This window comes from Endozoicomonas sp. (genome assembly GCF_965196975.1).
In the GTDB taxonomy this organism is placed as follows: Bacteria; Pseudomonadota; Gammaproteobacteria; order Pseudomonadales; family Endozoicomonadaceae; genus Endozoicomonas.
Genome location: NZ_OZ239981.1, coordinates 2,962,905 through 3,020,575, shown reverse-complemented (window position 1 = coordinate 3,020,575; position 57,671 = coordinate 2,962,905). Strand labels below are relative to the sequence as shown.

Annotated in this window: 52 protein-coding genes (2 of these 52 cut by a window edge); 27 read left to right on the top strand and 25 right to left on the bottom strand. The window is 46.2% G+C overall.

Annotated elements, in window-relative coordinates; all coding sequences use genetic code 11:
- Positions 1-370, bottom strand: the 5' portion of a protein-coding gene (locus tag ACOCLE_RS13655) for a hypothetical protein (protein ID WP_419532921.1). 263 nt of this gene lie to the left of the window's left edge; the window shows 370 of its 633 coding nt (coding positions 1-370); it begins with the start codon at positions 368-370; its stop codon lies off the left edge, out of view.
- A 350-nt stretch (positions 371-720) separates the two neighbouring features.
- Positions 721-4,299, bottom strand: coding sequence for an SNF2-related protein (locus tag ACOCLE_RS13650; RefSeq protein ID WP_419537141.1), 3,579 nt, complete (start codon positions 4,297-4,299; stop codon positions 721-723).
- A 419-nt stretch (positions 4,300-4,718) separates the two neighbouring features.
- On the opposite strand from ACOCLE_RS13650, the gene ACOCLE_RS13645 reads away from it, so the two are divergent.
- Positions 4,719-6,914 carry an ATP-dependent RecD-like DNA helicase gene (locus ACOCLE_RS13645; protein ID WP_419537140.1) on the top strand — a complete coding sequence of 732 codons (2,196 nt, stop codon included), beginning with the start codon at positions 4,719-4,721 and terminating at the stop codon, positions 6,912-6,914.
- Positions 6,915-7,113: 199 nt separating this feature from the next.
- Here the strand turns inward: ACOCLE_RS13645 and tnpC (ACOCLE_RS13640) are convergent, their stop codons facing one another.
- Positions 7,114-8,619 (bottom strand): IS66 family transposase, encoded by a 1,506-nt coding sequence (gene tnpC, locus ACOCLE_RS13640; RefSeq protein WP_419532963.1) that lies wholly within the window; start codon positions 8,617-8,619, stop codon positions 7,114-7,116.
- A 304-nt stretch (positions 8,620-8,923) separates the two neighbouring features.
- On the opposite strand from tnpC (ACOCLE_RS13640), the gene ACOCLE_RS13635 reads away from it, so the two are divergent.
- On the top strand, positions 8,924-9,352 hold the full coding sequence (locus tag ACOCLE_RS13635; RefSeq protein WP_419537139.1) for an NUMOD4 domain-containing protein: 429 nt from the start codon (positions 8,924-8,926) through the stop codon (positions 9,350-9,352).
- On the opposite strand, the gene ACOCLE_RS13630 is transcribed toward ACOCLE_RS13635, so the two are convergent.
- Complete coding sequence (locus tag ACOCLE_RS13630) at positions 9,342-10,385, bottom strand: transposase (RefSeq protein WP_419533005.1); 1,044 nt, start codon at positions 10,383-10,385, stop codon at positions 9,342-9,344. The two genes, ACOCLE_RS13635 and ACOCLE_RS13630, sit on opposite strands and share 11 nt — an antisense overlap.
- Positions 10,386-10,515: 130 nt before the next feature.
- On the opposite strand from ACOCLE_RS13630, the gene ACOCLE_RS13625 reads away from it, so the two are divergent.
- Positions 10,516-10,839, top strand: a complete 324-nt coding sequence (locus ACOCLE_RS13625) for an HNH endonuclease (RefSeq protein ID WP_419537138.1) — start codon at positions 10,516-10,518, stop codon at positions 10,837-10,839.
- A 19-nt stretch (positions 10,840-10,858) separates the two neighbouring features.
- On the opposite strand, the gene ACOCLE_RS13620 is transcribed toward ACOCLE_RS13625, so the two are convergent.
- The 6 genes from ACOCLE_RS13620 to ACOCLE_RS13595 form a co-directional block, all read right to left on the bottom strand.
- Positions 10,859-12,541 (bottom strand): DEAD/DEAH box helicase, encoded by a 1,683-nt coding sequence (locus ACOCLE_RS13620; RefSeq protein WP_419537137.1) that lies wholly within the window; start codon positions 12,539-12,541, stop codon positions 10,859-10,861.
- A 21-nt stretch (positions 12,542-12,562) separates the two neighbouring features.
- A complete protein-coding gene (gene tnpC, locus ACOCLE_RS13615) occupies positions 12,563-14,068 on the bottom strand; it encodes an IS66 family transposase (RefSeq protein ID WP_419532963.1) in 1,506 nt (501 codons plus the stop codon).
- A 63-nt stretch (positions 14,069-14,131) separates the two neighbouring features.
- Positions 14,132-16,300 carry a DNA/RNA helicase domain-containing protein gene (locus ACOCLE_RS13610; RefSeq protein WP_419537136.1) on the bottom strand — a complete coding sequence of 723 codons (2,169 nt, stop codon included), beginning with the start codon at positions 16,298-16,300 and terminating at the stop codon, positions 14,132-14,134.
- Positions 16,300-18,129: a DNA/RNA helicase domain-containing protein gene (locus ACOCLE_RS13605; RefSeq protein ID WP_419537135.1), complete on the bottom strand. Its 1,830-nt coding sequence runs from the start codon at positions 18,127-18,129 to the stop codon at positions 16,300-16,302. Before ACOCLE_RS13605 ends, ACOCLE_RS13610 begins: the two co-directional genes overlap by 1 nt.
- A gap of 179 nt (positions 18,130-18,308) precedes the next feature.
- A complete protein-coding gene (locus tag ACOCLE_RS13600) occupies positions 18,309-19,397 on the bottom strand; it encodes a tetratricopeptide repeat protein (RefSeq protein ID WP_419537134.1) in 1,089 nt (362 codons plus the stop codon).
- Positions 19,388-20,140: a hypothetical protein gene (locus ACOCLE_RS13595; protein WP_419537133.1), complete on the bottom strand. Its 753-nt coding sequence runs from the start codon at positions 20,138-20,140 to the stop codon at positions 19,388-19,390. The genes ACOCLE_RS13600 and ACOCLE_RS13595 overlap by 10 nt, the downstream gene beginning before the upstream one ends.
- A gap of 523 nt (positions 20,141-20,663) precedes the next feature.
- Between ACOCLE_RS13595 and ACOCLE_RS13590 the strand changes: the two genes are divergently transcribed.
- Positions 20,664-21,707, top strand: a complete 1,044-nt coding sequence (locus ACOCLE_RS13590) for a transposase (protein WP_419533005.1) — start codon at positions 20,664-20,666, stop codon at positions 21,705-21,707.
- Positions 21,708-22,498: 791 nt separating this feature from the next.
- Here ACOCLE_RS13590 and ACOCLE_RS13585 read toward each other — a convergent pair.
- From ACOCLE_RS13585 to tnpC (ACOCLE_RS13575), 3 genes are all read right to left on the bottom strand, one after another.
- A complete protein-coding gene (locus ACOCLE_RS13585; protein ID WP_419537132.1) occupies positions 22,499-22,831 on the bottom strand; it encodes a hypothetical protein in 333 nt (110 codons plus the stop codon).
- Between the two features lie 456 nt (positions 22,832-23,287).
- Positions 23,288-23,467 (bottom strand): DUF6435 family protein, encoded by a 180-nt coding sequence (locus ACOCLE_RS13580; RefSeq protein WP_419537131.1) that lies wholly within the window; start codon positions 23,465-23,467, stop codon positions 23,288-23,290.
- 243 nt (positions 23,468-23,710) lie between these two features.
- Positions 23,711-25,216 (bottom strand): IS66 family transposase, encoded by a 1,506-nt coding sequence (gene tnpC / locus ACOCLE_RS13575; protein ID WP_419532963.1) that lies wholly within the window; start codon positions 25,214-25,216, stop codon positions 23,711-23,713.
- 701 nt (positions 25,217-25,917) lie between these two features.
- Between tnpC (ACOCLE_RS13575) and ACOCLE_RS13570 the strand changes: the two genes are divergently transcribed.
- Complete coding sequence (locus ACOCLE_RS13570; protein WP_066018778.1) at positions 25,918-26,211, top strand: hypothetical protein; 294 nt, start codon at positions 25,918-25,920, stop codon at positions 26,209-26,211.
- A gap of 64 nt (positions 26,212-26,275) precedes the next feature.
- Here the strand turns inward: ACOCLE_RS13570 and ACOCLE_RS13565 are convergent, their stop codons facing one another.
- From ACOCLE_RS13565 to ACOCLE_RS13555, 3 genes are read right to left on the bottom strand one after another with little or no spacing between them, the layout of a single operon-like run.
- Positions 26,276-26,509 carry a hypothetical protein gene (locus ACOCLE_RS13565; RefSeq protein ID WP_419537130.1) on the bottom strand — a complete coding sequence of 78 codons (234 nt, stop codon included), beginning with the start codon at positions 26,507-26,509 and terminating at the stop codon, positions 26,276-26,278.
- Between the two features lie 34 nt (positions 26,510-26,543).
- Positions 26,544-26,846, bottom strand: a complete 303-nt coding sequence (locus tag ACOCLE_RS13560) for a hypothetical protein (protein WP_419537129.1) — start codon at positions 26,844-26,846, stop codon at positions 26,544-26,546.
- 29 nt (positions 26,847-26,875) lie between these two features.
- Positions 26,876-27,175 carry a hypothetical protein gene (locus tag ACOCLE_RS13555; RefSeq protein ID WP_419537128.1) on the bottom strand — a complete coding sequence of 100 codons (300 nt, stop codon included), beginning with the start codon at positions 27,173-27,175 and terminating at the stop codon, positions 26,876-26,878.
- A gap of 132 nt (positions 27,176-27,307) precedes the next feature.
- On the opposite strand from ACOCLE_RS13555, the gene ACOCLE_RS13550 reads away from it, so the two are divergent.
- The 5 genes from ACOCLE_RS13550 to ACOCLE_RS13530 all read left to right on the top strand — a co-directional run bounded on the left by ACOCLE_RS13550 (position 27,308) and on the right by ACOCLE_RS13530 (position 30,271).
- Positions 27,308-27,517, top strand: a complete 210-nt coding sequence (locus tag ACOCLE_RS13550) for a hypothetical protein (RefSeq protein ID WP_419537127.1) — start codon at positions 27,308-27,310, stop codon at positions 27,515-27,517.
- Between the two features lie 4 nt (positions 27,518-27,521).
- On the top strand, positions 27,522-27,677 hold the full coding sequence (locus ACOCLE_RS13545; RefSeq protein WP_238593800.1) for a hypothetical protein: 156 nt from the start codon (positions 27,522-27,524) through the stop codon (positions 27,675-27,677).
- Between the two features lie 372 nt (positions 27,678-28,049).
- The gene (gene sctJ / locus ACOCLE_RS13540; RefSeq protein ID WP_419537126.1) at positions 28,050-28,841 is read left to right on the top strand and encodes a type III secretion system inner membrane ring lipoprotein SctJ; all 792 of its coding nucleotides are present in this window, start codon (positions 28,050-28,052) and stop codon (positions 28,839-28,841) included.
- A gap of 99 nt (positions 28,842-28,940) precedes the next feature.
- The gene (locus ACOCLE_RS13535) at positions 28,941-29,633 is read left to right on the top strand and encodes a SctK family type III secretion system sorting platform protein (RefSeq protein ID WP_419537125.1); all 693 of its coding nucleotides are present in this window, start codon (positions 28,941-28,943) and stop codon (positions 29,631-29,633) included.
- Positions 29,612-30,271 (top strand): HrpE/YscL family type III secretion apparatus protein, encoded by a 660-nt coding sequence (locus ACOCLE_RS13530; RefSeq protein WP_419537124.1) that lies wholly within the window; start codon positions 29,612-29,614, stop codon positions 30,269-30,271. Before ACOCLE_RS13535 ends, ACOCLE_RS13530 begins: the two co-directional genes overlap by 22 nt.
- 299 nt (positions 30,272-30,570) lie before the next feature.
- Here ACOCLE_RS13530 and ACOCLE_RS13525 read toward each other — a convergent pair whose 3' ends face one another.
- On the bottom strand, positions 30,571-31,461 hold the full coding sequence (locus ACOCLE_RS13525; RefSeq protein WP_419533099.1) for an IS982 family transposase: 891 nt from the start codon (positions 31,459-31,461) through the stop codon (positions 30,571-30,573).
- Positions 31,462-31,700: 239 nt separating this feature from the next.
- On the opposite strand from ACOCLE_RS13525, the gene ACOCLE_RS13520 reads away from it, so the two are divergent.
- From ACOCLE_RS13520 to frdD, 5 genes are all read left to right on the top strand, one after another.
- On the top strand, positions 31,701-32,897 hold the full coding sequence (locus ACOCLE_RS13520) for an aromatic amino acid transport family protein (protein WP_419537123.1): 1,197 nt from the start codon (positions 31,701-31,703) through the stop codon (positions 32,895-32,897).
- Between the two features lie 290 nt (positions 32,898-33,187).
- On the top strand, positions 33,188-34,963 hold the full coding sequence (frdA, locus tag ACOCLE_RS13515) for a fumarate reductase (quinol) flavoprotein subunit (protein WP_419537122.1): 1,776 nt from the start codon (positions 33,188-33,190) through the stop codon (positions 34,961-34,963).
- Positions 34,964-34,974: 11 nt separating this feature from the next.
- Positions 34,975-35,724, top strand: coding sequence for a succinate dehydrogenase/fumarate reductase iron-sulfur subunit (locus tag ACOCLE_RS13510; RefSeq protein WP_066017275.1), 750 nt, complete (start codon positions 34,975-34,977; stop codon positions 35,722-35,724).
- Complete coding sequence (locus ACOCLE_RS13505; protein ID WP_419537121.1) at positions 35,724-36,113, top strand: hypothetical protein; 390 nt, start codon at positions 35,724-35,726, stop codon at positions 36,111-36,113. The genes ACOCLE_RS13510 and ACOCLE_RS13505 overlap by 1 nt, the downstream gene beginning before the upstream one ends.
- 13 nt (positions 36,114-36,126) lie before the next feature.
- Positions 36,127-36,480 carry a fumarate reductase subunit FrdD gene (gene frdD / locus ACOCLE_RS13500; RefSeq protein WP_419537120.1) on the top strand — a complete coding sequence of 118 codons (354 nt, stop codon included), beginning with the start codon at positions 36,127-36,129 and terminating at the stop codon, positions 36,478-36,480.
- 53 nt (positions 36,481-36,533) lie between these two features.
- Here the strand turns inward: frdD and ACOCLE_RS13495 are convergent, their stop codons facing one another.
- Positions 36,534-37,181 carry a hypothetical protein gene (locus ACOCLE_RS13495; RefSeq protein ID WP_419537119.1) on the bottom strand — a complete coding sequence of 216 codons (648 nt, stop codon included), beginning with the start codon at positions 37,179-37,181 and terminating at the stop codon, positions 36,534-36,536.
- Between the two features lie 231 nt (positions 37,182-37,412).
- On the opposite strand from ACOCLE_RS13495, the gene ACOCLE_RS13490 reads away from it, so the two are divergent.
- On the top strand, positions 37,413-38,108 hold the full coding sequence (locus ACOCLE_RS13490; protein WP_419537118.1) for an SDR family oxidoreductase: 696 nt from the start codon (positions 37,413-37,415) through the stop codon (positions 38,106-38,108).
- Between the two features lie 24 nt (positions 38,109-38,132).
- A complete protein-coding gene (locus tag ACOCLE_RS13485; RefSeq protein WP_419537117.1) occupies positions 38,133-38,792 on the top strand; it encodes a hypothetical protein in 660 nt (219 codons plus the stop codon).
- Here the strand turns inward: ACOCLE_RS13485 and ACOCLE_RS13480 are convergent.
- The 3 genes from ACOCLE_RS13480 to ACOCLE_RS13470 form a co-directional block, all read right to left on the bottom strand.
- Positions 38,787-39,110, bottom strand: coding sequence for an Hpt domain-containing protein (locus tag ACOCLE_RS13480; RefSeq protein WP_419537116.1), 324 nt, complete (start codon positions 39,108-39,110; stop codon positions 38,787-38,789). The genes ACOCLE_RS13485 and ACOCLE_RS13480 overlap by 6 nt on opposite strands.
- A 111-nt stretch (positions 39,111-39,221) precedes the next feature.
- Positions 39,222-41,144 (bottom strand): DUF1631 family protein, encoded by a 1,923-nt coding sequence (locus ACOCLE_RS13475; RefSeq protein WP_419537115.1) that lies wholly within the window; start codon positions 41,142-41,144, stop codon positions 39,222-39,224.
- 175 nt (positions 41,145-41,319) lie between these two features.
- Complete coding sequence (locus ACOCLE_RS13470) at positions 41,320-41,604, bottom strand: hypothetical protein (protein WP_419537114.1); 285 nt, start codon at positions 41,602-41,604, stop codon at positions 41,320-41,322.
- 259 nt (positions 41,605-41,863) lie between these two features.
- Between ACOCLE_RS13470 and ACOCLE_RS13465 the strand changes: the two genes are divergently transcribed.
- The 6 genes from ACOCLE_RS13465 (at position 41,864) to guaD (ending at position 48,030) form a co-directional block, all read left to right on the top strand.
- Positions 41,864-42,169 (top strand): hypothetical protein, encoded by a 306-nt coding sequence (locus tag ACOCLE_RS13465; protein ID WP_419537113.1) that lies wholly within the window; start codon positions 41,864-41,866, stop codon positions 42,167-42,169.
- A 226-nt stretch (positions 42,170-42,395) separates the two neighbouring features.
- The gene (locus ACOCLE_RS13460; protein WP_419537112.1) at positions 42,396-43,286 is read left to right on the top strand and encodes a TIGR01212 family radical SAM protein; all 891 of its coding nucleotides are present in this window, start codon (positions 42,396-42,398) and stop codon (positions 43,284-43,286) included.
- Positions 43,287-43,648: 362 nt separating this feature from the next.
- A complete protein-coding gene (locus tag ACOCLE_RS13455) occupies positions 43,649-44,335 on the top strand; it encodes a Crp/Fnr family transcriptional regulator (protein WP_419537111.1) in 687 nt (228 codons plus the stop codon).
- 171 nt (positions 44,336-44,506) lie between these two features.
- Positions 44,507-45,733 carry a NupC/NupG family nucleoside CNT transporter gene (locus tag ACOCLE_RS13450; protein ID WP_066013134.1) on the top strand — a complete coding sequence of 409 codons (1,227 nt, stop codon included), beginning with the start codon at positions 44,507-44,509 and terminating at the stop codon, positions 45,731-45,733.
- A gap of 90 nt (positions 45,734-45,823) precedes the next feature.
- Positions 45,824-46,540 (top strand): purine-nucleoside phosphorylase, encoded by a 717-nt coding sequence (gene deoD / locus ACOCLE_RS13445; RefSeq protein ID WP_419537110.1) that lies wholly within the window; start codon positions 45,824-45,826, stop codon positions 46,538-46,540.
- 122 nt (positions 46,541-46,662) lie between these two features.
- Positions 46,663-48,030, top strand: a complete 1,368-nt coding sequence (gene guaD, locus ACOCLE_RS13440) for a guanine deaminase (protein WP_419537109.1) — start codon at positions 46,663-46,665, stop codon at positions 48,028-48,030.
- A gap of 102 nt (positions 48,031-48,132) precedes the next feature.
- On the opposite strand, the gene ACOCLE_RS13435 is transcribed toward guaD, so the two are convergent.
- Entirely contained in the window at positions 48,133-49,176 is a 1,044-nt protein-coding gene (locus ACOCLE_RS13435; RefSeq protein ID WP_419533005.1) for a transposase, read from the bottom strand.
- A gap of 132 nt (positions 49,177-49,308) precedes the next feature.
- Here ACOCLE_RS13435 and tnpC (ACOCLE_RS13430) point away from each other — a divergent pair, with 132 nt between their 5' ends.
- Entirely contained in the window at positions 49,309-50,820 is a 1,512-nt protein-coding gene (gene tnpC, locus ACOCLE_RS13430; RefSeq protein ID WP_419537108.1) for an IS66 family transposase, read from the top strand.
- An 8-nt stretch (positions 50,821-50,828) separates the two neighbouring features.
- Here the strand turns inward: tnpC (ACOCLE_RS13430) and ACOCLE_RS13425 are convergent, their stop codons facing one another.
- Positions 50,829-52,109, bottom strand: a complete 1,281-nt coding sequence (locus ACOCLE_RS13425) for an ISKra4 family transposase (RefSeq protein ID WP_419532972.1) — start codon at positions 52,107-52,109, stop codon at positions 50,829-50,831.
- A gap of 426 nt (positions 52,110-52,535) precedes the next feature.
- Here ACOCLE_RS13425 and ACOCLE_RS13420 point away from each other — a divergent pair, with 426 nt between their 5' ends.
- Both ACOCLE_RS13420 and ACOCLE_RS13415 read left to right on the top strand, forming a co-directional pair.
- Positions 52,536-53,102, top strand: coding sequence for a GNAT family N-acetyltransferase (locus tag ACOCLE_RS13420; RefSeq protein ID WP_419537107.1), 567 nt, complete (start codon positions 52,536-52,538; stop codon positions 53,100-53,102).
- A 94-nt stretch (positions 53,103-53,196) separates the two neighbouring features.
- Positions 53,197-53,454: a Gfo/Idh/MocA family oxidoreductase gene (locus tag ACOCLE_RS13415; RefSeq protein WP_419537106.1), complete on the top strand. Its 258-nt coding sequence runs from the start codon at positions 53,197-53,199 to the stop codon at positions 53,452-53,454.
- Here the strand turns inward: ACOCLE_RS13415 and tnpC (ACOCLE_RS13410) are convergent, their stop codons facing one another.
- Positions 53,455-54,960: an IS66 family transposase gene (gene tnpC / locus ACOCLE_RS13410; RefSeq protein ID WP_419532963.1), complete on the bottom strand. Its 1,506-nt coding sequence runs from the start codon at positions 54,958-54,960 to the stop codon at positions 53,455-53,457.
- A gap of 74 nt (positions 54,961-55,034) precedes the next feature.
- Here tnpC (ACOCLE_RS13410) and ACOCLE_RS13405 point away from each other — a divergent pair, with 74 nt between their 5' ends.
- Positions 55,035-55,727, top strand: coding sequence for a gfo/Idh/MocA family oxidoreductase (locus ACOCLE_RS13405; RefSeq protein WP_419537105.1), 693 nt, complete (start codon positions 55,035-55,037; stop codon positions 55,725-55,727).
- Between the two features lie 15 nt (positions 55,728-55,742).
- Here ACOCLE_RS13405 and sctV read toward each other — a convergent pair whose 3' ends face one another.
- Positions 55,743-57,671, bottom strand: the 3' portion of a protein-coding gene (gene sctV, locus ACOCLE_RS13400) for a type III secretion system export apparatus subunit SctV (RefSeq protein WP_419537104.1). 153 nt of this gene lie beyond the right edge of the window; the window shows 1,929 of its 2,082 coding nt (coding positions 154-2,082); its start codon lies beyond the right edge, outside the window — the gene reads right to left on this strand; it ends in the stop codon at positions 55,743-55,745.

Genomic DNA, 57,671 nt, shown 5'->3' with positions numbered 1-57,671 from the left:
CGCGGCCAAGATCGCCAATCCAATCATTCCCAAGAAGCACTTCGCCTGTATAGTCAAGAGGCAGCCATACATCGGTGTAACGGTGGCCAAACATCAACGCCAGCGACAGGTCATCACACTCAGGCAGTGGGTCAGGTTCAATACCATTGACTGTTGGTGCATCTTTGAACACACCCAAATTCATTGATCGGGCAAATAGCTGACCCTCTTTGCATTCATAAGTGACAAGATAGCCAGCCCAGCAAAAGGTACCCATGGGCGATACGTCGATGTCCAGCATATTCGGATGAAATATTGGAAAAGGCTCTGCATCGGTGACTTTATACGACACATCATCAAGCGTAAGATGGCTGGAGAATTGAGCGGTCATCCTTATTACTCTCCCTGATCCATAAGCCAATCGATAATGACATGGTTTAGTTACGTATTGAAAGACAGTAAAAACAGTTATCTGCCGGGGGGATCTTCGAGTACAGAATGGGCTGTCATTTGAGAATTTCCACTTGTAGGGGGGGACTTATCTGCTTCCCTCCGAATAGTCAGGATGACATTACTGCCACCCAAACCCTAATAACCGTACGTAAAATTTTCAATCGCACACAACTCAAGCCTCCGTCATGAGAAAACTCATCACACGAGAGATACTGTTTTGCCGCTGCCGATCATTAGAAGTGGTCTAATGCTGGTGGAAGTTCGGAATCGCCGCTCTTTTGATAACTCCTAAGCCTGTTTCAAAGGCTCAAAGAGCACATTGAGATCTTCAGCCGTGATGGACGGTTTTTTCTTGCCGGTTCCATCACCGTAGATGGCATCGGCAATGGCCTTTTTCTTTTCCTTCAATGCCTGGATTTTTTCCTCCACCGTACCTTCGGTGACCAGTTTGTAGACAAATACGGGCTTGTCTTGACCGATGCGGTGCGCCCGGTCGCTGGCCTGATCTTCTGCTGCCGGGTTCCACCAGGGGTCATAATGTATCACGGTATCAGCGGCGGTGAGATTAAGGCCGGTTCCACCGGCTTTAAGGCTAATCAGAAAGACCGGCGCATCGCCTTTCTGGAAGGTGTCAATGGGGTGTTGTCGATTGCGGGTCTGGCCAGTGAGTTGTACCCAGGGGATCTTGGCTTTGTCCAGTCGCGTCTCAATAAGCGACAACATGCTGGTAAACTGCGAGAAGATGAGTATTTTTCGACCTTCTTCCACCATGGGCAGGACAAGATCCATCAACAGGTCGAGCTTGGCCGACTCTTTAATGTCGGCGGCCTGCTCCAGTTTAACCAGTGACGGGTCACAGCAGGCTTGTCGCATCTTTAACAGCGCGTCAAGAATTACAATCTGTGACCGGGCCAGGCCTTTTTTCTCGATTTCTTTTTGGACCCGGGCTTCCATGCTGGCTCGAATGGTTTCGTAGAGGTCCCGCTGCTTACCATCCAGCACCGTGGTGCGAATAATCTCGGTTTTGGCGGGCAGCTCTTTCGCCACCAGGTCTTTACTGCGGCGTAACATAAACGGCGCTATCCGTTTCTGCAGCTTTTTCGCCTGTTGTTGATTGCCATGCCGCTCAATGGGAGTGCGATAAAAACGGGTAAACTGGTCTCTTGCTCCCAAAAAGCCGGGCATCAGGAAGTCGAACAGTGTCCAGAGTTCGCCCAGGTGGTTTTCCATGGGTGTGCCGGTCAGGCAGAGTTTGTGTTCCGCCGCCAGACAGCGAATGGCTTTGGCACTTTTAGCATTGGGGTTCTTCACCGCCTGCGCTTCGTCCAATGCCAGCAGATGGAAGCGGGTTTTCGCCAGTTGTTCAAAATCCCGCTGAATAACACCGTAGCTGGTGAGTACCAGGTCGGTGTCCTTTATTGCCTTGCTGTCCCGACTCGAACCATGATGAATATGCACCTTCAAATCTGGCGTAAAGCGCTTAGCCTCTTGCTGCCAGTTATGGAGCAGGCTGGTGGGGCACACCACCATACTCGGCGGTAGTTGATCACCGAGGCGTTTTTTCTCCAATTGCAAATGAGCCAGGGTTTGCAGGGTTTTGCCCAGCCCCATGTCGTCAGCCAGTATCCCGTTCAGACCATACTCCCGCAGAAACTGCAGCCAGGAAAGGCCATGTTGCTGGTAACTGCGCAGTTCCGCCTGCAGCTCTTTGGCCGGTTTAGCACTCTTGAGACGTTTGAAGGCTTTTAACTTCTTACTCAATGCCAGCAGCTTTTCACCACCGGCCCAGGGCAGGCCGAGCTGGTCATACAGTTCCTGCCAGATTTCAGCATGGTAATTCTGCAGCTGATACTCATTTAATGGCCGGTCACCAAAGAGTTCCAATAGGGTTCCGGCAATCAGTCTCAAACGTTCAGCGGGCAGCTGAATGAATTTACCACCGGGCAGGGCAACGGGAACCAGCGCGTCCGCTGGCATCTCTTTCAGATCGTCCAGTGTGGGCAGCTGGTTGATCTGGCGAGCGAGCAGCGGCAACAGGTCGATGGATTTGCCATCAATGGTGATGCCGAGGCGCAGGTTAAACCAGTTGTTTTCAGACTCGTCCAGCTCGGCATACCAGTCATCATCCGAGATGGCTTCAAACTGGAAGGGGAAGTTGTCATTAATCTCGATGGTCCAACCCTGCGCTTCCAGATCCGGCAGGGCATCGGTCATAAAACGTAACCAGCGGTTACGGTACTGAGTACCGGATACACCGGTAATCAAGTCGTGAATATCCAGCCCGGCCACCTGCCGCACCGTTTCTATATGACTGACGTGGGCCGGTTCAATAAAGTCGGGCAACTGTTCCAACGCAAGATACTCTGCACCGGATTGCCGGGGGATGATCTGATGGCTGCCGTTGGTGGGTTTAAGGGATTGCTGGTTACTGCCAAGGGGTATTATTTGGCCATTGTAATCAAAGCTCACCCGTCCACGGGCCAGCCGGTCATCGGATTTCTTATTGCCGGTGGGAATACTGTCCAGCAGCAGTTGCGGTTTTGGGGTTACCGTGAGCACGGAGACCTTTTCCGGCAACGGGATCCTCGTTTTCTTCTGGCTTTCGCTGCTTTTGCTCTTTTTAGGGCTGTTCTTGTCATTCACCTTGTCATGAAAAACAGCTTTCAGGGTTTTGCTGGTGATATCAATGCCTGCCTCATCCAGCGGTGGTGCATCCAGCAGAAGTCCCAGCAAGGTTGGATCAGGCAGCCCGGTCAGGTCACCGCAGTGAAACAGGTCCTGGTGTCGCTGAAGGTAACAGGCTGGCTCTGAAGGAATGAGCAGCAGTGGCTGCCCACTGCTGGCATTGACCAGCTCAGGACGTTGCAGCCCCTGCTCATCCAACTGCCACCGGATTTCACCCTTGATGGCCGACTGACGAACAACCGGTAGTTTCAACTCAAGCCCCACCACACAGCGACCGGTTGCCATGATTTTTTCCAGTAACTCATGCCCTTCCTCACCAGCGAGCGTGATTTTCCCCTGATAGACATCAATCCGTTTATTGATGTAGGCCAGCTTGAGAATACGGCGGTCATTGTCGTTCATACTGGCGGGCCAGTTGCTGTTGTGAATACAGTTGTAAGCGCCTCTATAGGGGGTGGGTTTGCCATAACCGCCTTTTTTCAGATAGCGGGAGAGGCAAATTTGAACGATCACTCCACCCTGATAGGAATTCTCTTCCAGAACATAGAGGGTAATATTGGTGTTGGTGCCTTGTTCTTCTTGTTGTGCTTCGTCTCTTTCCCGGTTTTTTACGGCAATGTCCAGCCGCCTTAACCAGTTATTTCTCTGCTCTTCCAGCTTTCTGGCCTGTTGCTGGGCGAGTTGTTCTGGGGATTTGGATCCCATGCTTTCGGAATACTCATTCCCAAAAAAATCGGCAACCGCGGCTTCTAATGCATCAGCAGTAAGATAGTTACCAAACTGTTCCTTTAGCAATTTTCTGATCGTTTCGATTTCAGCAGCGGAGGTGGAGGACGGCGGTAAACTGGCTTCGCTGTCATCCAGCATTTGATTAAGACGCCTGGCACCAAACCGTTGCTCCCCCGATAGCAGAAGTGCCACCGTATGTTTGCAGTTATAGCCTACCGGGCAGGAACAGAAACCCTCAATAGCATCCTCTTCCGGGTCATCAGGACGATCGTAGAAGCAAACCTCCACCTCATAGGATTTTCGGCCACTGCCTCTCACCAGGCCAAAGAGCGCATTTTCAACCTCATCATCCAGCTCAATCTTGCTGACTTTATTCTTTTTAAAATAGTCCCGCCCCCTTTGCAGGGTGGCGGCAGTGAAAATATGGTTGAGGTCAATATTAAGCTGGGTCATTGGTGCGGTGAACGTTATTCAGTGAGTAGGGTGCGGAAATTATGGACAATAAATCGTTCCATGGATATGGAGCCATTCAGTCAGACAGAAAAACCGGCCATGGGTTCAATAATCATTACTGTATTGCTGTGGTCGCGTCCCGTCACGCTCTAACATTTTCATCCGTCATCTGCCGTAACCTTTCTGAGCGGCAGGTGCTGAGAAGCAGGGGTTCCCATGGGGTTAGCTGGAACCGGTTTAACGTATTACTGTTATCCGCAAACTCAACAATGGCCAGACCAAACCGATGATCATTGTCTTCTACTTCTCGTTAGCATGAAAAAATAACCGTTTTATTCTGTCGCTTGATTAAAAAGCATTGATAAAATCATCAATGATAACGAATTTCTCCCCGACCATAGAAAATAACTGAGTGCCTGATGGATATAACTCCAGCACATAGCCCGCGCCACACCGATCATCAACCCGTCGTCCACTTGCAGGGTTCGGTGGAGCGGGTCACCTTTCACAGCGAAGCCAGTGGCTTTTTTGTGATTCGGGTGAAGTGTAAAGGGCAGCGGGAGCTGGTGACCATGACCGGCAGTACACCCTCCATTACGCCCGGTGAGTTTGTTGACGCCAGCGGCATCTGGTTTAACGACCATAAGCATGGGGTGCAATTCAAAGTTAAACACATTAAAACCGTCACGCCGAATACCCTAGAAGGCATTGAAAAGTATCTCGGCTCGGGCATGGTGAAAGGGATCGGTCCACACTTTGCCAAACGATTGGTGAAAGCGTTTGGTGAGCAGGTGTTCGATATTATTGAAGCGAACCCGGAACGGCTGATGGAGCTGGAGGGCATCGGCAAGAAGCGGCGGGAGAAGATCACTTCGGCCTGGTCCGAGCAGAAGGTGATTCGGGAAATTATGGTTTTCCTGCAATCCCACGGTGTTGGCACGGCAAGAGCGGTGCGGATCTATAAAACTTACGGCGATGAGTCCGTGGCCAAAGTTCAGGAGAACCCCTACCGGTTAGCGCTGGACATTCACGGGATCGGGTTTAAAACGGCGGATGATCTGGCGATGCAACTGGGCATTGACCGGGTCTCGTTGATTCGCGCTCAGGCCGGGGTGCGCCATGTGTTACAGGAGTGCTCAGGCGATGGCCATTGCGCCCAGCCGTTTCAGTCATTGGTGATGGATGGGGTAAAACTGTTGGAAATCCCTGAAGACACCATTAAGGAAGCGATCCAGTGTGAAGTAAACGAGGATCGGCTGACGCCGGAAATCATTGATGAGGTGCCCTGCCTGTTTCTGACCCCGCTCTATCGGGCGGAGCTGGGCGTGGCTAACCATGTGAATCGTTTATTGAGTGGTACCTCAAGCTGGTCGTCTATTGAGATGGAGAAGGCCATTCCCTGGGTGGAAGAAAAGAATGCGATAACGTTGTCGGGTTCGCAAAAAGAGGCCGTTGCACTGGCCGTGCAGAAAAAGTTCTGCATCATCACTGGTGGCCCCGGTGTCGGGAAAACCACGGTGGTGAACAGCATTCTCAAGATCATTGCTGCTAAGGGAGTAGATGTCACCTTGTGCGCACCCACCGGCAGGGCTGCCAAGCGACTCTCTGAGTCAACAGGACAGGAAGCCACCACGATTCACCGGTTATTGGATTTTGATCCGTCTGCCTTTGATTTCAAACGAAATGCTGACAACCCGTTGGAAACCGATCTTCTGGTGGTGGATGAGTGCTCCATGGTGGATGTGGTGCTGATGAATCAGCTGTTGCGGGCCGTGCCGGATTCGGCAGCGGTGTTGCTGGTGGGGGATGTGGATCAGTTGCCTTCGGTGGGGCCGGGTTCTGTTCTCAGTGACCTGATGGAATCGGGTAAGGTGCCGGTGGCAAGATTAACAGAAATTTTTCGGCAGGCGGCGACTTCACAGATTATTACCGGTTCTCACGCCATTAACCGTGGGCAGGTACCCAAAGTCACGAAAAAAGGGGAGGAGACCGACTTTTTCTATTTAACCGGCGAGGAACCTGAAGAGCTGTTTGCCAAGCTGATGTCGGTGGTCACCCGACGACTACCAGAGAAATTCGGGTTTGACCCACTGAATGATATCCAGGTGCTGGCCCCCATGAATCGGGGCGGTTTAGGCGCTCGAAGTTTGAATGTGGCGTTGCAGGAAGCCCTGAACCCGGATGCTCATCCACGGGTTACTCGCTATGGCTGGACATATGCGCCGGGGGATAAGGTGATTCAGACGGTCAATAACTACGACAAAGACGTGTTTAATGGCGACATTGGCCGGGTAAAAAGCATTGATATTGAAGAGGGTGAGCTGATTATTAATTTTGATGGCCGCGATGTTTTGTATCCGGTCAATGAGCTGGACGAAGTCTCCCTGGCCTATGCCACGACCATTCACAAAAGCCAGGGCTCCGAATACCCTTGTGTGGTGATCCCCATGGCCATGCAGCACTTCACGCTTCTGGAAAGGAACCTGCTCTACACAGGTGTTACCCGGGGCAAAAAGATGGTGGTGCTGGTGGGGCAGCCCAAAGCAGTGGGCATGGCGGCACGAAACCGGAAATCGAACCGGCGGTTGACGAATCTGCAGGCGAGGTTGTTGTAAGTTTGAGCAAAGTGATCATGGAGTTTGCTACTACGTATATGGTCTTTGGGTTAGTTGAGCTGCGTCTGCTGTTTGATATTCAAATTATGCCTGAAGCTGGCAAGGGCGATGTGTGTTCATAAATTTCAGTGTTGATTTATGCTGGAAATACGTGACACCATTTTTCACTCAATGACAGAACAATTTAGATTTGACGTAACTATTCAGCACCCAGCAAAGGCGTATTGTTGTAATTTCGAACCGCTTTAAGAAGCGCCTGAAATATGTTCAACCCCTGCTTTTTAGCAGATGATAAATAGCTTCGGATTCGGGTAAACATGGTACCTCCGTCTTCGCTTCTGAAGCAGCCTGAGATCTTCTGCTTAAGTTTGGCCATCCTGGCATCACGTTCACTGCCATTGTTATCGAAGGGAATTGAAAAGTCCGACATGAAGCGCAACGTTTCAACCTTAAACTCAATAAGCCTTTTGAACAGGTTGTAGGCCTTGGTATTCCTGACCTTCTTACGTCCAAGCACCTGTCGTTGTTTTTCCATATAAGCGGTTTCCTTCGTGAGAGCCCTTTGAAGGATTTGGTCGTATATCGTCTCAATGCGAAGCTGTATTGCACCAGGCATTTGAGTCAGACCGGCTGCTTTGTATTTCTTGCAGAAGTGCCAGGAGAGCGTAAGCAATTTCATCAGCCGCAGAGCCAGCTTATTCGCATCCCTATCGACAACTCCCTGAAGCTCTCTCAGATGATGGGCATTACAAAGCACATGCACTGCCGCATAGGCAAAGTAGGACTTCCAATGATCGTGAACCAGAATGCCTGCAAAAGTCAGCAGGATGCCCATTGCATCCATTGCTTCACAACCTCGCCTTTCTGAGAGGTAGTAAAGCGTCCATTGGTCATCTCGCATAATGTGTAACCACCACAGTGAACCGTCAACCCGCATGCCAGTTTCATCCGCTCCTGCAACCGGACTTTCTTGTAAAGCATCGCGGATACTCTGCTCAGTAGAGGCCAGGTTCTCATGGGTATAGGCAACAAAATTGGCAACAGAGCCTGCGCTGACACTCATGCAATAAATAGTATTGAAATACTCAGACACCCGGTGATATGGGATGAAGTGATACTGGTTTAAATGAACAGCCATTGCCTGAGTCACTTCTCCGTATTGAGCAGCGGCTTTCACTCCTTGGGGAAACTCAGCGGTGTTCCGTTTACCACAAGGACATACTTTAACGTCTGCCCAGTACGCGGTAACTTCAAATTCTCCGGGTCTACCTGGATCAAAAACCTGTCGCTCAATGTATTTGGTGGGTTTAATATCGATAAGCGAAGACTGGCAACAGCAACATTTTTCAACCTTCAGATGCCTGACATAATCGGGTAAGGCGACACGTCTCAAACAAGAGCCTTGATGACCTTTCTGGCCACCTGGTTTATTGCCTGAAGATGGTCTAAGGCTTTTGGGGTTCGGTGTTTCCTGTGAGGAGCAGGGGGCTTCTTTGGAAGATGTATCACCTTTATCACTCCCTTTTTTACTGGGCTTTTGATAACCATCTGACGATGGTGGCTTACTACTGTTTTGACTGTTTTTATTAACCCTTTCTTCCAGTTCGCTGCAACGTTCCCGTAAAAGCGCATTCTCGGTCCGAAGCTCTTCATTCTCTTTAAGGAGAGCTTCGGTAAACGGAGTAGCTGGGAAGTCTGGTTCCATACTGGAGATTTGTTAGAAAAATTGAGTATAAGATGATGGTCGAAAAATCAGAAAATTCCAGATTTATATGAAGGGTGCTGAATAGTTACGATTTGACCTTCATGTACATCAGTTAAAAATCACTTTTAAGAAAACTGATACATCTATAACTTTAGTAGATGTCAAAACAGTAATAGTGACCATCAATTAAATGGCTGCGGTTCAAGTTCTAGACTGGTATTAAAATGTTCCAGTGGGCTTTTAGTTAAAGCATACGAACCTTATAATCTGACTCCTGACCATTTACGTTTAACGGTTATCATTTTTGCATATTACAGGATCTAATTCCGTACAATGGACCCCCATAAAAGGCTTTGAGACTCGTTATGAGCTTTCCAGCTCTGGTGATGTCAGAGTTGTGGCCACAGGTAAATTGCTGGCCAAACGTGTCGTAGGAAATAATGAGTCAGTACTTCTCTACAATGGCTCTAAGCATGCAGGTTATACGATAGCAAAGCTCCTTGAGTCTCACTTTGGGATATCCCGAAAAGTCAGCTCAGAAGTTTCTAACCTCGACGGGGAAGAATGGCGGGAAGTTCCTGGCTTTGAAGGCCTTTACTGGATATCAAGCAAGGGCCGTATCAAGAGTAGGAACGCAGGTGTTCGTGATAAAGAGTTATTGGTTAAGCCAACAAATCACATAAAGGGCGGCTACTCAGTTTCTCTGCATAAGAATATAGAACTTACGCATTGACAGCTCTGATAAAAGATGGTCTCAGCCAGTCTTTACCATCAGAGAAGCTCTTAATGAAGTCCCAAATAGCATCCTTGAGCGCATCATTCTTAACGCGATAGATGCTACTGAGAGATTCAGATACTTTCTTGGCCTGAAGGCAGGCATACCCAAAGATAGAGGCAAAAATATGGTTCCTGACCTGCTGCTTTCCTCTCACCTGAAAGCGCTCAATACTGCAGAGTTGTTTCAGCGCCCGGTGATACTCTTCGATCGCCCAATGGTGCAGGTGAAGTTCATTAAAGCCTACCTGTGGTGATACCTCTGATCCAGCATGGGGTGTGTAGACGACGTAATGGCGCAGCTCGTTTTTTAGCCGCGTCCGGTACAAACGCACAGAACCAAAATTACGTAGCCAAACGGTTATTCCCTCTTCAGGAATCTCCAGGCTCTGCACTTGTTGGTAGTCACCCTTTTGGATAGAAACAGTACGGTTGCTTTTAACGGCAAACATAAAACCCAGACCGTTGTTTTTCACAGTCTTCAGGTTTGCGGCACTGCTATACCAGGAATCCCCCGTAACAAATGCAGGTCGTAAGCCCCATACAAGTACTTCTTTCAGCATCTCGAGAAAATAATCATTTTTGGACTTTCCGTCCGCAGAGTCATAGATACGGAAATTGACAGGAAGGCTATAGCCTTTGATATCGGTGTAATAGAGCGTTATGAGATTAATGCCCTTGACGGCTTTATGATGCTTGCCCGAGTAATGATAGCCGATGAATGCCGTGTAGTTACTGTACGGCTTATCCAGCACCGTATCATCAACCGATAGCGTGCCCCCATCAAGAATCAGCCTTGCGGCTACTTCCATGAAAAGGTCATTGGGAGCAAAGTCTTCACGTTGTAGAAAACGGTTAACGCTGTGGTGTGACATATCTCCGATCTCACTAAGGCGAGTACAGGTTGCTGATTTCGGCTCACACAATAGAAACCCTGTATATTTCGGCAAATCACACCCAGCTGTTGTAGGTCTTGTTATCTTTCTACGCACGACGACATCCGCTATTTTTTGCTGATCTAGCAATTTTTACAGCTGCCTGTCAATGCGAAAGTCCTAGAATAATAAAAAATATACATATTCTCTCCACCGTTTGCTGGCGGAGGTGTTCATACCCAACCCTTTGAACAAACCCATGGTGATTCATTTAAACGGCAACAAAAAAGACTCCCGTCTTGAAAATCTAGTTTGGGTCAATAACTCAGAGAGCCAGAAAAATGCCATAGCTCTTGGTCTTAAAGAGCACATTATCGGTGAAGATAATGCCTGCAGTGTTGCTGTTTTGCAGCTGAACACCAGCACTGGAAAGGTGATTAAGCGCTGGGGCTGTATAACCGACGTTGAAAGAGAGCTTGGTATCTGGCACTCAAATATTGCGAAGGTCTGCCGAGGAAAGAGAGCATCGGCCGGTGGGTATGGCTGGCAGTATGAAAATGATGAGATCTAAATTTCAAACTGCCTGAATTTTAATGCCAGTCTATACCAATCTGGGGTTCTATATTTCCATGAATAAATACAACAACTTTTCGTTTAGCTCTACTCAGGGCCACATTCAACCGATTAGGTGAACATAGAAATTTCTCGTTGTCGCGGATATGAAAAAAATCACTACTGGTCATACTGATGATCACAAAATCCGCACCAAGTCCCTGCACCCTTTCAACAGAGTCAATGGCAGGAAATGTCCCATCCCATAACTGACGCAGACAAGATTTGATCACAGAAATCTGCTTGCGATATGGGGCTACGATGATTAATTCATCTGGGCTTCCACCAGATCTCAGGTAAGCAGATGCGAGTTTTGCAATAGCTTGAGCTTCCCCAGCGTTTTCTTGTTGGCAGTTGTCATCAGAAAACTGTGTCAGGTGATGTACCGACTTATCACTATTAATAACAGTGTGAATCCATGGCTCAATCTCTGCAGAAAGTGGCAGGCTCAGATCGCCGGATATCTTATTACTGGTCTTTAAAAACTCCTGACCATCTGCAGTCCGATAGTAGTTGCGTGAAATCAGGCTGCATATTTCGCTGTTCATTCTGTAACTTAAGTCCAACGCGACTATTGCATCAGGGTTTGATGACCGTATTGCAGAAAACAACGATTTTGAGCAAGAGTGGGATTCTAATTCTCCCTGAAATATTGGGGGCAGTTGAGCGTCATCACCGAAACAAACTACGGAACCTGCCCCGAAAGTACCCGTCAAAGCTCCATAGCTCAAGGGCAACTGTCCCGCTTCATCAACCAATATTATGTTAGGTGCAAAAGGAGAGGATCGCAGGCCAAGATTGGTAATCGCGGAATAAAAGGTCATTCCAACGACATTAGGCGCTATTTTCTTTTTTCGGCAATCACTGTTGAACTGCGCGATAGTCCGTGTATGCACTTTTTCGGACAATCCTGAAGACTTCAGCTTTTCACCAATCTTGAAAGCCTGGAGGTCAGGGCATGCTTCAGCAATGACAGAAAGCGCATTGTTCACTGCCTGGTGTGTTGGGGCTAATACGGCTATGCGCTGTTTCTTTTGAATAAACGCCTGGGTAACTGAAGCAAGCAGGCGAGTTTTTCCCGTGCCTGGAGGCCCTTGTACGGCTAACAGGCTCGGTTTCGCCAGAATTCGCTGAGCAGCCAAGAGTTGAGTGCTATTCAACTCCCGACCTTCGAGCAAGTTGATTGCTGCTGAAGCTGTCAGGCCTCCCAATCCTTTAGGCTTAATGGCTTTTTCGCCAAACAAAGTATCCCAAAATCCCTTTCCGGGGGCTCCGTCCCTCATTCCTTCCAAGGTGGCAATAACAGGTTCCAGAAGTTGATAGTGCACCACTCTTAACTGATAGGGCTGATCTTGTGGATAGGATTTCCCCAAATCTTTAATCAGAACGGTAATTTCGTCCTGAAGGTTTTCAATGACTGTACAGGCCTCCCATTTACCCGAGCGACAGAGTTCAACTCTATCTCCTGGCTTCACTCGGGAGTGATTGACTGAGCAGCTGAATAGCAGCTCATTACCATCCTGTTTTACCAGCGTCATTTCTGGAACCAGTAAGCCTTTTTCAACCTGAGTTTCTTCAGGCAGGTTTGTCAGCCGTCGAATTTCTTCTTCTGCATGGGCTTTTTCCTGAAGCACATAATCCAGTAACTCAGACGCGGCCATTAAGCACTTCCTTCAAGGTAACTATTCAGCACCCAGCAAAGGCGTATTGTTGTAATTTCGAACCGCTTTAAGAAGCGCCTGAAATATGTTCAACCCCTGCTTTTTAGCAGATGATAAATAGCTTCGGATTCGGGTAAACATGGTACCTCCGTCTTCGCTTCTGAAGCAGCCTGAGATCTTCTGCTTAAGTTTGGCCATCCTGGCATCACGTTCACTGCCATTGTTATCGAAGGGAATTGAAAAGTCCGACATGAAGCGCAACGTTTCAACCTTAAACTCAATAAGCCTTTTGAACAGGTTGTAGGCCTTGGTATTCCTGACCTTCTTACGTCCAAGCACCTGTCGTTGTTTTTCCATATAAGCGGTTTCCTTCGTGAGAGCCCTTTGAAGGATTTGGTCGTATATCGTCTCAATGCGAAGCTGTATTGCACCAGGCATTTGAGTCAGACCGGCTGCTTTGTATTTCTTGCAGAAGTGCCAGGAGAGCGTAAGCAATTTCATCAGCCGCAGAGCCAGCTTATTCGCATCCCTATCGACAACTCCCTGAAGCTCTCTCAGATGATGGGCATTACAAAGCACATGCACTGCCGCATAGGCAAAGTAGGACTTCCAATGATCGTGAACCAGAATGCCTGCAAAAGTCAGCAGGATGCCCATTGCATCCATTGCTTCACAACCTCGCCTTTCTGAGAGGTAGTAAAGCGTCCATTGGTCATCTCGCATAATGTGTAACCACCACAGTGAACCGTCAACCCGCATGCCAGTTTCATCCGCTCCTGCAACCGGACTTTCTTGTAAAGCATCGCGGATACTCTGCTCAGTAGAGGCCAGGTTCTCATGGGTATAGGCAACAAAATTGGCAACAGAGCCTGCGCTGACACTCATGCAATAAATAGTATTGAAATACTCAGACACCCGGTGATATGGGATGAAGTGATACTGGTTTAAATGAACAGCCATTGCCTGAGTCACTTCTCCGTATTGAGCAGCGGCTTTCACTCCTTGGGGAAACTCAGCGGTGTTCCGTTTACCACAAGGACATACTTTAACGTCTGCCCAGTACGCGGTAACTTCAAATTCTCCGGGTCTACCTGGATCAAAAACCTGTCGCTCAATGTATTTGGTGGGTTTAATATCGATAAGCGAAGACTGGCAACAGCAACATTTTTCAACCTTCAGATGCCTGACATAATCGGGTAAGGCGACACGTCTCAAACAAGAGCCTTGATGACCTTTCTGGCCACCTGGTTTATTGCCTGAAGATGGTCTAAGGCTTTTGGGGTTCGGTGTTTCCTGTGAGGAGCAGGGGGCTTCTTTGGAAGATGTATCACCTTTATCACTCCCTTTTTTACTGGGCTTTTGATAACCATCTGACGATGGTGGCTTACTACTGTTTTGACTGTTTTTATTAACCCTTTCTTCCAGTTCGCTGCAACGTTCCCGTAAAAGCGCATTCTCGGTCCGAAGCTCTTCATTCTCTTTAAGGAGAGCTTCGGTAAACGGAGTAGCTGGGAAGTCTGGTTCCATACTGGAGATTTGTTAGAAAAATTGAGTATAAGATGATGGTCGAAAAATCAGAAAATTCCAGATTTATATGAAGGGTGCTGAATAGTTACCCTTCAAGTAGTCCCGGGTCTCATCATCATGAGCGTATACATAGACACCTTTAACTGCCCTGGTCAGCAAAATTCGATAACCTCGGGCAACTCGCGAAAGTAGCTTCAGCTTTCCTTCGGCAATGCTGTCAATTTGAGCTTGGATAGCTTCCGGACTACCCCGTTTGCGGAGCTTCTGTCGGGCTGCCTTTCCTGAAACTTTCAATGCTGTTTCATGGACATTATCAAGCAGTAGTGTCCACTGGCCATTACGGCGAACTAGGTCATCCAGCCATAAAATACCCAAATAGTCGTATTCAAAACCTCGGACAACATATGGACAGCCAACTTCAGCCAGAGGGTTTGCCTCCATCATTGAACCAGGTGTTGCCTGGATATACATGGAGTAGTCTTCATTGGGAGCATAATTCCATGGGCGGCTCCAGGTTTTCTGGTTTCCGGAATCATCAGCGTACTGGAAGAAAAAGTCTTGATGCTCTGGTGGCAGATGGTGAATATTGCTCTCTTTTTTGGTAACCCATTTACGGGAGTAACTGGAAAGCAATCGAACACTATGACCATCTGCATGGTGTGCTTTTAATGTTTCATCCAATCCGTGCAGCGAATCAACCAGCTGAAATCCAAAAGCACCATTCGGGTTATCAGATGTAATCCGCCAGCTCACATCAATCTTATCTGGAATAGAGCTATCGAGCAGGCTGTCGACCCACAATTCATACTCCTTGGAGCCGCCACAACGGAATTGCTGGCCGGAAAGATCCACATGCTCTACTTCAGCATGAAACTCTTTTGCAAACCGCTCAAGATCCTGAACACTGGTTGTTTCGCTGTCCCTGTATGATTGTTCAGAGTCCAACAGGAAAACGCTGATCTGGGAGCTTCGAATGATATGGTATGCCTGTGGTCCGGCCTGTACACACCAGCCACTGGCAAAGCCAATGGAATGTCCATCCGGATTAATCAGGGCATGAGCTTCATCAACGATGGATAAAAAGTGGAGATTATCTGGAGAGCGTTTAACTTCCGGATAATGTTCATGAAAAATCTCAAGACACTCACGCCAATTTGCGTACTCCATTGCATTGCCTGTCTCTTCCCTCAGCTTGCTTACTTTGTTGCCTGAAAGCCCCGGGTTGAACTGATTGGAAGGCAGCACCATGCCTTTGGCATTTCTGTCATTACTGGTCGTCTCAAACGTCTGCTGCCAGTTGGCTTTTTGACTGCTTGATGTGGTGACAAAAACAATATTTCCCTGATCATTGAATTTTTGGGCAGCTTCCACCCAGGTATTGGCAGCCAGGGCAGATTTTCCAGAGCCTGGAGGGCCGTGAACAATAATGACCTTTTTCTCAGCAGAGGTCGCTTTATGACTCTCTATCGCCGACATCACAAGGTTAAAGCCCTTGCGCTGTTCATCCAGTAGCTCAAAAGGCGAGTCTGGATTATCTGCCATTGCTGCAGCTACTTGCCTCAGGATATTTCTATCCTGCTGGTATACCCCGCATTTAAAGTCTTCAGCAAAGGCTTCATCTGAATCGACGATACGCTCAGTGAGAAATGATCCCAGCAAGTTACCAGCATCACTGACATCAAACAGGGGATATTCAGTGGCCAGTTGCTCATTAGGTGATTGAAGATAAGGTGTCAGGTCTCCCTTACCGGTAAAAAATACGCAGCCATCGACTTTAGCCTGATGTTGCAGAACTGCCGAATGAAAACGCTGGCAGTATTGTGTGTAGCCTTTTGCCTGATCCGATGGGTGTAGGCGCTGCTGACCATGATGGGTAATCAGGCCTTCGTATTGACCTGGTTGATCCCCTGTCAGATCCCAGTCTTTTAATTCGATGATAACGACTCTTGGGTTACCTTCACTGTCTTTCCCCAATAGCAGGGCATCACACCATGCTGATGCGCCCGGTAGTTTATACTCCAGTGATAGGTGACCAAGATTCATGTGAACCCTACCAAGTGCCGGGTTGTCTTTTGTTGCATTGGCAAAAACAGTAGAAAGCTTTGGCAGGCTGCGTTGCCATGCTTCACGCTCTGAAGCCGTTGAGCGACCGGTTATGGACGCCAGTTCGTCGATCAAATCATTGAGGCTGTCAGAAACGAAATCGCAAAATTCATCTACAGTGATTAACACTAGGCATTACCGTCTTGAGATCTTATGCGAGACTTGAAATAGTCTCGGGTAACAGGGTCTACAAAGTAGACATAACAACCTTTCATACCACGGGACATCAACACCTTGTAGGTGTTTTTGATGTACCTGATGAAATGCTCTGGAGAGGATCTTTTAACTGGATTATCAAAGTTTTTTGATGAATCTCCAACCCAGTATTTATTGATGGGGTCGTATCGCAAGTCAGCACCAAAAATGATGCCGACATAGTCAAATTCGAAGCCTTGTGCGGTATAAATACAGCCTGCTTCATCCAGACCTTTGGCATTGAGAGCCCAGTTACGGCCATTAATATTCCAAAACTTTTGAAAGCTCCCAACCTTAATATCTTTAACCGGAGGATTAGCTTTTTGGTTCCAGTACCAACAATAACCGGCAAGATAACGGCTTTCGTACCCTTGATCTATTGTGGCCTGAAGTTTGGCCTCGAGGGCTTCAGGAGTATCAAAAACCTGGAAGTCAAACTCTTCTTCACCACTCCACCTTTTGTTCGCGGTAGGTTCAATATGCAGCGTGTTACTTAACCAGTTAACGAAAGCGTTAGAGCCTCCGCAGCGGAACTGTGCCTCCAGTTTTTCATGCCGACAGCCAACTTGATTTGCTTTTGCCTGCTCTTTGAAAAATGTGACGTTGCCTATTTCATTTGGTCTTACCGTTTGGTCATCATCCACAAATAGCACCAGTACACGACAAGAACTAAGCAGCTGTTGAAACTGTTCTCGTCCCTGATGAGGATTAGCTGGATCACCCCTCATACGATGGGCTTCATCACAAAGCAGGACGTCAATGCTTTTGGGGTGAGCTCTATTATAATTATTGAAATAGCGAATATACCCTCTGGATTCAGGGTCCAATACTTCCCACAGGGTTTCATTGATGGCTCTGGAGCCTGTTACATAGTTGGCCACTTGCCCAGAATTCATCAGTTCTGCCAGTGCGTGTAAAGCAACCACCGTCTTTCCTGTACCAGGACCGCCTTCAATCACTAAAACGATCTGACTATCCCCAGCCAAAGCATGTCGAACAGCAGCAAAAATCCGGTCATACACTTTCCTCTGTTCATCAAGCAGAACGTATCGTTCATTGTTATGAATGACCGAGGCAGCGTTAACCATCAGTTTTTTACTGGGGCGGTAGGAGCCTTCTACAATTTTATTGATGATCTGGCAGCCATTCCCCTGGCCTATATGATCTGTTAGATAACTGCAGAATTCGTCAATATTTGCTGTATGAAAAAGCTGGGACTGAGAAAGAATACCTGTGAACTTGGCATCCAAGAGAGGGTCGTTTTCTGTAACTTGGTAGTTATGCAGATATGCACAGGCAGTCAGGGTAACAGCCGAGTCACCATGAAATGATTCATGGGCATTATTCAGGTAGTCAAGGTAGTTTAATGCCTGAACAGAGGGGTGTAGGACATCGCGCATCTCACCATCCAGGTAAGTTTTTACTTCCTGTGGACAGTGCGCAGGTTCAGTTTTTTGCCATTGCTTTAACTCGACAATGACAGCATGCGCCTGCGCAACGCTATTCTCACCACATAGCATGACATCAATACGTTTGGATGTAAGGGGCAGCTGATATTCGAGCACGACACCGACATCATCAGGAAGACTGCTATCAGTGAGAACTGTTGCAAGAGCCTTTAAAGAGTTCTCCCAGCTCAGAAGTTCTCCCCGGTTGGGCTGTTCTTGATACTGTAACTTAAAGGTTTCTTCTAGCTCGGAGTACAACTCATTGGTCTTGGCTTTAGTGATAAATTCCCTTAATTCACCGGTATAGAGAGGCATTCCTGCATAGTTCCATTTTACTGAAAGTCAGGTAAATGGTACTAAGGTTTATTTTTTATTTGAATAATAAAATTACATGATATAGCAGTTAGAACTACTCTAATCTGCAGAGGAAGTATACGGTCAGAGACTGACAATAAAGAGGGACTCCCATCATTTGATGGGAGTGAAGTAGGTAGTTAGGGCATTAGGCTGTGCATTTGTTTTGCTGCTTTATACTCTTCTTTCAGATCGATACCCATATCAGAACCATCGGTACCCAGAACTTGTACGCAACCCACGTACATCATGCAGACCAACTGAAAACCAGAATAGTATTTGCCTGGAGTGGCATTCAGCGTATATTTTTGCTCAGGATCTTCCGTGTCAAAGCCAGACTGCCCTTTCATAGCGATCTCATAAAACAGAGCGTTTCTCTGTTCTTCAGAAAGGCTTTCATAGGTTGTCATGGCACTTTTCATGTACATGACCGCATCCATCCTTAAGCCACCCATCGATTGTTTGGTCTGGGCACTTTTTTCACTGGAAATTGCGGTTTTTCCCTCCTTCGCCTGTTGGGCTTGAGCCGATCCTGGAGCCAGGGTTATAACTTTGTCGAATTGAGCATTGGCTTCATCGTTTCTGCCAGCTTTTCGAAGCGCCTCTCCATAGCCGAGTTGAGTGGCTGGATCTTGTGGCCACATCGGAGCTAGGTTTTTATAAATTTGCAGAGCCTCATCGTTTCTGTCTTCAGCAGAATAAAGGCTGGCAACATTGCGTAAGGCAAACTGGTTAGAGGGCTCTATTTTCAGAGCATGCTCAAAGGCTTTAATGCCATTGGCTACCTTGCGTTGACGAGCATAAGCAACTCCAAGTGCAACATATACGTTGGGACCTACATCGCTTCCCTGTACGTCGATTAAGTGCTGCAGTCGTTCAATGGCTTTATCCAGCTGATTGAGGTCAGACAAAGCCATGGCTGAGTTATACAAAGCATTGCAATTGTCAGGATCTTGTCTTAATAGTTCATCACTAAGCTCAATACCATACTGCAGGTTGCCACCATTAAAAGCCTCAAGGATATTGTCTTCATTGGCCTGTGGGGAGATGACAACTTTTTCAGTATCTGCCCTGACTTCGACGTGATGACCAAGTGCTCGATATTTGGCTTTAAAGTAATCGACCACAGCAAAGCGTAGGTCGATTCCCTCCAGGTTCCGTTGATCTTCAGGCAGCTGAGAGCGGTCGAACTGCGCCAGAGAGATTACTACGTCACGATTCAGATCCACTGATGCAACTCCGTCATATTGATTTTATCGGCTGTTATTTCTACCAGCTCCAGATCATCAAGACCATCATATTCCCCCAACAACAATGGCCCTGCAATTTCTTTGGCAGGGCCCAGCAACCCAAGCGACTCAAAGGGTACCATCAGTGATTTGTTGTTTATGATGCTGGCCATACCAAAGCTTTCTGTAGCAGCTAATAAACGGTTCCAGCGAACTAATGGAGCAGGAAATCCAGTCTCTTTGAGAGATTGTAGGTTATTATTAATAGTTGCTTTTATAGCCTCCTGCTGTTGATCCCAAAGCTCTGCCTGGTATTTTTGAATTTCATAATGAACCGCAACACTGGGTAATGCGGAGCGCAGCTGGATAACCAGATTACCCGCAATATGCTGAGCAAATTGTTCCAGCTGATCAGCGGGAACTCGGTCTACCTGCTCAAGCTGTTCACTGATGACATCAATTGCTTTAGGGCTCAGCGTCACATCTTTAAGTGGTGACTTAATCTGGTATCTGCGGAGAATATGTCTCAACTGGACTGAAGCCAGAGCGTGACGAATAGAATTGTACTTTTGATTCACTTTCACCAGGTGCGCGGGCTGCGCTGATGATCTGGCAGTGACTTGAGTCGACAGCATGTCCCCAATGGATGAGTCCATAACGATCATGGCAGGCTTGCCCGATACCTTTTCAAGCTGCTGGGCAAGGAGCTTGACACTTGGGTGTGTGTCCAGGTCAAAGTTCATTTAGGAGCCTAAAGATATATGTAATAAATATTTGGAGCTGAGTTCTACCATATGGCGCCGGAAAGTTACAGTAGAACCGCTGAGAGGAGATTATTTAGTTCTATAGTTCTATAGTTCTATAGTTCTATAGTTCTATAGTTCTATAGTTCTATAGTTCTATTTATGAGGAGGTTTATTCACCATAAGCGGATTCTATTTTGTTGCCACAGTGGCCACACAGCATTTCCTCATCTTCATAGTTGACCTCACATCCGACAATCTCCCAGCCATCCCGACTGCCATGGCGGATTGAGTGCATACAGGAAGACAAGTTTTCTTGCACGCATTTGAAATGAAGTAACTCCCCATCACCTGCAATTAAATACAGTGGGTAGCCCCCAGGCCAGGTGTATTCGCCAGCACGCAGAGTGGCGCAGAGCTCATGCCCATTGGAAATCTGATTAAAGGTATAAGCGTATAGGACTTTCGCATTGACAGGCAGCTGTAAAAATTGCTAGATCAGCAAAAAATAGCGGATGTCGTCGTGCGTAGAAAGATAACAAGACCTACAACAGCTGGGTGTGATTTGCCGAAATATACAGGGTTTCTATTGTGTGAGCCGAAATCAGCAACCTGTACTCGCCTTAGTGAGATCGGAGATATGTCACACCACAGCGTTAACCGTTTTCTACAACGTGAAGACTTTGCTCCCAATGACCTTTTCATGGAAGTAGCCGCAAGGCTGATTCTTGATGGGGGCACGCTATCGGTTGATGATACGGTGCTGGATAAGCCGTACAGTAACTACACGGCATTCATCGGCTATCATTACTCGGGCAAGCATCATAAAGCCGTCAAGGGCATTAATCTCATAACGCTCTATTACACCGATATCAAAGGCTATAGCCTTCCTGTCAATTTCCGTATCTATGACTCTGCGGACGGAAAGTCCAAAAATGATTATTTTCTCGAGATGCTGAAAGAAGTACTTGTATGGGGCTTACGACCTGCATTTGTTACGGGGGATTCCTGGTATAGCAGTGCCGCAAACCTGAAGACTGTGAAAAACAACGGTCTGGGTTTTATGTTTGCCGTTAAAAGCAACCGTACTGTTTCTATCCAAAAGGGTGACTACCAACAAGTGCAGAGCCTGGAGATTCCTGAAGAGGGAATAACCGTTTGGCTACGTAATTTTGGTTCTGTGCGTTTGTACCGGACGCGGCTAAAAAACGAGCTGCGCCATTACGTCGTCTACACACCCCATGCTGGATCAGAGGTATCACCACAGGTAGGCTTTAATGAACTTCACCTGCACCATTGGGCGATCGAAGAGTATCACCGGGCGCTGAAACAACTCTGCAGTATTGAGCGCTTTCAGGTGAGAGGAAAGCAGCAGGTCAGGAACCATATTTTTGCCTCTATCTTTGGGTATGCCTGCCTTCAGGCCAAGAAAGTATCTGAATCTCTCAGTAGCATCTATCGCGTTAAGAATGATGCGCTCAAGGATGCTATTTGGGACTTCATTAAGAGCTTCTCTGATGGTAAAGACTGGCTGAGACCATCTTTTATCAGAGCTGTCAATGCGTAAGTTCTAGCGTATTTTTCTCTTATAACTTTGCTATCGGAGTTTCTGAACAAGTCACCATTGCTTGCAATGGTGAAGTTGGTATGAGGGCGCATTATGTTCTCGTCAACCTGCAAGGTTTATAGAATGAATGTGTTGAATGTGTTGAATGGGATTGTAATTATTAATCTTGACGTGAGTCTAATCATATTTGCCGGTGGCGGAGGGGCTGGGGAAAGAACTATAAGCCTGATTATAACGAAAGCGCGTTATAAACATTCTATTTTTTAGTATTGTTTGTTTGGGTTAGGCTTTTGATAAAATTCATGCCTAGTTAATTCATGTACCACCAAAGATGGATGCCTTTGGTGCATTGGGGAAAATTTGATAGTGACAGTAGCAGCATGTGTGAGAAGTGGTTTCTGTTGCGAGCAAAGTCCCTGCCCTTACGGAGCATGGGATGAACAGAATCACAGATGTAAACATTTACTGCACAACGATGATGGACGAGCGGAGTGTGGTAAGTATGATGAAATTATGCAACACCCTGAGCAAAAGTTGAGTCCAGCATTTGGGTATGGTTGTTGCTCAAGCCTGAATGAAAAGCGGGTTCGGATCATTAAAAAGTTTCATAGCGGAGTTACCCCTTCTGTGGAAATAGATGATTATATGTAACATCTAATGTTTGGCTCAGTGCAGATGAGTTAACAGTCAATCAGCGAAGCCCCAGACACTCAGTATTACTCAGTGGCTGGGGGGAACGAACTAAGCCAATAAAGTGGCAGTTTGGAAGATGATGTGTATATAAAGGTGGTTTAGCGAGCAGGCTGCATGGTGACATGCACTTCATTATTCAAAAACTGATACTCTCCCCGCTCTGGGTTACCATTGGCTTTCAGGGTCGCCATCTGGGGAAAATACCCCTCTTTTTTAAAAATGAAAATTTTTCCAGCTGCAGGAGTGAGCATAACATTGGCTGGTGTTACTCCCAGTTTCTTCTGTCCTGATGCTGTTTGCTCATAAACCGTGATGCCCTCAGGAGTACTGCGCAGTGCAACTTGCTGACCGGGTGAACTGCCAGATTCTGTCAGTGAACTACAACCGGCGGTAAGGATAATCAGGGGGAGGGTGAGCAGCAGTCTTTTCATAGTACAGAGTCCACATTGGCAGAAGGTTGATATTCTCTTTATCCGCCAATGTGACTATTTATTAAGGACAAATTGCTTCGCAATCCCGGTATAGACGACAAGGTTTTTTCATAATTACAGAGCCTGGATCACTGTCCGAATCATGGATGAAGCAAACCCGCCGTAATCCGTCAGGAAAAACCCAAAACCCCAGTTCATAATGGCACTCATGCTTCTCTCCTTTCTTTCACGTTTATATTGTCCCCCTAGGGTAGACGACTTAATGTCTGCATCCGGTAAGCATTCAGTAAGCTAATAACTACAATCGGTCGTGCCGTAGAAACCGGTTGTCAATAACCCCACTTTGACCTCTGTACGCAGCGTTGATAGTGTATAAATGTGGTTGATAGAAACCCGCTCGCTGTAGCAGTTCTCCCTGCCTGCTCCCGGTCCTAGTACGGCAGGGAGATTGTTCAGTCAGGGTTTACCGCCGTTCTCCAATACCTCGATGATCTCCCATACTTTTTCAGCCTGAACCAACAGCAGGATATAACGGCTGATATTGCCCTTGTCCCGGACAAAATGAGCTCTTTCCATCAGCAGGTTATAATCGTTTCTCAGCTGTCGCGTTGGGCAGGTACTGAACAGAGTGAACATTGCTCCTCCAAAACTGTGATTGAATAGCAGGATTCTGCGGTGCCTTTCGACACTGATAGGGAAAGGAGGTTTCTACAGAGATCGATAATCCGAAGAGAGCATCAGGAAAGATCACGGTTTATACCGGTTGTTTCTTGTGCTCGCTGTTTTATCATTCGTCCCGAATTCCGCAGCAGGTCTCCGAGGGACGGGCTTTTGTGACATGGGCATCAGCCGGTTGCGGAATTTATTCTTCTGTTGTAACTATTCAGCACCCAGCAAAGGCGTATTGTTGTAATTTCGAACCGCTTTAAGAAGCGCCTGAAATATGTTCAACCCCTGCTTTTTAGCAGATGATAAATAGCTTCGGATTCGGGTAAACATGGTACCTCCGTCTTCGCTTCTGAAGCAGCCTGAGATCTTCTGCTTAAGTTTGGCCATCCTGGCATCACGTTCACTGCCATTGTTATCGAAGGGAATTGAAAAGTCCGACATGAAGCGCAACGTTTCAACCTTAAACTCAATAAGCCTTTTGAACAGGTTGTAGGCCTTGGTATTCCTGACCTTCTTACGTCCAAGCACCTGTCGTTGTTTTTCCATATAAGCGGTTTCCTTCGTGAGAGCCCTTTGAAGGATTTGGTCGTATATCGTCTCAATGCGAAGCTGTATTGCACCAGGCATTTGAGTCAGACCGGCTGCTTTGTATTTCTTGCAGAAGTGCCAGGAGAGCGTAAGCAATTTCATCAGCCGCAGAGCCAGCTTATTCGCATCCCTATCGACAACTCCCTGAAGCTCTCTCAGATGATGGGCATTACAAAGCACATGCACTGCCGCATAGGCAAAGTAGGACTTCCAATGATCGTGAACCAGAATGCCTGCAAAAGTCAGCAGGATGCCCATTGCATCCATTGCTTCACAACCTCGCCTTTCTGAGAGGTAGTAAAGCGTCCATTGGTCATCTCGCATAATGTGTAACCACCACAGTGAACCGTCAACCCGCATGCCAGTTTCATCCGCTCCTGCAACCGGACTTTCTTGTAAAGCATCGCGGATACTCTGCTCAGTAGAGGCCAGGTTCTCATGGGTATAGGCAACAAAATTGGCAACAGAGCCTGCGCTGACACTCATGCAATAAATAGTATTGAAATACTCAGACACCCGGTGATATGGGATGAAGTGATACTGGTTTAAATGAACAGCCATTGCCTGAGTCACTTCTCCGTATTGAGCAGCGGCTTTCACTCCTTGGGGAAACTCAGCGGTGTTCCGTTTACCACAAGGACATACTTTAACGTCTGCCCAGTACGCGGTAACTTCAAATTCTCCGGGTCTACCTGGATCAAAAACCTGTCGCTCAATGTATTTGGTGGGTTTAATATCGATAAGCGAAGACTGGCAACAGCAACATTTTTCAACCTTCAGATGCCTGACATAATCGGGTAAGGCGACACGTCTCAAACAAGAGCCTTGATGACCTTTCTGGCCACCTGGTTTATTGCCTGAAGATGGTCTAAGGCTTTTGGGGTTCGGTGTTTCCTGTGAGGAGCAGGGGGCTTCTTTGGAAGATGTATCACCTTTATCACTCCCTTTTTTACTGGGCTTTTGATAACCATCTGACGATGGTGGCTTACTACTGTTTTGACTGTTTTTATTAACCCTTTCTTCCAGTTCGCTGCAACGTTCCCGTAAAAGCGCATTCTCGGTCCGAAGCTCTTCATTCTCTTTAAGGAGAGCTTCGGTAAACGGAGTAGCTGGGAAGTCTGGTTCCATACTGGAGATTTGTTAGAAAAATTGAGTATAAGATGATGGTCGAAAAATCAGAAAATTCCAGATTTATATGAAGGGTGCTGAATAGTTACCTTCTGTTTATTGGCTGGTTAGACCAGCATTTGTTTCACAGAGCCGTGTCTTGCTTCTGTGATACCCGGCAACAGTCGTGCCGGGTATTTTTTATCCTCTCCCCTTATTCAACATAAAACGCTCAGTCCTTTAGCCGATATATAGAATTGCTTAAGGTTGATGTAGTGGAACGACTGGTAATTCCTTCGGGAATTGCCAGTTTTTTCATACCCTGCTGGTATCAACTGGTCCTCCACCAACACCAGATCAATATCCGGCTCAATGAATGCCCCCATGCCTTTGACCTTGTTTCAATTCGTTGTTACTTTATCAGAGCTGTAGATGGCATTTATTCAATAAATGCCGCTTCCCCGTCAGGGTTCACTCCTTCCCTGATGGGGAATTTAATGACTTTCCCAGTGCCCTTTAGGATTTCTCTTTACCTGTTGTCTCAATCAGAGCTTTAGACTGACTCTTATCATCATCTTTGATGACATTAATTCAAACGGGGTTGACCATTTCATTTAATTAACCGGTTAGCTTATTCACCTGACACAGCTAACAACCCCATTTTGACAGTTTACATAACGTGTGCCAGCCTCAAAGCCACTGAGAATAAATGAGGTATCAGCATGGTTAATTTGCCGGAAGGGATTACTCCAACATCAAAAATTCTTCACATTGTGCAAAAATCCAAGGATGCTTTTGAAATATTTTATGATGAAGAGGACTCCAGTGGGGATGTCAGCTTTACCCAGATTGAGGAATCATTTAGTAAGATTGTTGAAGATTATAAATACGTCATGTTTACATCCATAGAAAATCGTCAACACAGCGTTGAGTGCTTGGAGACCGGAAAAACATGGGAAGGGATAAGCACCGAAGAAGCGGAAGCATTGCTTAAATTGCGCAACAGTAGAAGGTAAACCAGGGTTAATGGAAGTGGGCTGGGCTCAGACTGACCCAGAATGAGTTCAGCGTCAGTGAGTATCAATGCAGAGCAGCCTCCTGCTCATTATGCTTTCTGACGGCTTGCGCTATTTCCGTCGCATGGTGCTTACACACGGCGTTGTCTTTGCAGTGATAAATCGCACCGAAAGGGTCAGCTCTCGAACTTAAGGTCTGTTCGTAATAATCAGGGGAACCTGAAGCAAAGTAGGCCGTAATAGCAGCAAGATCATTGAAACCCCGTTTTTTCCCGCAGACATCACACTGCGTTGGCACCCAGATTTTACCCTGATTAGACATCATACCTACCTTAATGGGGCTGCCCAGAACTTTCCGGTGGTGTTGCCAATGACAACGAATCATCGTCCCGATCATCAATCAGCACAACATTTAAACGTGCATGAGCCAGAGCCACATACTCAAGCTCAACCTCTGAGCGAAGGGGTTCACAACAATCTGGAAATTCAGGAGACAGGAACACTTCCTGCCGTTTTAACGCATCCAGCGAATGCATAGCTTCCGAAAAATCCACTACAGGCCGCGTCTTGCCACAGTGCGGACATTGCTCAGTGCTCCTGCCATTAAAACTGACTGGCACTCTCGGTCTTGTCATATCTGCCTCCCTGCAGGACCGCCATGGTTTTATCCAGAAACTTCGTTCAGAAAGTCGATGACTTCGGGAGGAACCCCCTGACCATCCTCAACAGACTCTGAGAGTTGCTCCATAAGTTCAAAATCGTCGAATACAAAAAGAAATTCAAGGTCATCACTGTCGAGCGTATTGAAGTCTTGAACACTGTCATTGGAGAAAGCCACCAATAACTCAGCCTCCCCGTCCTCTGACTCTAAAAAGTGAAAAACCAGTCCAACCTCACCCGTCTCAAGATTGTGGGTAGAGTCTCCTGTATAACGAATCACCGAACCCACTTCGAAATCCGACATGTCGCCATCCTTATTATTCTTTAGAGCTGTGCTTTGGCTGATGAAACAGAGGGGAAAATCGCCCCGTTCGATAGTCTGCCATTAATTGCCTGGTATTGACAAACGCATATGGCTCTCGGACTTGGAGTCAGTATGGAATATCTGGTGATCGACAATATTCTGACCGGGAAACGCACAGTTAATGATGTTCTGGAACAGGGAGCTGATTCCTTGACGCCGGTTTATTGTAAATTTAAGTACCAAATCCTATGGCTTTTTATAACTGGTCTCGTAAGAGTGGCAGACCCATATTTTATAAAGGAGCTGAGCAAGCTTGGGATAAGTCCTGCAGACTGGAATTGAGCTTATGATGAAGGATGAGGGCTACTCAAAATCATTGGTACACCAAGCCTGGATTCCTGCTGCAACATACCTGAGGCAGGGGGACAAAACACGCTCACTCAATATTGAAAGAGACTTGATCTTTAAAAATACAGATTATTATCCCGGTTTTAATGGCTGATGCGTGTTCTTTCAATCAAATAATTGTCGATAGTTTTGTGAGTGAGAGAATGAAAATAATGGTGATTTGTGTACCAATAAATGTGTACCATTTTTAGTTAAAGAGTATATTGTTGTCTACTTGATCAAATATATAATTGATTTTTATGGAGTATTTGGTGGGGTATTTAAGGGTTGATGATTGAGTTTTACTGATGCGTAACCAGTGAGTTATATTTCTACCTTTACCGAAGGAGGGCTACAGACCTTTTCCTTCGGTTTCCCTCCTGATTGATCTTGTCGAAAACAAAATTCCGGAAATTATAATTTTTTTGCGCAGCTGGCCGTTAAAAGTAAGAGCAATGTATTTTAACGTCTATAAGGTTGCCTTGTCATGAAACAGGGGTTTGTCCAAAGCTACAGGTATTCACTGCTGTTGATCGTCAGCCTTTTTCTGCTGGGGTGTAAAGTAGAGCTTTATTCCGGGCTTGATGAGAGGGAAGGCAATGAAATGCTGGCAATTCTCATTGATAATGACATCCCCAGTGAAAAACTGGTGGATAAAGATAAGATTGTAACCTTGATGGTGAATGGGTCAGATGTTGCAAGATCCATAAAGATTTTGAGCAGTCTTGGTTTTCCGAAGGAAAAATATTCTTCTATTGGTGATATCTTTCCAAAAGATGGACTGATCTCTTCGCCAACCGAAGAAAGAGCCCGATATACCTATTCCATGTCTCAGGAGTTGTCATCCACTCTGTCCATGATTGATGGTGTGGTGACTGCTCGGGTTCATGTTGTCTTACCTCAGGAACAAGACAGCCTGACCGATGTGAACTACCCTTCCTCAGCTTCTGTTTTCATCAAGTATACCCCTGAACTGGAACTTGCTGGATTGATCCCCAAAGTCAAGACACTGGTCGCAAACAGTATAGAAGGGCTTTCACTGGAAAAAATTACGGTTTCATTATTCCCTGCTACTCGATTGAATTCTGGTAGCTTTGCCAAACCTTCGACAGAGACGGTACTGTTCGTCGATGTTACACCCAACTCGGCAGGCATGATCAGGTTAGTTGTCTATTCCTTGCTGCTTTTGCTGGTAGCAGCGCTTGGGGGTTGTGGCTATTTTTACTGGATGATGGAGCAGAAAAAGAAAAGAAAGAAAAAATCAGCTGACAGCCAGTAAAGGCCCTGATTTCAAAAGATCATGAAATAGCGTGATTAGCGTAAGAATGAGCCGGGTCACTAAAGCAAGTAAATGGATGTGGTTAGGGTGAAATGACGCATGAACAGTAACAATATTTTTGAGGAATACAGTGGAGTAAGTCTGTTCAGTCGCATGGTTGAGTTTAACCTTTTTCCAATTCGCTATATTCATGCAAGCTGGCTGAAGTCAGATGATCATTTCAGGTTGCTTAAAGGGCTTAAATCCAGCAAGCCCGCACAATTTAATATTTCCAGCTATTTACTCAGTAAATTTGGTATTGGGCATGATTTTGACTATGACTTTAGTCGAGTTGAGAAGCGTATTGTATTTGCCAGTGCCGAAGAGATTGAACGTCTGGCTTTTTATTTGGGGCTTGTATTGAATGAGGGCACCATTCGCTCCGTTATCCGAAGGGAAGAACGTGTTGCCTTGCAAAAATGTCTGGGAGATGAGGCTTATCGATTTGCTGTGAAAAAAGCACAGTTCATCAGTAGAGCTTCTGAAAAAGCTGGGCCCAGTTTGCTTATTGACTGGAAGCACCTTGATCGGTTTAAAACTTACCTGGTTGCCAGTGGGCAGCAAGTCATTGCTACGGCATTTTCTGACTTACCAGGTGCTTTTCGACAAAGGCTTATTTTAAAGATGCCCAGTAGCTGGAAGAAGGCGCTTAGCTCCCCGGAAGCGGGAGGGTTGAGTCAGCCTCAGAGTGTGAAGTTACTGGTGAAAACTCACAAAGAGGTGAATCGACAGTGGCGGCACCTGTTATCCTGAATAATTTCCAGTTAGAACTGGATCCAACCTGCAGAGTTCTGAAGGCAGATGACTACGTCGTTTATCTTGAGGCTCAGGAAATAATTAAAGCTGCGCAGCAACAGGCGGCGGGAATTGTTGAAGAAGCACGAAAAGCGTATGAGCAGGAAAAGAAACGGGGCTATCAGGATGGGCTGGCTGAGAGTAAGGCTGAACAGACTGATCATATGCTGAAAGTGGTTAGTAGAACCATCAATTACTTGTCGGATATTGAGGATACTCTGGCCAGTATTCTTCTTTCTGGTGTTAAAAAAATTGTTGGTGAGTTCAATCAGGAAGAACTGGCTATTAATCTGGTAAAGAATGCCCTTCAGCATGTCCGCAATGAGAAGCATGTAACTATCCGAATTCCTCCTGCGCAATACAGTGCTGTGCAGGCTCGCTTGAATATGATTTTGGCAGAGTATAAAGGGGTTGGTTTTATTGATCTGGTGGCTGATCCCCGATTGACCACGGGTGACTGCATTATGGAAAGTGAGATTGGTGTTGTCGATGCCAGTGTCAATGTTCAGCTGATGGCGCTGCAAAAAAGATTTGATAGTCTTAAATCCATAGCCGCTCGTACCCGGGAAGCTGAAATGGCCAATAAAGCGCCATAATCAATTTTGGCAGCCTACCATTTTTAACCTGTAACGCGATGTGCGACTTTGTCTGAAACTATCTCAAATTACTAGCCCGGATATTTCATAAACTGCCCCGAATCTCGGGCAGGACTTTGTCGCCCTAAGGGATTTTGTGAGGGAGTGCCGTACCGGGGAGTACGGTCGACCGAGCAAAACTCCCTTAGGGCGGCAAAGGACAAGCGAGAACGGGAGCACGTTTATGAAATATCCGGGCTAGCATGATGGTAAGTCCAAGTTGTATCTTCAAAATCACGCAATTATTTGCTTTCCGTTTTTTAATCTTCGGAAATAAGGTTCTCAAACTGTATTGCAGGACGACCAGCAATTATATTCAGATAAGAACCAATATTATGTGCCAGTAACTTCCGAGCGATACGTGATGTCATATGCCATCTATCTCGACAATGGCACTTTTCTATTTCAAAGCGCTCTGTCAATTGACCTATCACTGTTTCTATTCTCCGTCGTACCCGTAATACCAGCTTTACAAACGACTTCGGACGTTCATCTTGCATGTTTTTTCTCAGTGGCGTCTGAAGATCAATACCTAATTCCTGACAATCAGCTTTAAACTCAGGCCTTATATAGCCCTTATCGCCAAGCAAGAGGCCAGAAATGGTCTCGAGCATGTCATAGGCTGCATCACGCTCATCTACGTTCGCTGCGGTCAGAGTAAAACCCACAGGAATCCCTCGTGCTTCAACCAGCAAATGCCCCTGAAAGCCATAGAACTTCTTGTCCTTGGAAGCGCAGTAACCATAACCAGCCTCAGCTTTAAAGATACGGCTCTGTGGTGCACGGGTTCTGACGACAACATCAATCGGAAAACCATCGATTAAATGGATATCTGCATTATCTGCATGCATCATCTGGACTATACGAATTTGCAGTCGTTGTTTCACATGCCATAAGTTGGCGGCCTGTTTGACAAATGCCGAGCGTGAAGGAATGTCAGGAAACAGGTGTCGCCAGTGTCGGGTAAAATACTTCCAAATCTCAGTGTCCTTATGATGCCCAAGCCATTCACCGACAACTTCCATGGTGATCGCTTCACTATCAGTGAGCTTTGGTGGAAACCCTCGAAGTCGCAGTGGTACAGGAAAAAGCTCTTTTACCAAATCGTCGATCAAGCAGTAGACTGTAGTGATAAACTCTTCAACGGGCATGACTGAAACCTTCTTTGCTTTCTACTGCTTTTAATAGCAGAAAGCAGGATCAGTCATGTCTCCTTATGCAAACCTAAAAGTCGCACATGGCGTACCTGTAAAATATTTCAATTTGAAATAAGCAGTATTTATCCACACTAGCGACTGGCTTTGTCCAACGGGACATAAATAGGCGAGCATCTTTGTTAAATTCCCCTATCTTTATCACTGAAATTTATATTCAGTGAAGGTGCTTGCTTATGTCTGAACCAAGTCGTTCTTCCGTAATTGGCAGTGCTTTAATTTTGGCAGGAACGGCAATAGGTGCAGGCATGCTTGCTTTGCCACTGGTATCAGCCAGCACTGGTCTGATGCCGGTGATGAGTATTTTTGCAGTAACGGCATTCTTTGCCGTTATCTCCGCTCTTTATGCCTTTGAGGCCAATGTTGCCATCAAGCCAGGCTGTAATTTGTACACCATGGCCAGCAGAACATTAGGGCGGTTAGGGAAGGTTCTTTCTGCAATCGCACCTCTTGGGCTTTTTTACGCGTTGATGTCCGCATACTTTTCCGGAGGGGGATCATTACTGGCCCAGTACGTTCAGTTAGCAGTTCCCGGGGCATCCTCTCAACTGTGCGTAATATTCTTTGCTCTGATTGCCGGTGCTTTTGTTTACTACAGTACTCGGGCTGTGGATCTAATCAACCGTATCTTTTTCACCCTGATGATCGTTACTTTCGTTCTAGCTCTGATTTCACTGGCACCTTCGGTACGTTATGAGAGTATGGTGCATACGGCGAAGGTTGAATATCTATCGATTCTGGCTGCAATACCCGTCATATTTACTTCGTTCGGTTATCATGGTGGTATTCCCAGTATTATCATTTATCAAAAGAAGCAGTTGAAACACATTCCCCTCATTTTTCTTTTAGCAACCTTGATCCCGCTGGTGGTCTATACATTGTGGCTGGTGGCTGTGATGGGGGTATTACCGGAAGGCCTGTTATTGAGAATCAGCCAGTCATCCGGTGCAACGGCCCATTTGATTTCAGCATTAAGCAGTGACAAAGATGTCCATACCATTCTGTATTTGTTTTCAGATCTGGCATTACTAACATCCGTATTAGGCGTAGCTCTTGGGCTGTTTGATTATCTTGCCAACTTATTACAAAGAGCAGATACCCGAATCCACCGCCTGCAAACCGCTCTGGTCACATTTATTCCACCGGTTATTATTGCCATTATGTTTCCGGATGGTTTTGTTGCAGCCCTGGGTTATGCTGCCGTTGCCCTGGCCATTCTGGCCATCCTTCTGCCTACGGCCATGGTCTATGTTTTGCGAAAGAAGCCGGACTATGAAAACCTGTTTCGGGCACCAGGAGGGACCATTTTGATGTCAGCCTGTTTTGTGTTTGGCTGTATCATCATTCTGTCTCAATTTATTTCCAGGCTATAGGTTTTTCTGCGTAAGTTAATAATTAAAAGCGAACCTGTTGTTAATTAAACAATAAATCTGCATACCTTAAAATTTAAGCGGTTGTTTATAGTGGTTGATCCTATTTGTCCATATTAAAAATATGGTTTTTCCGAAAAATTGATTTATTTTTGTTCTATGTCAATGGCTTTAATTTTTGGGTTATATAAACTCCAGTACTAGATTTTTAACCCTTCTCTAATTATTCAATTTAGCCAGTTCGCTGGCTATCCCTGTTTGGGGTGGTGGTGAATGGTGGTAGAGGTTTGCGTATGCAGGTCATAAAGGCGGATGTAGCCATCGTCGGTGCCGGAGGTGCCGGTCTTCGGGCTGCGATTGCCGTTGCAGAAAAGAATCCTGAGCTGAAAGTAGCACTGATTTCCAAAGTCTATCCGATGCGCAGTCACACGGTTGCCGCTGAGGGTGGTTCCGCCGGTGTGATTCAGGATCATGACTCTCTGGAAAACCATTTTGTGGATACGGTTGCCGGTGGTGACTGGCTCTGCGATCAGGATGTTGTGGATTACTTTGTTTCCCACGCCACGGAAGAGATGATCCGCCTGGAGCACTGGGGCTGTCCCTGGAACCGTAAGGACGATGGTGACGTAAACGTTCGTGCCTTTGGTGGTATGAAAATCGAGCGTACCTGGTTTGCTGCAGACAAGTCTGGCTTCCATATGCTTCACACGCTGTTCCAGACGTCCACCAAGTACCCATCCATTGAACGCTTCGATGAGTATTTTGCGACTGACCTGATCATGGAGGATGGTCGTGCACAGGGCGTAGTCGCCATCGAAGTGAAAACGGGTGAACCCATAGTCTTCCTCGCGAAATCGGTCGTTCTGGCAACAGGCGGCTCTGGTCGTATTTTCCGTTTCAACACCAATGGTGCCATCGTTACCGGTGATGGTCATGCCATGGCCTTGCGTGCCGGTGCACCTCTGCGTGACATGGAGTTTGTTCAGTACCACCCAACCGGTCTGCCTGGATCTGGTGTACTGATGACAGAAGGTTGTCGTGGTGAAGGCGGTATTCTGTTGAACAAGGATGGTTACCGCTATCTGCAGGATTACGGTCTGGGACCAGAAACCCCGGTTGGTCAGCCAAAGAACAAATACATGGAGTTGGGCCCGCGTGACAAGCTTTCCCAGGCATTCTGGCAGGAGCAGCGTAAGGGCCGCACCATTGAAACCCCACTGGGTGACGCGGTTCACCTTGACCTGCGCCACCTGGGTGAGCAGAAGCTGATGGAGCGTCTGCCATTGATCTGTTCCCTGGCGAAAAACTACCTGGGTGTAGATCCGGTTCATCAGCCAATTCCGGTACGTCCTGCCGTTCACTACACCATGGGTGGTGTCAGAACGGACATCAATTGTGCCACCGATCTGGCAGGTTTGTTCGCTGCGGGTGAATGTGCCAGCGTAGGTATGCACGGTGCGAACCGTCTCGGTTCTAACTCTCTGGCAGAAACAGTGGTCTTTGGCAAGGTTGCCGGTGAAAGTGCTGCTGATTTCGCCAGTCAGAATGTAATGTCTGATGAAAGTAAATTGCTGGATCAGGCAAAAGCGCACCTGGCGGCTATCGAAAGTCTGCGTAATGCCAACGGTACTGAAAAAGCGTCTCACCTGCGTCATGAAATGGTGAAATCCATGGAAGACAGCTTTGGTATTTACCGAGTGGGCGAAGAGATGCAGGCCGGTCTGGACAAAATCTCCGAGCTGCGTGATCGCTTCAAGAATGTGAAGGTAGAAGACAAGAGTAAGGTCTTCAATACCGAACTCCTGCAGGCCTTTGAACTGCAAAGCTCCCTGATGGTTGCTGAGTGTATGGCCATTGGTGGTGTTGAACGTAAGGAATCCCGTGGTGCGCACCAGCGTATTGATGGTTTCGAAGCCCGTGATGACGTCAACTTCCTGAAACACTCCATCACCTTCTTTAACGGTGATGCCAAGCCTCGTCTGGAATATGAAGACGTTAATGTAACCCGATTCCAGCCAGAAGAGCGCGTATATGGCGCGGCGGCTGAGAAAAACGGTGAAGGGAAGTAAGGAGGCCTGTCATGAGTGATAAAACCATAACCATCGAGATTCTGCGTTACAACCCGGAAACCGATGACAAGCCGACGTTTGGCACTTTTACTATTCCTTATGTGGAAGCCTGGTCCATGCTGGATGCCCTTGAGCATATCAAGGACGAACTGGACTCTACGCTGGCTTACCGCTGGTCCTGCCGTATGGCGGTATGCGGCAGCTGTGGCATGGTCATTAACGGCACACCAAAGCTGGGCTGTGAAACCTTCCTGCGGGATTACTATCCGAACACCATCCGGGTAGAACCACTGGCTAACTTCCCGATTGAAAAGGACCTGGTGATTGACTCTGAAGACTTCATTAAGAAGCTTGAGTCAGTGAAACCTTACATCATCAATGCGATGGAGAAGCCGGTTGAAGAGGGTGTGAATAAGCAGACTCCTCAGCAGCTGGGCCTTTATAAGCAGTTCTCCATGTGCATCAACTGCATGCTCTGCTACTCCGCGTGCCCACAGATGGGCTTGAATCCATTGTTCACCGGACCGGCAGTGATTGCCCTGGGTCACCGTTACAACCTGGACAGTCGTGATGATGGCTACGAACAGCGAACTGAAGTGATTCAAGGCAAAAATGGTGTCTGGTCCTGTACTTTTGTCGGCTACTGTTCTGAAGTTTGCCCGAAGAATGTTGACCCGGCCGCTGCGATCAACCAGAACAAACTGCAGGGTTCCCAGGACTGGGCGCTCTCTTTCCTGATGCCACGTAAAGGAGACAAGTGATGAGTCGTCGGCCCTATGTGCGTCCTATGAAGCGCACCTGGTATATGGATCATCCCTTCTACCGTCATTACATGGTACGGGAATCCTCCTGTGTGTTTGATGGTCTCTATGCCATCAACCTGTTTGTCGGTCTGGTTCAGCTGGTCAAAGGTGAAGCTGCATGGAATAGCTGGCTGGCCTTTCAGGCTAACCCGTTAATGATTCTGTTTACTGTGGTTACTCTGGGGCTGACCATTTACCATGCCGTCACCTATTTCGATATGACGCCCCGTGTTCTGCCACAGCAGATTCGTAAAATGGTAAAAGACAGTGTGGTTAACAAACTGATGTATGTTGGCCTGGCTGTGGTTTCTGCAATCATCCTGGCTGCGGCCACCATGGGACTCTGATAGGAGAGGGAAGATGAGTAATAAACGCCATATTGAACCTCTGTTGTGGAGTCTCTTTGGTGCGGGTGGTACCACCATCGCCTTTTTCTTTCCGGCCATTATTTTTGTGGTTGGTCTGGGCGTGCCTCTGGAAATTATTCCAGCAGAAGCACTTTCCTACGAGAGAATGTCAGCATTCTTCCTGGAGAGCTGGGTAGGTAAACTGGCGCTGATGGTAGCTTTGGTACCATCTTACTGGGCCTGTATTCACCGTATTTACCACGGTACTCATGATCTGGGTTTCCACCCTGGTGTAGGAGTAAAAGTGGCCTGTTATGGTGGTACGTTGATTCTCAGTCTGGCAACCATTGCTTTGCTGCTGGTTTGATCAGATCGTGTAAAAAAGGGGCTGAATAAGCCCCTTTTTATTAAGTACTGTGATTAAGACTTTATGCTGATCTCTTTTCGATAGTTTTCTTCAATTCTTCTTTCATTTTGAGAGTTCTGAATCTGTTTTTTCAAGGTAGAGTCTGGTGTATCAATCAGAATTTCCTCTTCTATCGCTCTCATACGCTCCGTAGTCATCAAGTACATCCTCTCCGACATGTCTTGAACGATATGCTCCCGATTTGCTGAACTCAGGTTATGGGTCTTTATAAAATCATCAACTTCCTTCCGGCTGATAATGCCAATAGGGCTGTCATGGCGTTCAGGATGGTCTGCAATAATGGCCAGTACACCATGCTCTTCAATGGGAGAAGCGGGAAGTTCACTTTTTAGAATAACGGCTTTGATTAACGCTGCTAGCTCACTGAAATGCAGGCACACCTGATTCTGGATATCGGCTGGTATATGGATATTATGTTGCTGCAGGGAATCAAGAATATGAGTTAGATCATTCAGGGTTTTACCATGGATATGGATGGCAGAAGAAAGAGCCTCCCAGCTCTGCTCTTGTCCTAGCCTGACCATCATATTGAGACTGTGAGAGGTTATCTGTCGATTAACCAGTGTCTGACCAGGAGTCCCCTTGGTTGTTTTATCCAGATATGGCTTGGGATCCGTTGAATTGACCTGTTTGTCACCCAACTTGCCTGTTGAGGATATTTTGGAAGACTCTGGCTGTAATAATGAAGAAGGTTGGCTTGAACCTGGTATTTTGTCCATTGTACCTGTTCCTTGGTAGCACTGGTGTGTTGCTATTCTGCCATAATAAGGCGATTGTTTAACTTATGATGAGTGCGTATCGCCATAAATAGAACATCGGCCATTGCGCTGTAATTTCTATCAAGAATCGTGTTCTGAGTTTTGGGAGTCTGCATGCAGAAAATAGTTGTGGTGACCGGGGTTAGCCGGGGGCTGGGTCTGGAGCTGTGCCGCCAGTATCTTGCCGAGGGAGCAAAAGTGTATGGTTGTTGCCGCTCTCCTGAGCAGTCTCAGAAACTGCTTGAGCTAAAACGCAGTGCTGGCTACCAGTTTGAACTGGTTCCTCTGGATATTACTCAGCCTGGAATGATTCATAACCTTCAGTATGTGATTGAAGAACCCATTGATATCCTGATCAATAATGCCGGAATTTATGGCCCATCCGGTCTGTCTTACGATGAGGTTACCGTTGACCCATGGATGGAGGTTCTCAGGGTTGATGCTGTAGCCCCGATGATGGTTACGCAGGCATTGGTCGAAAAAGTAGCCCTGAGTCATGATAAGAAAATCATCATGATGTCCAGCAAAATGGGGAGCATGGGAGATAACCAGAAGGGCGGGAGCTATATCTATCGCTCTGCTAAGGCGGCATTAAATGCTGTGGGTAAGAGTCTGGCGGTTGATCTTGCTGAGAAGGGTATTAGTGTAGGCATATTGCATCCTGGCTGGGTACAGACCGATATGGGGGGAGCTAATGCGCTGATTGATACCGAGACATCCATAAGGGGGATTCGTAAGGTTATTGAGCAACTTTCTTTAAAAAACAGCGGCCAGTTTATCAATTATGATGGATCGGTGATTCCCTGGTGAATTAATTTTTCTGGTGAGATTTGAATGGCACCTATTGTTCAATCGTTACGTTTCTTTTCCCGTTATGGACTGACTCTGACGGTCTTTTTTGTATTGGCTGCTATCCCTTCAGAAATGATAGCTTTTTACCTGTCACACTCTCTTACCGGTGTGGGTGAGTTGAAAGGTGGGGTTGTTGACTTGATGACTTCTGTACTGATTGAGCCTCTTGCTACGGGAGCTGCTATCTTCTTTATCCAGAGCCGGGATCAGGGGGGGGAATCCAGTATTGCAGACTGCTTCTGGAGATCCACTGATATTTATTTCCAGTTGGCTATCAGTTATTTGCTGGTGTTCATCATGGTGATGCTTGGGCTGAGCCTGTATCTGATACCAGGCTTTTATCTCTTATATAAATTGATGTTTGTCGAGTATCGGGTTGCATTGAATGGAGAATCGCCGATGGAAGCAATCAGAGGCAGTTTCAGTCAGACAAAAGGCCTGTGGTCAATGTTGCTTATGCCGTTCATGGTTCTTCTGATTATTTTACTGGCTTCTCAAACCCTTATTGGCTTCCTGTTAACAAGTCAGGGAGATGACCTGCTTATGCAGGTGATGGGTGGGGTGCTTGAAGCTCCATTTATGGCACTTGCAGTTGTCGTTGGCTTTCGGCTGTTTAGTCTGTCCTGTAAGCCGCTTTCATAAGTTGGGGTATAGTGCTTCAATGCTTTTGAAGCTATCCTGCAGTTCAAAAAACAAGCGTTCATAGCGCTCTGGTTCGGCCTGCTGTCCCGAATGCTCAAGATCCCCTGCGAGCGAGGCCAGCTGGTCTGCACCGACAATAGCGGCACCGCCTTTGATGCGATGCGCGAAACTGACGATAAGCGCAGCTTGCTGATTATTTACTGCCGCTTTTAAGTTAAGAATATCTTCCCGGGTGCTCTGGAAAAAAGTAGACAGCAGTTCTTCCAGCAGAGCCTTGTCCCCATCAGCGACTTGTTGCAGGTTTTCAAGATTTAACATAAAGCCTTCCGTGCTGAGGTTTAATAAGATAGTTAGTCGCCATTAAATGCGAGTGCTTTAGTTAAGTTGTTTAGTAATAGGCCATATATTGGGGGCTTATTTACGAGGTGCTTAATGCTTTTTGAATCGTTCCATCACGGCCTGAATAGCGCGGTCAAAGATTGGGTTTTCTTCCAGAATACGAACAGAACCATTGTTAATTCCCTTCGAAAGCTCACTACCTGACCGTTCAGCAACGCGCATTCCAGAGCGGTTGACGAAGATATAACGGTGTTGGTCTTTGCTGAGTCTGGCAAGTTTGCAGCGCAGGCGGTGGGAATCTCCTTCGCCAATAAACTCAACCCACTGGCCAGGATGTAGCTCTTCAATGATGAAAGGCTCAAATGTGGGGGGGGGGACCTCTTGCACTTTGGTTGTTTGACCGGCTTCATCATCTATCAAATCCAGTTCTGGTGTTCCTTCGTCTATTTCAGGAGGTAACTCAGGTAGTGAACTGGCTGGAGAGCAGATGTCGGGTTTGGCTGAAGAGAGCACTATTTCTTCTGAGAGCTCAGCGTCGTCCTCTGACATTGATTCTACCTGGAAGTCGATCGTACTTTCCTGAGTCTGTTCTGTTTCTTCCGGAGGTTGTTCGTTACTTTCAGGTGCATGGCTCTGCTTCTCCTCATCCTCACATTCAGGTTGCAGGATGATATTCAGGTTGTATTGGAATCCATCCAGGCAGTCCTGAAAAATCTCCGGATTTTCACTGTGATCAGAAATAATTGTGCGCACAGTGTGTTCGATCAGCATCAGCACATGGTTTCCTAATTTTGGATCCCGGCAATACTGCATTCCGGCAGAAGTTAACGCATTAAGTAGAAGTCGGGCAGGGTGCTCATGATCTGTTAAAAAAGCATCATCCAGAATGGCCTGTTTTAATATTGGAATCTGTAAAAGAGCAATGGTTTTCTTGATTTCATCGGGAAGGTTGTGGTCCTCCAGAATGTATTCGAATAACCAGCCAATCATATTGATCAAATCTTCATGATGGCGGGAAAGTTTGGAATTAACACCTTGGATTTCAAGAGCATCAATAACAGAGTTATGTAGGTTTTTTATTGAACTGTGTTGCTCGATAATTTCAAGTTGCAGTATGCTCAGGACATTAGAAAGGTCAATTGCCTTAACCCTGTTGGCCTTGGCCTCTGGAATGAGCTCATCTTCTGCCAGCATGTCTTCTAATCGGGATATTATCTTGTCAGCAAAGGTATCCAGAAATTGAGGATTATCCATTTCTGGGTATGGGTTTTGAGGAGGTGCTGAGTGTTTAAAACTGGGGTGTCGCTGAACAGATGTCTGTTGTCCTCTAGCCAGTGTGCTCCCCGGTTCTGAGAGCTCAATAGAAGATTTTTGTTCTGGCTTGAGTCCTTTCTTAATGAGTAGTTGATCGACTTCTATCCATAGTTCATTGGTTGCTTTTTGCAGGTGCCTGGTAAACCAGGCAAGCAGTTGCTGTTCGATATCATGGTCAGGATGGAGGTTTTCGATGGCGCAGGAGAAACTTTCGCATAGTCTTTCCGGCATAGCCGGGTAGGTGCCCTCATGTTGAGGGTATTTGGACTCAAGGCAGCTTTTTATCCTGCATATTCGTTCTGAGTTTTCTCCGTTGCTGAATTTATTGGCCGCAGACATCCAGAGAAGTTTATGGTCCAGCTCTGAATTATCGAGTAGCTCCAGAGTTAGTTCACTGCTTTCCTGTTCTGAGTCATCGGTATCATTGCTGTTTAAAAAATGCAGAAATTTATCTTTGATGGATGATTCGGAGTTTTTAAGACGGTTCTTAATATCGATCCATCGCATTATGTCCTGATCATTGTTTATGTCTTCCAGATGGGCTTCAAGCTGTGTAGATAAAGCAGGAAACAGTGTCTCGGTCTCGGGGTGAATGATTTCATTAACAAGATGATTCAGTTCGGCAAACAGGAGGTTCTGTGGAGGTTTGTCATCACCACTTGGACTTAGAGGAATAATATTGGAAGACTGAACTGACATGTTGGCCACATCCCTGTACTGCAAAACATCATCTGCGAACTTTTAATCATCCGCAGAGACCATTCATATCATTTAACTAATTATAATTATATTGAGAGTATCTAATTAGATTAATAAGCTATAAAAGCAGAATGTTTACCATCATTTGTCAAATAAATGACAATGAAGTAGAGGGCTAGCCCTCCCTGAGCTCTTTAGCTATTTCTTTAGCTTTTTCAAGGGCTTTATTAAAGCCATTTTTAAACAGATTTTCACGGATCTGTCTCTGAAGCTCTTCCGGAGTAATTTCTCCATCTTCTGCGTTGGCTTCAGCAAGTTTATTGTCTTCCTTGTTTTGCACAAGGTCGGAAAACGCCTGCGACTGCATTGGATCAATACGGTCAACCGGTTTGACATTGCCTACCTGGCCGGAATTATCAGAGGGGAGGTTCTCGACGTCTTTATTCGTAATAAGTGACATGCTCAGGCTCTCCATTGCCCAGATCAAGCTGGTCGTTTGACATTATGTAATGCCACCTTGTCCAGCGGCATCGCTCGCTATCGTTTTTATCCTTCTAAAACTCAGTCTAGATTATTAATAGGGATTATAAAAAGGGAGATTCTTCGGTTTTTACCTCGATAACCACTCTCTGGCTCAACGAGCTGACAGTTGGTCTGATGAGTGTAAAGCCCACTTTATCACCGCCGACAACTGAAACTAGTACAGCCGGGAGAATACTATGAGCGGTGAGCATTTTACGTTAACGATCAGTCAAAGCACGTCTGACGCCGGCGATTTTGCCATACATATGAAAGAACCTGATAAACCAGAGCAGTTATTAGTACATTTGAGGTTCATGCCTTTGGCAATGTTTGATGAGACTTATCTTGATGATCTTGTGGGAGTGATGGCTCGAAAACTGGCGAAAAGAATTATTGAATGGCGTGTGGCTCCGGATGACCCTGACGCTATGCAGGCTTGTCAGGATGAGGCTCGTGCTGTTGTTCAGGAAGCTCTGGAAAGAATGAAAAAAGGCTCAGGCTAATTGTTGCTGAATTTCAGCACTCTATTCAGGAATACAGCTGAGTCCAATCGAAGGTCATGTTTGGTCATGGGAGTCCTTCAACGTTCGAGTCCCTTCAATGTCTTAATTAAATGGAGTGGAAGTCTCCACTAGGCATTGGCCTGTAAGTCATGCGTTAAATTCCCTATAGGCTAACCCTTGGACAGTCGGTATTTTGTAGCGATTTTTGATTACGAACTAACTCGCTATGGACATGACCCGCTTCGTGAATACTTTTGGCCGTTACCTTCGGCAGAAGTACGGAGAAAAAGTACACAAAGTTTCGGTGAATGCGTCGTTTACCTGCCCAAACCGTGATGGCACTAAAGGTATTGGCGGTTGTACGTTTTGTAATAATGCCTCCTTCAGTCCAGGCAGTACCAAAGCTGGAGAAATTTCTGAGCAGATTAGGCTGGCTCAGGAGAAGGTGGGGGCCCGTACTGGTGCCAGGAAGTTCATCGCTTATTTTCAGTCTTACAGCAATACCTACGGCGCTCCTGAAGATCTCAAACGGTATTATGATGAAGCACTCGCTCAGCCCGGCGTCATTGGACTTGCTGTGGGCACCCGTCCTGACTGCGTACCGGATCCGGTGTTAAAACTGCTGTCGGACTATCAGGCACAGGGCTATGAAGTCTGGCTTGAGCTGGGTTTGCAGTCCAGCTTTGATCCTACGCTTGAAGCCATTAACCGTGGTCATAGCTACAGTGATTATGAAGATGCAGTGATCAGAGCCAAGCGCTATGGCTTAAAGCTGTGTACTCACCTGATTGTTGGTTTACCAGGAGAAGAGCCGGAAGACAGTCTGGTAAGCTTTGACCGGGTCATTGGTCTGGGCGTTGATGCTATAAAGATACATCCACTCCATATCGTTAAGGGGACTCAGATGGCCCGGCAATGGCGTAAAGGGCAGGTTCGTGAATTATCCATGGAATCTTATACGGATGTGCTGGCAAAAATGATTTTACGGGCTCCAGAAGGGCTGCTGTTTCACCGATTGACAGGCTCTGGTGAAAGGCAATATCTCCTTTCACCACAGTGGACAATGCACAAGTGGGATGTGCTTGGTTTGCTTTATAAAAAGTTGGAAGCCAACTGAAAAAAGTGGCGATTTTCATTCTCCAAAAGATAGGCTGCTTGAAACAAGCAGTCTATTGTCTGATGTTTTTATTTTTCAGAGTTTAATGCATTCAGGCTGAAAGCCGCTTTTTTATCAAAGGAAATAAGATAGACCAGTTCTGCTTTAAGTAAGAATTTCGATTTCTACTTAAAGTGGTGTATCAAACTCATCAACATCTTTTAAATAACCTCATACTGCCCAAGATGATTACGTTTTTTACCGCTGGATACATGCGTTTGTGATGGCATAATCACGGTAATTCAGGTTGTTTTAACTGGTAATAAATCAGATCGACAATTAATAAAAGTCAGATTTTTCGTAGTTAATAACCGAACTAAGCCGTGAGTCTATTGCAAAGAGTTGATTATCTCTCTTGGGGAGGAGGTGTGCTCCGGGATTTTGATACAAAGATCTACCATCGTTTATTGACCATCCCTGGGGGAAAGCCTGTCAGGTATGCTGCAGGGCAGGTTATCTGTTTTCAGGGTGGAGAAGCCAATGCGCTGGTGGTGGTTTCAGGGGCTGATATAAAAGTGCAGTATGTCTCTGCATCCGGAAGAAAGTATACCCTGGGGCAGGAAGAGAATTACTTTGGTGTTCTGGGTGAGATGGAGTTGTTCAGTGGCTCGGGAACTCACATGTTGAGTGTCACTGCCGTAAACCCGGTTGTTGGTTATCAGCTAACCAGAGAGAAGATACTGGGGGCTTTGACCAAAATGCCTGATCTCGCCCTGGATTTTCTGGCCCTGATGTCAAACCGCTACCATACGACGGTAACCAGAGCAATGGAGAACATTCTTTATGGTCTTCGATTTAATGCGCTCAAGAGGCTTGTTGACCTTTCTGAAGTGGCTGGTCACGAGCAGTTCCTGATCGCACAGGATATTGAAGCTGAAAGTCTGGGCACGTCATCCCGTGCTTACCGGAGGATTCTGAAGAGTCTGTTAGATGAGGGGGTACTGGAGAAGAGTGGAAATGGATACAGGTTTATCAACCTTGATCGGGTTTTTTCAGAAATACAGATATAAATCAAAAAATGTTCAATTTTTAACAAAAACGTTCTTCAGGCGGACAATTGTCCTTTTTTGTTGTGCCTCTATTGAATCAAGATAGGGGCAATTAAGGCCTGCCTTATTTCTTGTGCTGTTTTCATTGAAAACTGTTAAACCGTTTTTCTTGTTTGTTGTTAGGGGGCACTCATGGGAATGTTCATGAGCCTGTTTGGTATGGCAATGCTGATTGGAATTGCTGTACTTTTTTCGGAAAACCGAAAGGCGATAAATGTACGAACTGTAATAGGTGCATTACTTATTCAGGTCGCCTTTGGTGCATTTGTTATGTATGTCCCAGCAGGTCAAACTGTTTTGCAGATCGCATCGAATGGTGTGCAAAGCGTTATCAATTTTGCCAATGATGGCCTCGCTTTTGTATTTGGTGATCTCGCCCGGTTTGAGGTTGGTTTTGTTTTTGTCATTAATGTTCTGTTTGTCGTGGTATTTATCAGTGCATTAATTTCGGTTCTCTATTATTTAAATATTATGCAGGTAGTCATTAATGTGATTGGTGGCGCACTGCATAAACTGCTTGGCACCAGTCGTGCTGAATCACTCTCTGCTACAGCCAATATATTCGTGGGTCCAATTGAAGCGCCTTCCATGGTCAGGCCATTTGTTCAGGGAATGACGCGCTCCGAAATTTTTGCGGTGATGACCGGTGGCCTGGCCTCTGTTGCTGGAGGCACTATGATCGGTTACATCAACCTCGGTATTGATATCAAATACATTCTGACCGCCTGCTTTATGACGGCGCCAGCGGGCTTGCTGTTTGCCAAATTGATTTGTCCTGAAACGTCGACACCGGCCAATAATGTCAATGATGTTATTGATCAGTCAGACGAGAAACCGGAATCCATCCTGGATGCGATCACTCAAGGTTCCATGGTTGGCTTACAACAGGTGGCTTGTGTAACCGCACTGCTGATCTCTTTTGTCGCCATGATCGCTCTTGTTAACGGTATTGTCGGTGGACTTGGAGGCTTGATTGGTTTTGACGGTCTTACCGTTCAGAGCATCCTTGGTTATCTTCTGGCACCACTGGCCTTTGTAATGGGGGTACCCTGGAGTGAAGCGACACAGGCAGCTTCTTTTATTGGTCAGAAAATCGTTATCAATGAGTTCGTGGCCTACATCGACTACGTAAAAGTTGCCGCTGAACTTTCCCCAAAAACTCAGGCAATTGTGACATTTGCACTCTGTGGCTTTGCCAATATCGGCTCTGTAGCCATGGTGGTTGGTGGTCTTGGGGGCCTTGTGCCCGGGCGTAGAAAGGAAATGAATACGCTGGCCATGAAAACGCTGCTTGCCTCGGTTTTAGCCAACTTGATGAGTGGAACCATAGCCGGTTTGCTGGTTGGGCTTGGAAGCTAAATCTTTAAGCCTGCCACCCTTTGTTGTAAGGAGTCGGCAGGCTTCGATCAAATAACGCTTAAGAAAGACGTATTGTTGGAGTTTTAATCAGTGAGTACTGCACACATTAATGCGAAGCCAGGCGATTTTGCAGAAACGATTCTGATGCCGGGTGATCCGCTTCGAGCCAAGTTCATCGCTGAGAACTATCTGGATGATGCAAGGGAAGTGACTAATGTCAGGGGAATGCTGGGCTTCACCGGAACCTATAAAGGTAAGCCAGTATCCGTCATGGGGCATGGTATGGGAATACCCTCCGCATCCATTTATTTTCATGAGTTGATTACGGTCTACGCAGTTAAGAACCTGATTCGTATTGGTAGCTGTGGCGCTATTCACGACGATGTAAAACTGATGGATCTAGTGATTGGTATGGGGGCCAGTACGGACTCTAAAGTGAACCGAATCCGTTTGAGAGATCATGATTTTGCTGCACTGGCTGATTTCTCTCTCCTACGGACTGCTGTTGAGCAGGCAGAAAAGAAAGGTCTTTCAGTCAAGGTGGGTAACCTGTTCTCTTCTGATCTGTTCTATCGCCCTGATGAAGATCTGTACCCATTGATGGCCAGTCATGGCATTCTTGGAGTAGAGATGGAAGCGGCTGCACTTTATGGTGTTGCTGCGGCACTTGGAGCCAAGGCACTGACCATTTGTACTGTGACTGACCATATTCTCCGTCATGAAGCGCTTGGAGCAGATGAACGCCGCACGACATTGGACGATATGATTACCCTGGCACTGGATACCGTTGACCAGATGGGTGCCTGAGCCTGATTTCTGCGTGGCAGCAGGCTTTACTGTTGACTAATCGAATGAGCGTGGTTTCTTTTTAAATCACGCTCATTTTTTATAAAGCTTCCTTTGAATCCAGTGAGTCCATAGGCTTTGTTATGAACCACGATGATATTATTTTCGGTATTCTGGGCAACGCTTTCCATTGCCCGGTGCCCGGAGAGTTTGAATTTCTTGAAAATGCCCTGATTACAGTGAATGCTGACGGTGAAATTCTCGGGGTTGCAAAACCTCCAGAGTATAGCAATAGCCCAATTGTTGAGTTTCTGGAAAATCAGGGACGTTTGCTGCGGTTAACTGACAAGCAATACCTGATTCCAGGTTTGGTTGACCTCCACTGTCATGCACCACAGTGGCCTCAAATGGGTAAAGGGCTGGATTTGCCTCTGTATGACTGGCTTGAAAGCTATACATTTCCTCTTGAGGCTCGGTACCAGGATCTGGATTTTGCCCAGCATGTCTATAAAGATCTGGTGCAGTCAACATTGAGCAGTGGGACAACCAGTGCGGTCTATTTTTCCAGTATCCACCTTGAGCCATCCAAAGTGCTTGCAGATATTTGCCTGGAGAAGGGACAGCGGGCTTTTATAGGTAAAGTCTGTATGGATAACCCTGAACAGTGCCCAGATTACTATCGTCAGAGTGCTGAGCAGTGCCTGTATGAAACGGAAGCGTTTCATCAGCATGTCTCCGGTATGGCTGGCAATCATGGTTTGGTTTCACCAGTTGTCACACCACGGTTTATCCCGAGTTGCACAGAAGGGCTTCTGAAGGAACTCGGGCAGTTTGCTTCAGATAATGACTGCTATGTTCAGACTCATTGCTCTGAAAGTGACTGGGCAAGGGAGTACAGCGGTCAGAAGTATGGTGAAACCGATATCAGTATCTATGAGAGAACAGGGTTGTTAGGCAGAAAGACAATTCTGGCTCACTCTATATTCCTGACGGAAAGCGATATTCTCAAAATTCTGGAGCGTGGTGCCAGTATTGCTCATTGTCCTTTATCCAATATGTATTTTGCCAATGCCGCTATGGAGACCAGAGAGATTCTCGACAGGGGACTGCATTGTGGTCTGGGCAGCGATGTGGCTGCCAGTGTTACCCCTTCCATGCTGCGCTCATGTTTTGATGCTGTCAGTCACTCGAGAGTCAGGGAAGAAGGAACCTCTGCGAAACTGAAGGCTGAGAATCGGGGAGAGCGAAATACGAGGATTTCTTTTCTTGAGGCTTTCTGGATGGCAACGGTTGGAGGGGGTAAGGCACTCGATAAACGTATTGGTTTGTTCAAGAAGGGCTTTAGCTTTGATGCCGTTTTGATTGATAGTGAGGTTCAGGATTGTGATTTGAAGATCTGGCAAGGACTTGATAAATCCTCTGATATTCTGGAGAAAATTATCTCAACCACCTGCAGGCAGAATATTACCCGGGTATGGGTTCAGGGTAAGGAAGTAGTGAATAAGAATTAATAGGGTAATTCGAGTGACTGCATCTACGATTGTAGGTAGTCACTTGAATTTCAATGAATTGTTTTCCCGTAACTATTCAGCACCCTTCATATAAATTAGAACTTACGCATTGACAGCTCTGATAAAAGATGGTCTCAGCCAGTCTTTACCATCAGAGAAGCTCTTAATGAAGTCCCAAATAGCATCCTTGAGCGCATCATTCTTAACGCGATAGATGCTACTGAGAGATTCAGATACTTTCTTGGCCTGAAGGCAGGCATACCCAAAGATAGAGGCAAAAATATGGTTCCTGACCTGCTGCTTTCCTCTCACCTGAAAGCGCTCAATACTGCAGAGTTGTTTCAGCGCCCGGTGATACTCTTCGATCGCCCAATGGTGCAGGTGAAGTTCATTAAAGCCTACCTGTGGTGATACCTCTGATCCAGCATGGGGTGTGTAGACGACGTAATGGCGCAGCTCGTTTTTTAGCCGCGTCCGGTACAAACGCACAGAACCAAAATTACGTAGCCAAACGGTTATTCCCTCTTCAGGAATCTCCAGGCTCTGCACTTGTTGGTAGTCACCCTTTTGGATAGAAACAGTACGGTTGCTTTTAACGGCAAACATAAAACCCAGACCGTTGTTTTTCACAGTCTTCAGGTTTGCGGCACTGCTATACCAGGAATCCCCCGTAACAAATGCAGGTCGTAAGCCCCATACAAGTACTTCTTTCAGCATCTCGAGAAAATAATCATTTTTGGACTTTCCGTCCGCAGAGTCATAGATACGGAAATTGACAGGAAGGCTATAGCCTTTGATATCGGTGTAATAGAGCGTTATGAGATTAATGCCCTTGACGGCTTTATGATGCTTGCCCGAGTAATGATAGCCGATGAATGCCGTGTAGTTACTGTACGGCTTATCCAGCACCGTATCATCAACCGATAGCGTGCCCCCATCAAGAATCAGCCTTGCGGCTACTTCCATGAAAAGGTCATTGGGAGCAAAGTCTTCACGTTGTAGAAAACGGTTAACGCTGTGGTGTGACATATCTCCGATCTCACTAAGGCGAGTACAGGTTGCTGATTTCGGCTCACACAATAGAAACCCTGTATATTTCGGCAAATCACACCCAGCTGTTGTAGGTCTTGTTATCTTTCTACGCACGACGACATCCGCTATTTTTTGCTGATCTAGCAATTTTTACAGCTGCCTGTCAATGCGAAAGTCCTATAAATCTGGAATTTTCTGATTTTTCGACCATCATCTTATACTCAATTTTTCTAACAAATCTCCAGTATGGAACCAGACTTCCCAGCTACTCCGTTTACCGAAGCTCTCCTTAAAGAGAATGAAGAGCTTCGGACCGAGAATGCGCTTTTACGGGAACGTTGCAGCGAACTGGAAGAAAGGGTTAATAAAAACAGTCAAAACAGTAGTAAGCCACCATCGTCAGATGGTTATCAAAAGCCCAGTAAAAAAGGGAGTGATAAAGGTGATACATCTTCCAAAGAAGCCCCCTGCTCCTCACAGGAAACACCGAACCCCAAAAGCCTTAGACCATCTTCAGGCAATAAACCAGGTGGCCAGAAAGGTCATCAAGGCTCTTGTTTGAGACGTGTCGCCTTACCCGATTATGTCAGGCATCTGAAGGTTGAAAAATGTTGCTGTTGCCAGTCTTCGCTTATCGATATTAAACCCACCAAATACATTGAGCGACAGGTTTTTGATCCAGGTAGACCCGGAGAATTTGAAGTTACCGCGTACTGGGCAGACGTTAAAGTATGTCCTTGTGGTAAACGGAACACCGCTGAGTTTCCCCAAGGAGTGAAAGCCGCTGCTCAATACGGAGAAGTGACTCAGGCAATGGCTGTTCATTTAAACCAGTATCACTTCATCCCATATCACCGGGTGTCTGAGTATTTCAATACTATTTATTGCATGAGTGTCAGCGCAGGCTCTGTTGCCAATTTTGTTGCCTATACCCATGAGAACCTGGCCTCTACTGAGCAGAGTATCCGCGATGCTTTACAAGAAAGTCCGGTTGCAGGAGCGGATGAAACTGGCATGCGGGTTGACGGTTCACTGTGGTGGTTACACATTATGCGAGATGACCAATGGACGCTTTACTACCTCTCAGAAAGGCGAGGTTGTGAAGCAATGGATGCAATGGGCATCCTGCTGACTTTTGCAGGCATTCTGGTTCACGATCATTGGAAGTCCTACTTTGCCTATGCGGCAGTGCATGTGCTTTGTAATGCCCATCATCTGAGAGAGCTTCAGGGAGTTGTCGATAGGGATGCGAATAAGCTGGCTCTGCGGCTGATGAAATTGCTTACGCTCTCCTGGCACTTCTGCAAGAAATACAAAGCAGCCGGTCTGACTCAAATGCCTGGTGCAATACAGCTTCGCATTGAGACGATATACGACCAAATCCTTCAAAGGGCTCTCACGAAGGAAACCGCTTATATGGAAAAACAACGACAGGTGCTTGGACGTAAGAAGGTCAGGAATACCAAGGCCTACAACCTGTTCAAAAGGCTTATTGAGTTTAAGGTTGAAACGTTGCGCTTCATGTCGGACTTTTCAATTCCCTTCGATAACAATGGCAGTGAACGTGATGCCAGGATGGCCAAACTTAAGCAGAAGATCTCAGGCTGCTTCAGAAGCGAAGACGGAGGTACCATGTTTACCCGAATCCGAAGCTATTTATCATCTGCTAAAAAGCAGGGGTTGAACATATTTCAGGCGCTTCTTAAAGCGGTTCGAAATTACAACAATACGCCTTTGCTGGGTGCTCTCTCAATTTGATAACTGACTCATAGGTTAGCTTCAACCTTTCCAGTCATGAACTCAGACCAAAGTTGTTCCCAGCGCCCCTTACTCTGGATCAGTGCTCTTGTTGTCAAAAGCACTTCCGCTCCTGTTGCTTTCCACCTCATTCCAGAACCACATAATCGTTGCTTTACCAGAGTCTTACAAGCCGCTTCAGTAACTCCTGAACCTATTGGCCAATGGCGTTTAAGCGCCTGATGATAATTCATTAACTGGTGATTGTTTGTAAAATAGCTCACAGCTTTGTAGCGCTTCTCTGTCAGTGCGATTGTCTTTTTCGGGAGCTCGGCTGATTCAATTTCCTGAAGGATTTTTTTGGCTGCTCCACGCTTGTTTTTCAAACTATGTAGCCTGTCTTCAAGCCACTGGTGTCGCTTCGCCTTACTGGTTGGAAACAGTGCTTCCGCTGCTCCAGCTAAATATTCAGATGCATGATAAAAATCGAGTATCTGCCCAGAGGTATGTTGTTTCAAATAACTCCAGTTTTCTCTAGCCCCGTCAGCTACCCCGATGTATGTGGCATTTGGGTAGAGTCGTTTTAGATCTGCAATCTCCTCGTCGAGCTTGCTCATAAAGCTTTGTTTACCATACTCTGGCGAACTGGCTGTATATATCGTGTGGAGCCTGTCTCCATCTGCAGAATATAGGCTCAATGTCCCACACATGGCTTCCCTCCAGCCTTCTTCACAAAGCAGCATGCAGGTTCCATCCAGACCAATGGCTATTGTTTCAACAGGCTCTTTTAGTGGAGGAAGGTGGTAGTGAGTGTCTTGCTGGTCTTCAATTAATGCACCTACTCTGTCCGATAAATGCTTGATATAAGAATTTGAAAGCGTCCTTTGATGGTTGGTCTCAAAATCTTCTTTTACCGCAGGCGCTGGCATCTGGCTGTATTTCCAGGCGATAGACTTGGCAAATTTGGGGGTAGCTGAACCAATAATACCGGCACGAAGATCAAGTGCTGCCAGAGTACTGCCACCTCTGACACCCTGATATACGGAGCGCTCCAAAGGTATACGACCGTATAAGGTTTCATAGTGCTTAAGAACCTTTCCTTTGTAGTTCCACTTCTGCTGATTAACGACGATAGGTTCTTTATTGGGTGATTCAAATAGCCCCAATAACTCTTTTGTTCCAAGCTGCCCGGCTTCATTGAGTGCACGCTGTAAACTATCTTCAAGATTCAGCATGTTGCCTGAATCTATAGAAACTTCAATTTGCAAAACGATGCTTTTGGTAGAGCTGGAAATAACAGAAGCGGGCATGACAGTTAACTATTATGAGTGGTGTTCCCATAGTAGCTGTGAAAATAGAGCACTATTGTTTCAATCATTCAGAGAGAGCACCCCCTTTGCTGGGTGCTGAATAGTTACGTTTTCCCTAAATGGAAATTATAGGTACTTTGATATCTGTATCAATGTTTTACTGGGGGAATTAATATTTTTTGATATGAAATCATATTGATATCTTTAATTAGAAATAAGAATAATAAATTTATCCTGCTTTTAAAGGAAAAGTTATATTTGAGTATTATAATTCCACCCCAAAGGTGTTTGAGGCTTTCATCTTTCTTTCCCTTTAAAAAATCAAGCCTGCTAAATGGATTAGATAAACTTAAAACTTCAGCTTGATTGGATAATCTTCGGTATAGTAAGCCACATCAATGGGTTATGGATATATAAATAAAGCCCATGGTGCTTTTGCCGATGTTTTACCTGATAGCTGACTATCAGGATAAAGATATGCACATAGACCTGGGTAATGGTTACTGCCTCAGAAGATTTCTTTATGGTGATGCAATCTCTTTGGCCAAGCATGGTAATAATTTTAAAATAGCTAGGAATTTACGTGACACGTTTCCTAATCCTTATACAATTGAACACGCAAGAGCCTGGGTCCAGCATGTAAAGGAACATGAAACCAAGACCCGTTTTGCTATTGACTTTGGTGGCGAGGCCATTGGTGAAATTGGCTTTGTGGTTCAATTGGATGTACACAGGTTTGGCGCCGAGATTGGCTTTTGGGTCTCGGAAGAACACTGGGGAAAAGGGGTTATGACCGCAGCGCTGTCTGCTGTATGCCAATACGCCTTTGATGAGATGGGGCTGGTTCGTATTTTTGCTGACGTGCAGGCACGAAATGATGGTTCTCGCCGTGTGCTGGAGAAGTGTGGATTTGAGCTTGAAGGCGTTATGAAAAAGCATGTCTATAAAGAAGAGCAGTTTATTGATCAACTGGTTTTTGCCTTAGTTCGCTAACTGTCATTTTTCCCCTGGTCTCTTATCTAGTAACATTGCTTTTCCCTTTCCCAAGGGAAAAGCAATGTTGTAGCTAAAGAGAAGAGAGACACTAATGAGAATTGGTTTGATCGGTTTGGGAGATATTGCACAGAAAGCCTACCTGCCAATTCTTACTGAGCATCCATTCGTTACACCTGTTTTCTGTACTCGAAGTCGTCATGTGCTCACAGATCTTGCCAGAAAATATCGCATAAATGACGGTTGTAGTGATTATAAACAGCTGATTAATATGGATGTTGATGCTGTTATGATTCACAGTGCAACATCAACTCATGTGGAAATAGCCACGTACTTTCTTGAACAAAGGTAACTATTCAGCACCCAGCAAAGGCGTATTGTTGTAATTTCGAACCGCTTTAAGAAGCGCCTGAAATATGTTCAACCCCTGCTTTTTAGCAGATGATAAATAGCTTCGGATTCGGGTAAACATGGTACCTCCGTCTTCGCTTCTGAAGCAGCCTGAGATCTTCTGCTTAAGTTTGGCCATCCTGGCATCACGTTCACTGCCATTGTTATCGAAGGGAATTGAAAAGTCCGACATGAAGCGCAACGTTTCAACCTTAAACTCAATAAGCCTTTTGAACAGGTTGTAGGCCTTGGTATTCCTGACCTTCTTACGTCCAAGCACCTGTCGTTGTTTTTCCATATAAGCGGTTTCCTTCGTGAGAGCCCTTTGAAGGATTTGGTCGTATATCGTCTCAATGCGAAGCTGTATTGCACCAGGCATTTGAGTCAGACCGGCTGCTTTGTATTTCTTGCAGAAGTGCCAGGAGAGCGTAAGCAATTTCATCAGCCGCAGAGCCAGCTTATTCGCATCCCTATCGACAACTCCCTGAAGCTCTCTCAGATGATGGGCATTACAAAGCACATGCACTGCCGCATAGGCAAAGTAGGACTTCCAATGATCGTGAACCAGAATGCCTGCAAAAGTCAGCAGGATGCCCATTGCATCCATTGCTTCACAACCTCGCCTTTCTGAGAGGTAGTAAAGCGTCCATTGGTCATCTCGCATAATGTGTAACCACCACAGTGAACCGTCAACCCGCATGCCAGTTTCATCCGCTCCTGCAACCGGACTTTCTTGTAAAGCATCGCGGATACTCTGCTCAGTAGAGGCCAGGTTCTCATGGGTATAGGCAACAAAATTGGCAACAGAGCCTGCGCTGACACTCATGCAATAAATAGTATTGAAATACTCAGACACCCGGTGATATGGGATGAAGTGATACTGGTTTAAATGAACAGCCATTGCCTGAGTCACTTCTCCGTATTGAGCAGCGGCTTTCACTCCTTGGGGAAACTCAGCGGTGTTCCGTTTACCACAAGGACATACTTTAACGTCTGCCCAGTACGCGGTAACTTCAAATTCTCCGGGTCTACCTGGATCAAAAACCTGTCGCTCAATGTATTTGGTGGGTTTAATATCGATAAGCGAAGACTGGCAACAGCAACATTTTTCAACCTTCAGATGCCTGACATAATCGGGTAAGGCGACACGTCTCAAACAAGAGCCTTGATGACCTTTCTGGCCACCTGGTTTATTGCCTGAAGATGGTCTAAGGCTTTTGGGGTTCGGTGTTTCCTGTGAGGAGCAGGGGGCTTCTTTGGAAGATGTATCACCTTTATCACTCCCTTTTTTACTGGGCTTTTGATAACCATCTGACGATGGTGGCTTACTACTGTTTTGACTGTTTTTATTAACCCTTTCTTCCAGTTCGCTGCAACGTTCCCGTAAAAGCGCATTCTCGGTCCGAAGCTCTTCATTCTCTTTAAGGAGAGCTTCGGTAAACGGAGTAGCTGGGAAGTCTGGTTCCATACTGGAGATTTGTTAGAAAAATTGAGTATAAGATGATGGTCGAAAAATCAGAAAATTCCAGATTTATATGAAGGGTGCTGAATAGTTACGAACAAAGAATTCCTGTTTTCGTTGATAAACCCCTGTCTACAGATTATGGCAACTGTGAAACGCTTTATAATCTGGCTGAACAAGTCAGACAGCCACTTTTTATTGGTTTCAATCGACGCTATCTACCCATTTTACAAGAGCCTCTGTCGTTAGAGTCAGAGGCCTCTCCACTGCTTTTTTTACGGTGGGAGAAAAATCGGCATAACCTGCCCGGGTTGCCTCGTACCTTTGTTTTTGATGATTTTATCCACCCTCTGGACAGTGTTAATAGGGCTGCAGTTGTTAACACTGAAGATCTTCTCATATCAGCACAGATGTTGGGCTCTGGAGTTAACCGGATTGATGTTCAGTGGCAGTCTGGAAGTACGTTTATACAGGCATCCATGAATCGGTTGAATGGCATGACCAATGAACGGGTTAGTTTGAACTATGAAAACCGCTCATACCTGTTTGACAGTTTTCAAGCCGGTGTGCTTCAGGAAAATAATCAGGAACAGATAATTCGTCTTTCGGATTGGACGCCTATGCTTGCAACCAAAGGGTTTTATGGAATGATTGAGCATTGGTTGGACGTTGTTTCACAAGGGAAATTGACTGAAGATGTGATTGCCAGAAATCTCAGCTCCCATCTGCTGGCTGAAACGATCTGCCAGCAGGTTGAGAAGTGCATCCGTTAACTACATGATTTCTTTTTACAGAGAAATACGGCCCAGTGGTTGAACCGTAATCTCTTCCGTTAACTCCTGGTGTGAAAGCACTGCCAGGTCATAGACTTCCAGCTCCAGAAGTTTTCGGACATAGCGGCGAATATCCATAGAGGTGATCAGTACAGGCTTGTGCTCAAGATGACCAATTTTACCAACAGAATGCTTAACGTTTTCGACAAACTGGGCTGAGGTCGATGGATCAAGTGCCAGGTAGCTGCCTGCTGAAGTCTGACGGATACCGGAGCGGATAGTATCTTCGACATCCTGATCAAGCAGGTATACTGGCAACATATTTTTGCCGTTAGAGTATTTGTAACTGATGTAGCGTTTCAATGAGGAACGAACATACTCGGTTAACTGGACAACCTCTTTCTCCTTATGACCCCAGACAACCAGAGATTGCAAAATAGAGCGGAGGTTTCTGATCGAAATATCTTCAGATACCAGACGCTGGAATATCTCGGTGATCTTGTTAACCGGTAACAGCCTTTGGACTTCCTTAATCAATTCTCCAAAGCTACTTTCCATTTTTTCCAGAAGGTAGCGTGTTTCCTGAATACCAACAAAATCTTCAGCGTATTTTTTTAAAACGTGAGCGAGGTGATAGGTCATGATTTTTGGGGAGTCCATGAAGTTGACATTATTTCGCTCAAGTTTGTCTTTTTGATTTTCGTTGACCCAGAGAGAGTCGAGACTTGGTAAAAAATTATCCCCAATTTCATAAGGAATTTTCAGCATATCCAGGTGATCATTACTCTCTCTAACAAAAAGAAAGCCTGGTTTGAAATGGCCTGATGCTACTGGAACTTCCTGTAACAGAATTGTGTAGGAGTTCTCTTCCATGGAATCGTTAAAACGAAGGTGAATGCCTGGAAATGGGACTCCAAGATCCATATAAAGCGCTTTACGAACTTTGAGCAGCTCTTCATTCAAAGATGAGGTGTTGAGTGTTTTCTGTATGGAGGTGGGAACATCAATAATTAATGGCAGGGTTTGAGTAAATTCTTCCTGCTGGTCCAATCTTGATTTGGCTTCACTTGGGGTTTCTGTTGCTGCTGCCATTGCAGGGATGCCGCCATCTTCTTCTTGGGCGCGGGTTTTTTCAACCTTCTTCATCAAGAAATAGCCACCGCCGCCAATAGCTGCTGCGAGCATCATGAAGGTAAGTGTCGGGAATCCTGGAATCAGGGCAAAACCAAGTAACAGTGCACCACCCACCATGAGGGCTTTCGGTTTGTCGGTAAGCTGGGAGCCTATTTCGTTACCAAGGTCTTTCGCATCTTCATTGGAAACACGGGTTACAATAATACCTGCGGTAATGGATATCAGAAGAGCAGGTATCTGGGAGATAAGACCATCACCAACCGTTAGGATGGCATAGAGTTGTAGCGCTTCTCCTCCGGTCATTCCGTTGCCCGTACCTATAGCAACACCGGCGGTGATGTTCACAAAGATGATGATCAAACCGGCAATGGCATCACCTTTTACGAACTTCATGGCTCCGTCCATCGAACCGAACAACTGACTTTCTTTGGTGACCAGCTCACGACGGCGCTGGGCTTCTTCCATTTCGATGGCACCGGCACGGAGGTCTGCATCAATACTCATTTGCTTTCCGGGCATTCCGTCCAGAGAGAAGCGTGCACTGACTTCCGCAACACGCTCGGAGCCCTTGGTAATTACCAGGAATTGCACAATGGTAATGATAAGGAAGATAACGATACCGACTACCAAGTTGCCACCGACTACGAAGTTTCCGAAGGTGTATACAATTTCACCTGCATCGGCCTGGAGAAGAATCAGACGGGTTGTTGTAATCGACAGTGCCAGCCTGAAGAGCGTCGTAATTAGGAGAACGCCGGGGAATGATGAGAACTCCAGGGGAGATTTCAGGTAGATCGATGTCATCAAAAG

What these genes read in the sequence shown, in the direction of transcription:
- ACOCLE_RS13650 (WP_419537141.1), bottom strand. Translation starts at nt 4,299, where the DNA reads ATGACCCAGCTTAATATTGACCTCAACCATATTTTCACTGCCGCCACC.
- ACOCLE_RS13645 (WP_419537140.1), top strand. Translation starts at nt 4,719, where the DNA reads ATGGATATAACTCCAGCACATAGCCCGCGCCACACCGATCATCAACCC.
- tnpC (WP_419532963.1), bottom strand. Translation starts at nt 8,619, where the DNA reads ATGGAACCAGACTTCCCAGCTACTCCGTTTACCGAAGCTCTCCTTAAA.
- ACOCLE_RS13620 (WP_419537137.1), bottom strand. Translation starts at nt 12,541, where the DNA reads ATGGCCGCGTCTGAGTTACTGGATTATGTGCTTCAGGAAAAAGCCCAT.
- tnpC (WP_419532963.1), bottom strand. Translation starts at nt 14,068, where the DNA reads ATGGAACCAGACTTCCCAGCTACTCCGTTTACCGAAGCTCTCCTTAAA.
- ACOCLE_RS13605 (WP_419537135.1), bottom strand. Translation starts at nt 18,129, where the DNA reads ATGCCTCTCTATACCGGTGAATTAAGGGAATTTATCACTAAAGCCAAG.
- ACOCLE_RS13595 (WP_419537133.1), bottom strand. Translation starts at nt 20,140, where the DNA reads ATGAACTTTGACCTGGACACACACCCAAGTGTCAAGCTCCTTGCCCAG.
- ACOCLE_RS13585 (WP_419537132.1), bottom strand. Translation starts at nt 22,831, where the DNA reads ATGAAAAGACTGCTGCTCACCCTCCCCCTGATTATCCTTACCGCCGGT.
- ACOCLE_RS13580 (WP_419537131.1), bottom strand. Translation starts at nt 23,467, where the DNA reads ATGTTCACTCTGTTCAGTACCTGCCCAACGCGACAGCTGAGAAACGAT.
- tnpC (WP_419532963.1), bottom strand. Translation starts at nt 25,216, where the DNA reads ATGGAACCAGACTTCCCAGCTACTCCGTTTACCGAAGCTCTCCTTAAA.
- ACOCLE_RS13570 (WP_066018778.1), top strand. Translation starts at nt 25,918, where the DNA reads ATGGTTAATTTGCCGGAAGGGATTACTCCAACATCAAAAATTCTTCAC.
- ACOCLE_RS13560 (WP_419537129.1), bottom strand. Translation starts at nt 26,846, where the DNA reads ATGACAAGACCGAGAGTGCCAGTCAGTTTTAATGGCAGGAGCACTGAG.
- ACOCLE_RS13555 (WP_419537128.1), bottom strand. Translation starts at nt 27,175, where the DNA reads ATGTCGGATTTCGAAGTGGGTTCGGTGATTCGTTATACAGGAGACTCT.
- ACOCLE_RS13550 (WP_419537127.1), top strand. Translation starts at nt 27,308, where the DNA reads ATGGAATATCTGGTGATCGACAATATTCTGACCGGGAAACGCACAGTT.
- ACOCLE_RS13545 (WP_238593800.1), top strand. Translation starts at nt 27,522, where the DNA reads ATGATGAAGGATGAGGGCTACTCAAAATCATTGGTACACCAAGCCTGG.
- sctJ (WP_419537126.1), top strand. Translation starts at nt 28,050, where the DNA reads ATGAAACAGGGGTTTGTCCAAAGCTACAGGTATTCACTGCTGTTGATC.
- ACOCLE_RS13535 (WP_419537125.1), top strand. Translation starts at nt 28,941, where the DNA reads ATGAACAGTAACAATATTTTTGAGGAATACAGTGGAGTAAGTCTGTTC.
- ACOCLE_RS13525 (WP_419533099.1), bottom strand. Translation starts at nt 31,461, where the DNA reads ATGCCCGTTGAAGAGTTTATCACTACAGTCTACTGCTTGATCGACGAT.
- ACOCLE_RS13520 (WP_419537123.1), top strand. Translation starts at nt 31,701, where the DNA reads ATGTCTGAACCAAGTCGTTCTTCCGTAATTGGCAGTGCTTTAATTTTG.
- frdA (WP_419537122.1), top strand. Translation starts at nt 33,188, where the DNA reads ATGCAGGTCATAAAGGCGGATGTAGCCATCGTCGGTGCCGGAGGTGCC.
- ACOCLE_RS13510 (WP_066017275.1), top strand. Translation starts at nt 34,975, where the DNA reads ATGAGTGATAAAACCATAACCATCGAGATTCTGCGTTACAACCCGGAA.
- ACOCLE_RS13505 (WP_419537121.1), top strand. Translation starts at nt 35,724, where the DNA reads ATGAGTCGTCGGCCCTATGTGCGTCCTATGAAGCGCACCTGGTATATG.
- frdD (WP_419537120.1), top strand. Translation starts at nt 36,127, where the DNA reads ATGAGTAATAAACGCCATATTGAACCTCTGTTGTGGAGTCTCTTTGGT.
- ACOCLE_RS13490 (WP_419537118.1), top strand. Translation starts at nt 37,413, where the DNA reads ATGCAGAAAATAGTTGTGGTGACCGGGGTTAGCCGGGGGCTGGGTCTG.
- ACOCLE_RS13485 (WP_419537117.1), top strand. Translation starts at nt 38,133, where the DNA reads ATGGCACCTATTGTTCAATCGTTACGTTTCTTTTCCCGTTATGGACTG.
- ACOCLE_RS13480 (WP_419537116.1), bottom strand. Translation starts at nt 39,110, where the DNA reads ATGTTAAATCTTGAAAACCTGCAACAAGTCGCTGATGGGGACAAGGCT.
- ACOCLE_RS13475 (WP_419537115.1), bottom strand. Translation starts at nt 41,144, where the DNA reads ATGTCAGTTCAGTCTTCCAATATTATTCCTCTAAGTCCAAGTGGTGAT.
- ACOCLE_RS13470 (WP_419537114.1), bottom strand. Translation starts at nt 41,604, where the DNA reads ATGTCACTTATTACGAATAAAGACGTCGAGAACCTCCCCTCTGATAAT.
- ACOCLE_RS13465 (WP_419537113.1), top strand. Translation starts at nt 41,864, where the DNA reads ATGAGCGGTGAGCATTTTACGTTAACGATCAGTCAAAGCACGTCTGAC.
- ACOCLE_RS13460 (WP_419537112.1), top strand. Translation starts at nt 42,396, where the DNA reads ATGGACATGACCCGCTTCGTGAATACTTTTGGCCGTTACCTTCGGCAG.
- ACOCLE_RS13450 (WP_066013134.1), top strand. Translation starts at nt 44,507, where the DNA reads ATGGGAATGTTCATGAGCCTGTTTGGTATGGCAATGCTGATTGGAATT.
- guaD (WP_419537109.1), top strand. Translation starts at nt 46,663, where the DNA reads ATGAACCACGATGATATTATTTTCGGTATTCTGGGCAACGCTTTCCAT.
- tnpC (WP_419537108.1), top strand. Translation starts at nt 49,309, where the DNA reads ATGGAACCAGACTTCCCAGCTACTCCGTTTACCGAAGCTCTCCTTAAA.
- ACOCLE_RS13425 (WP_419532972.1), bottom strand. Translation starts at nt 52,109, where the DNA reads ATGCCCGCTTCTGTTATTTCCAGCTCTACCAAAAGCATCGTTTTGCAA.
- ACOCLE_RS13420 (WP_419537107.1), top strand. Translation starts at nt 52,536, where the DNA reads ATGGTGCTTTTGCCGATGTTTTACCTGATAGCTGACTATCAGGATAAA.
- ACOCLE_RS13415 (WP_419537106.1), top strand. Translation starts at nt 53,197, where the DNA reads ATGAGAATTGGTTTGATCGGTTTGGGAGATATTGCACAGAAAGCCTAC.
- tnpC (WP_419532963.1), bottom strand. Translation starts at nt 54,960, where the DNA reads ATGGAACCAGACTTCCCAGCTACTCCGTTTACCGAAGCTCTCCTTAAA.